This window comes from Streptomyces sp. V2I9 (assembly GCF_030817475.1).
Taxonomy (GTDB): domain Bacteria; phylum Actinomycetota; class Actinomycetes; order Streptomycetales; family Streptomycetaceae; genus Streptomyces.
The window spans coordinates 1-57671 of sequence record NZ_JAUSZJ010000004.1 but is presented as its reverse complement, the minus strand read 5'-3'; the positions used below and the strand labels follow the sequence as shown (position 1 = coordinate 57671).

Here is a 57671-nt window from a genome sequence, read left to right as displayed (position 1 = left end):
ATCGGTACGACCTGGCCCGCCGGTGTGTCCGGGGGCACGGGGTGGACCGTGGCGCCGACGGTGGTCTCGGTGGGCCCGTACTCGTTGATGAGCCGGCCCTCGCCGAGCCAGTTCGCCCAGCGGGCGGCCAGGGTGCCCGGCAGTGCTTCGCCCGCGACGACGACGACGCCGGCCAGGTCTCCGGCCTGCTGGGGGGTGAGCTGGTGGGAGAGGATCTCGAGGTGGCCCGGTGTCAGTTTCAGGAAGCTGAACGGGCCGTGTTCGACCAGCCAGCCGCCCAGCTCGTCCAGCCCGGTGTCCGGGCCGCGGAGCACCACGCGCTGCCCGGCGCACAGCGGCGCCCACAGGTTCGGTACGACCAGGTCGAAGGCGACGGAGGAGAACACCGCGCCTCCGCCGGTGCCGCGGGCGGCCAGTTCGCGTACGGCCCAGCCCACGTGGTTGGCCAGGCCGCGGTGGGTGACCAGCACTCCTTTGGGGCGGCCGGTGGAGCCGGAGGTGAACACCACATACGCCGTCCGGTCGGGGCCGGCCGCGGGGTGCGGGGGTGTGGGGGGGTGTGCGGCGATCGCGGCGGCGTCGTGTTCCACGTCGACCACCGTGCCGTCGAACGCGTGCGGGGTGCCGCCCCGTGTGACCAGGACCCGGGCTCCGGCGTCCGCGAGCATGCCGGCCGCCCGCTGCGGCGGCAGCGCCGGGTCCAGCGGTACGTATCCGGCGCCGGCCCGCCATACCGCCAGCAGGGACACCATCAGTGCGGCGGAGCGGTCCATCAGCACGCCGACCACCGACTGCGGGCCCACCCCTGTTGCTCGCAGGTGGTGGGCGAGGCGGTTGGCGTGCTCGTCCAGTTCCCCGTAGGTCAGTGAGGCGTCGGTGCCCGTCACGGCGAGTGTGCCGGGCTGCCGTGCGGCCTGCTGTCCGATCATGTCGGGCACGGGCAGCTCGTTCACCGGCCCCTGCCCGGCCGACCATGCGTCCACCAGCTGTGCTTCGGCGCGGGGGGTGAGGGGGAGTGCGGCCGGTGCGGTGCCGGGGTCGGCGGCGACGGCTTCCAGGAGGTGGCGGAACTGGGCGGCCAGGAACCGGACGGTGGCGGGTGTGAACAGGGCGGTGTCGTAGACGAACGCGCCGTGCAGGGTGCTGTCGGCCGTGCGGTGCATCACCAGGGTGAGGTCGGTGCGCGGTGCGAGTGCGGCTTCCGCGGCCGTTTCCTGCTGGTGGAAGACGAAGGCGAAGTGGTACTGCCCGCCGTCGCCGTCGCCGTCGCCGTCGCCGTCGGAGGCGCCGGTGCCGGTGGTGGCGGTGGTGGCGGTGGTGTGCTTTTCGGCGGGGGGAGCCGGGTGCGGGGCGGGCGGGGTCTGGGCGTGTGCCGTGCGGCACAGGTCGCGGACCGCGGCCAGGGCCTCGGTGAAGGGGTCCCGGGCCCGCAGGGCGCAGCGCAGCACGACGGGGTCGGTGAAGTCGGCCGCGGTGGGGGTGGGTTCAGGGTGTCCGGGCCGCCGGCGGGGGACGGCGACGGGGAGGTCCCACCGGCGGGTGTGCCGGGCCAGGAGGGTGGCGTACGCGGTCAGCAGGGTGTCGTCCAGGGTGGCCCCGTGGTCCAGGGCCAGGCCGGTGAGCGCCGCCGTGGGACCGGGGGGCACCGTGAAGTCCGCGGCCGAGCTGTGGCCGCCCGGCGAGGCGGGGCGCGGCCGGTCGGTGATCAGGGTGTCGGGCATGTGCAGGGGCCTCCGGTTGCGGGGCGGTGGGACGCGCCGTGGGCTCGGCTGTCGTGGCGGTCGGCGCACCCGGCCCCGCACCCCCGGCACTCCGGGCTCCGGGGCTCCGGATCCCGAGGCTCCGGGGTCCGGGGCTCCGGCATGCGGGTTCCGGGACTCCGGGCTCCGGGGTTCCGGCTCCCCGTGTCCCGAGGGGCCGGGGTCCGGCACTCCAGGGTTCCGGGGTCCGGCACTCCGTGTCCCAAGGTTGCGGGTTCCGGTGCTCCGGGCTCCGGGGTTGCGGGGTCGTGGGCCACAGGGCTGCGGGCCACGGGCGTGGGCCGGCAGGGGTGCGGGTGTGGTGGGCGCGGGTGGGTCAGTCCGACATGGAGACCAGGATCCGGCGCGGCCCGGTGAAGGGGCGGCGGCCGTGGGCGACGAGCATGTTGTCGATGAGCAGGACGTCGCCCTCGTGCCAGTCGACGTCCCTGGCGTGTTCCAGGCCCCGGTCACGGACCTGCAGGACGTAGGCGTCCGGGATCGGGCTGCCGTCGGCGAAGGTGACGGACTGCGGGAGCTCGTCCACCGGCATGATCTGTGCCAGCGCTTTCGCCGTCTCGTCACCGAGCGCGGCCGGATGCCACTGGTCGCACTGGTTGAACCAGACCTCCTCGCCCGTCACGGGATGACGGGCCGTGGACGGACGCACCTGACTGACCCTCAGACCGTCCTCCGGCCCCCAGCCCCACCTCGCCCCGGTGCCCGCGAGGAACGCGTCGACCTCGTCACGGTCCCGCGTCTCGAAGGTGTCCTGCCAGCTCTTGCCGAGCCCGCTCCCGCCGTGCAGGTTCTGCGTGTAGCACACCCCGCCCGCGAAGGCCTCACGGACCTCGTCGTCCAGCGACTCCAGCCACAGCCGGCCGTCCACCAGCGGCGTCGCACCCCTGGAGGCGGGCGCGACCGCGCAGTAGAACACCAGCCGCGCCGGCCAGGCATGGGCGTACGACAGCTCGTTGTGCATCGAGATCGTGTAGGCCGCCGGATATTCCGTGGACGTGTACAGATTCGAACCCACCTTCGTACGCGGCGAGTTCCCGTGCACATAGGCGATACGGCGCGGCAGCAGACGCTCCAGGACCGCGTCGAGCCCGTCCTGCGGCACCTGGAAACCACGGAAGACCAGAGCCTTCTCACGGACCAGGAGAGCCTCCAGGTCCACGGAGTCCAGATACGCCGCGAGCCCCCCGGCACCGGAACCGGCGCCCACGTCCCCGGGCCTGATCTCCAGCGGCGCCCACAGCCCCGTCCCGTTCATGACCGCGAGCCCGTGAAGTCCTGCTCACCGGCAGGCTCCCGGGCGTTCCAGTGCGCCGTGCACGCCGCGACGGTCGGGTGCTCCATCAGCACGAGAACGTCCGCGTCGACACCCAGCTCCTCGCTCAGGCGGGCGGAGAGTTCCATCAATTGCAGCGAATGGCCGCCGAGATCGAAGAAATTGGTGTGGATGTCGGCTTCCGGAATTCCGATGACCTCCGCCCAGATCCGGGAGACATCTTCCTCACGCACAGACATAGTTGACAGCCTTCCCCCACCTAGCTTCGGCTGACCGCGGATTCGGCGTCATCGTATCCAGCGGCCTCTTGACAAGACAAGCCCCGCCCAAAGGCGGTACGACCTGCACGATTCAGACCCCCGCGGCCCCCGCCCGGCGGGCGAGGAAGGCGTCCGTGCGCTCCAGCGCCAGGGGCAGAGAGGTACGCCCCAGCCCGATACGGAAACGGTTGTCATCGGTGTCGAACACACTGCCGGGCAGCAGCAGTACACCCTCCTCGCGGGCCAGCGCGCCGATGAACTCCTCCACCTCCGCAGGCGGCCGCAGCCGCGGGAACGCCAGCATCCCCGCCCGCGGCGGCTGCCACTCGAAGACCTCCGCATGCCGGGCGAAGAACGCCTCCGCATGCCCCAGATTGGCCAGGATGATCTTCTTGCTGCGCGCGACCAGCTCCTCGTGCGCGCGCAGCGCCATCAGCGACAGGATCTCCGCCGGCGCCGAAGCGCACACCGTGGTGTAGTCCTTCAACTGCCGTGCCGCCCGCGCCACCTGACGGTTGCGGGTGGCCATCCAGCCCACCCGCAGCCCCGCCAGGGCGTACGCCTTCGACATCACCCCCACGCTCACCGCGCTCCCGTCCAGGTCGCAGGCGGCCGGCAACGTGTCCCGCCCGTCGAACTCCAGGTGCCGGTAGACCTCGTCCGACACCAGCGTCACCCCGGCCCGCGCGGCCAGCGCCACCAGCTCCCCGAACTCCGCGCGCGAGGGCAGCGCCCCGGTCGGGTTGTGCGGGAAGTTCACGAACAGCGCCCGCGTGGAGGGCCGCAGCGCCGCCCGTACGGCGTCCAGGTCCAGCCGCCAGCCGTCCGCCGCGTCCAGCTCCACCCGGCTCACCTCGGCGCCCAGCGCCGGCGCGATGCGGTGCAGGGACTCGAACGCCGGCCACACCACCACCGCGTGGTCCCCGGGACCCAGCAGCGCGTGCGCCAGCAGGAACAGCGCCTCCGCCGCACCGCCCCCGCACACCGTGACACCGTCCGCACCGGTCACCGCGTACTGCTGCGCGATCTGATCACGCAGCAGCGGATGCCCGGCCGTCTCCGTGTACCCCAGCTGCAGCCCCTCCCACAGCTTCAGGCACTCCCCGTCGGCGAGCGCCAGCACCTCACCCAGCGTCAGACCGTCCACATCCGACGCGCAGGCCAGCAGCTCCGCCCCCGACTCCCACTCCCCGAAGAACCGCTCGATCCTGCACGTCCGAGGAATCACGCCCCGTACCCCCTCGCCCCTGGGCCCACCGGGCCCGCAGACCCCCACCCCACCACCAACTCCGCACCCCGCGCAACATATTGAGGCTGGTCCGGGCCGTGATCACGGTGCGCCCGGCGAGCCCAATAGGCTATTGACAGTGACAAGTCGCCCTTGATGAAGTAGCCCCCGGGGAGTTCGGACGGCCCCTGACCCGGTCGCCGCGAGCCACGTTCAGCAGCGCCCCGCGCCGCACGGGCCACCGCCCGCGCCGCACCGGCCGGCCGCGCCGCACACCAGGCTGATCCGGACTGACGAGGGAAGGCAACCATGTCTGAGACCGACGACCACTACGTCATCGTCCGCAACCACGAGGACCAGTACTCGGTCTGGAGCGCCCGGCGGGAGATTCCCGCGGGCTGGGAACCGGTCGGCGAACCCGCCTCGCGCACCGCCTGCCTGGAGCGGATCGGCGAACTGTGGACCGACATGCGCCCCGCCAGCCTGCGCGCCGCCATGCAGTCCCGCTGACACCCCCGGCACACAGCGCACCACTCTTCCCCCGGCGGACCCTCCCGCCCCCGCTCCACCCCCTCGTGTCCGAAACCTCCGATTCCGATCACCGAGCCCGAGCTTCCCGAGCCAGCCCCGCTGGATCCGGAGTGTGGAGAATGATGCCCGGCCCCCTGGTCCACCACCTCTTCGAAGCGCAGGCTGCGCAGACCCCCGACGCCCCCGCCGTGGTCTGGGACGGCGGCACCCTCAGCTTCCGCGAACTCGACGAGCAGGCCGACCTGCTCGCCAACGCGCTCACCGGCCACGGAATCCGGCCCGAACGGCTGGTCGGGGTCAGCATGGACCCCTCCCCGAAACTCCTGCTGACCATGCTCGCGGTGTGGAAGGCCGGCGGCGTCTACGTCCCCGTCGACCCCTCCCTGCCCCGCGCCGTCGCCGAGACCATGCTCCGCCACGCCGACGTCGCCGCCTTCGTCCGCAACGGACCCGCCGCCCTCGAACCCGACGGCATCCCCGTCCTGGACCTCGCCACCCTGGACCTGGCCGCCCACACCCCCACCGCACCCCGGCCCGTCATCCGCCCCGCCAACCTCGCGTACTGCGTGTTCACCTCCGGCTCCACCGGCATGCCCAAACCGGTGGCCGTCGCCCACGACAGCCTCGTCAACCACACCCTGTCCCTGCGCGACCAGCTCAAGCTCTCCCCCCGCGACCGCAGCCTCCAGTTCACCGCGATGGCCTTCGACGCCGCCCTGGAAGAGATCATGCCCGCCTGGAGCGCGGGAGCCGCAGTCGTCATGCCCGCCGAACGCCGCTTCACCAGCCACGAGTTCACCGGCCTGATCGAACGCCTGTCGGTGACCATGGTGAGCCTGCCCAGCGCCTACTGGCACCAATGGGTCGACGACCTCACCGCCGGCCTGGTCACCCTCCCGCCCACCCTGCGCATCGCGTTCATCGGCGGCGACAAGATCTTCGTCGACAAACTCACCGCCTGGTCACAGATTCCCGGCGCGGACGCCGTCGAGTGGGTCTCCGACTACGGACCCACCGAAACCTCGATCAGCGTCGCCCTGCACCGCCCCGACGGCAGCAACACCCACAGCACCGTGGACGGCAGCGACTACGCCCTGGTCCCCATCGGCCGCCCCTTCGCCGACGCCGACATCCACATCCTCGACCCCGACCTCGACCCCGTCCCCGACACCACCCCCGGAGACCTCTGGGTCGGCGGCCCGCCCGTCGCCCGCGGCTACTACGCCTCCCCGGCCCTCACCGCCGACCGCTTCCTGCCCGACCCCTTCGGCCCGCCCGGCGCACGCATGTACCGCACCGGAGACCGCGCCAGCCGCGAGAGCGACGGCACCCTGGTCTTCCTCGGCCGCTCCGACCGCCAGGTCAAAGTACGCGGCCAGCGCGTCGAACCCGGCCAGGTCGAAAGCGCCGTCCACCGCTGCACCGGCGTCAGGGACGCCGTCGTCCTCACCGTGGACACACCCCCCTACGGCTCCCGCCTCGTCGCCTACATCGAAGCCGACCCCGGCGTGGACGAAACAGCCATCCGCACCGAACTCACCGACCGCCTCCCCGAGTTCATGGTCCCCCACACCCTCGTCCTGATGGACCGCATCCCCCGCTCACCCCTCAACGGCAAAGTCGCCCGCGCCCAACTGCCCCCCGTCACACCCCCCACCCCCGCCCCCGCCGGCCCGGGAAACACCACGACCACCCTGGAACACGTACTCGGCCTCCTCGCCGGCGACGTCCTGGAAACCGCCCCCCTCGACCGCGAACAGGACTTCTTCACCGCCGGCGGCGACTCCCTGCGCGCCTTCCGCCTCCTGAGCCGCATCGCCGAAGTCACCGGCGCCGCACTGCCCTTCGCCGCCTTCCGCGAAAACCCCCACCCCGCAGGCCTCGCCGCCCTCGTACGCCGCACCCGCGGACACGACACCGCCCACGGGCCGATCCCGCCCCGCACCGAGCGCACCGACCGCCTCCCGGCCGCACGAGGACAACAGGCCCTGTGGTTCCTCCACCAGATCCACCGCGCCGCCCCCGCCTACACCATCCCCCTGTGCTACACCCTGCGCGGCCCCCTCGACACCGACCGCCTGGACACCGCCCTCACCACCCTCACCGCCCGCCACGAAACACTGCGCACCGTGTTCGAGGCGGACGGCGGCAAGATCTGGCAGCGCATCCGCCCCACCACACCCGTACACACCACCCTCACCGAAACCACCGGCCCCACCGAAGCGGCCCGCCTCGCCGAACAGGAAGCGGCCCGCCCCTTCGACCTGGCGGCCGGCCCCCTCCTGCGCTCCCACCTCTTCCGCACCGGCCCCGACGAACACCTGTGGCTGCTCACCATCCACCACGCCGTCTTCGACGACTGGTCCCTCACCGTGTTCTGGCGGGAACTGAGCGCCCTCTACACCGGCCGCCCCCTGCCCGAACCCACCCTCCAGTACGCCGACTACTGCGCCTGGCAGGACCGCTGGCTGCGCGGCCCCGAGGCCGCGAAACAACGCGACCACTGGCGCACCCACCTCACCCCGGCCCCCGCCCTCCCGGCCCCCGGCACCCCGCCCCCGCCCGGCACCCCCACCACCACCGACGGCTTCGCCCTGCCCCTGCCCCCCCACACCCTCGACCCGGCCGCCGTCACCGCCCTCGCCGCCTCCCGCGGCACCACCGTCCCCGTCGTCCTCCTCGCCGCCTTCTTCGCCACCCTGCGGCGCACCGCCGGCACCGACGAAGCCGTCATCGGCGTACCGGCCGCCTGCCGCAACCGGCCCGGCACCGAGGACCTCATCGGCTACCTGGTCAACACCCTCGCCCTGCGCATGCCGTTCACCGCCGGCATGAGCTTCGGCGACCTCATCGCCCGCACCGACCAGGCCCTGGCCCACGCACTGAGCCACCAGGACCTGCCCTACTCCGACGTCGTGGAAGCCCTGCCCCGGCCCCCCGGCGGCCCCACACCCCTCTTCCACGCGATGTTCGCCATGCAGTCCACCCCCCACGACAGCCACCACACCCTCGACGGCCTCGACATCGGCGAACACTTCCTCCACACCCGCACCGCGAAGGTGCCCCTGACCTGGACCATGCGCCAGAGCCCCGACGCACTGGACGGCGAGGTCGAATACGCCGCCGACCACTTCGACCGGAACACCGCACGCCACTGGCAGGACACCCTGCTCCACCTCCTGACCGCAGCACTGGCCGACCCCGACACCCCCGTCGACACCCTGCCCCTCCAGGAGCCCTGACCCATGCCGGCCACCCGCCCGGCCCACCCCGCGAACGCGAAGAAACAAAAGGAGGGACACCACCGTGGAAAACGCTGAACGGACCCAACGGCACCGGTTCTCACCCGAGATCCTCGCGGCCGTACGCGCCGCGTCCCGCCCGGACAACTGGCACGGCCCCGTCGAGGTCGCCGAACACGTCCTGTGGACCGCGGCGTGGATCACCCTCTCCGTCCTGGCCTTCGAACACACCCCGCTGTGGACCGCGATCCCCCTCTACACGGTCGCCGTGTTCTTCATCGGCGGCCGCCAGCGCGCCCTCGCCGGCGTACTCCACATGGCCACCCACCGCGCGTTCATGGCCAACCACAAAGCCGGCGACGTCATCGGCGCACTGTTCGGCGGATACCCCGTCCTGCAGAGCTTCACCGGCTACCGGGCCTCACACCTCGGAGAACACCACGGCCGCCTCGGCGACCCCGAACGCGACCCCGACTACAAGCAGTACCAGGACAACGCCCTGTGCGGGGACAACCTCAGCCGCGCCGCCCTGCGCCGCTACATGTGGTCGGTACTCAGCCCCCGCGCCACCGCCTCCTACCTCCTCTACCTCCTGCGGCACCGGATCATCGCCAAGGGCGAGAAGACATCGGAGCGCTGGCTGCGCGTCGCCCTCCTCACCGCCGTCCTGGCCTGGGCGGTCCTGGGCGGCTGGTGGATGTGGCTCCTGCTGCTCTGGTTCGTCCCCCTGATCACCACCCAGGTATGGATCGGCGCCGTCTCCGAACTCATGGAGCACTTCCCCCTCATCGAGACCGCACCGCGGATGGACATCTACATGTCCTGGAACCGGGTCTACGGACCGGGCACCCGCTTCCTCCTCGGCGAGAAGGACGGCGAAGGCTTCCACCTGGTCCACCACCTCTTCCCCCGCACCCCGATGTGGCGCCTGCGGGAGGTCGACGCCATCCTCCAGCGCGACCCCGTCTACGCACAGCTGCCCCGCCTCAGCGGCGTACTCGGCGGCATGGGCATGATCTACAAATCCCTCCCCGCCCGCCGCCCCGGAACCCCCGGACCCGTCGGCGCCACCGCCGTACCGGAGACCTGAGACCCCCGCCCCGCGAAGCGGCCCGGAACACCACACCAAGGAGACCAGTGACCCCGACAGGACACGCCCCCGCGTCAGTGGGCCAGGAAGCCCTGTGGCTCATCGACCAGTTCGCCGGGGGATCGGCCCAGTACACGATGCTGTTCGCCTACCGCCTGCGCGGACAACTGGACGTACCCGCCCTCGAACAGGCACTGAACCAGGTCATCGCCCGCCACGGGGCACCGCGCACCACCTTCGTCGACGTCGACGGAAGGCCCCGCCAGCACGTCGCCGACGAACTCCTCGTCCACCTCACACCCGAACCCGTACCCGACCAGGACGAAGCGGTCCACCACCGGCTCAACCAGGAAGCCGAACACGTCTTCGACCTGGAACGCGGACCCCTGTTCACCGCCGGCCTGCTGCAACGCACCACCCACGACCACGTCCTCATGATGGTGGCCCACCACGCCATCTTCGACGGCCACTCCGTCGACCTGCTGATGGAAGAACTCGAAGAGTTCTACACCGCCCACACCCGCGGCCGCACCCCGGCCGTGGAACCGGTCGCCGCCCACTACACGGACTTCGCCACCGCACAGCACACCTGGCTGCAGTCCCCCGACAGCACCGCCCAACTGGAATTCTGGCGCCGCACCCTCCAGGGCGCCACCCCCCTCGCCCCGCCCCCCGGCCGCCCGCCCGCCGCCCTCACCTCCATCGCCGGCGACGCGGTCGAATTCGAGATGAACACCGACACCGGCGCCCTGGCCGCACTCCTCACCGAGGAACGCGCCACACCCTTCATGTTCATGCTGGCCATCCAGCACCTGGCCCTGGCACGCATGTCCGGACAACGCGACATCGTCGTGGCCAGCCCCATGGCCAACCGCAACGACATGGCCCTGCTCAAAGCCATGGGGTACTTCGTCAACATCGTCGGCCTGCGCATCGACTCCCACCAGGACCGCACCTTCCGCAGCCTCCTGAAACGGGTACGGGGCGTCGCCCTGGACGCCTACGAGAACAAGGACTACCCCCTCGCCCAGCTCCTCGCCCGCCTCGGCTCACGCCGCGAGGGCCGCCCCACCGCCCTGTTCGAGACGATGTTCACCTACGAGAACATCCCCGCCCGGGCCGAGGTGTGGCCCTGCGGCCTCCAAGTCGAAGCCATCGACACCGACGAAGTCGTCGTCAAATCCGACCTGTCGTTCTCGGTCGTCTCCGCGACACGCGGCTTCCAGGGCGCCATCTGCTTCCGCACCACCCTCTACGACCGGGAATACATCGAGACGCTGGCCGCCCAGTTCACCGGCCTCGTCCACGAAACCGTACGCAACCCCGACGCGGAACTGGACGACCTCCTGGCCAAGGACCTCGCCCCAGCCCCGCACTGAAACCCCTCACACCGGCCCACCCACCTCGGGCAACGCCGCGAAATCGACCTTCCCGTTCGCCTTGACCGGCAGACAGCCCACCGGCACGAACACCGAGGGCACCATGTAGGCGGGCAGCCGCGCACCCAGATGACGGCGCAGGTCCCGCACCCGCGGCGGCTCGGCCGCACCGGTGGCGTAATACACCGCCAGAGCCACATCACCGTGCCGCACATACGGCTTCACCGCGGCGTCGGTGACCTCCGGATGGGCCGTCAGCGCCTTCTCGATCTCCGCGGGCTCCACCCGGAACCCCCGCACCTTCAGCTGACGGTCCGCCCTGCCGGTCACCCGCAGCCCCTGCGCCGTCAGCACCCCCAGATCCCCCGTCCGGTACAGGCGCAGCCCCGCACCGGACACGAACCGGGCGGCCGTGGCCTGCGCACTGACATACCCCCGCGCCAGCCCCGGCCCGGACAGATACACCTCCCCCTCCTGCCCGTCCGGCACCGGCTCCAGCGACTCGGCCAGCACATGGACACCCGTACCGGGCAGCGGATGCCCCACCGGCGCACTCCCGTGCCCCGCCGCCGCGCCCGCGACCGCGGCGGCGGTGATCTCCGCCGTGCACGAGGTGATGGCCGCCTCCGTCAGACCGTAGGCGTTCACCAGCCGGGAACCCGGCAGCAGACGCAGCGAACTCTCGCAGTCCGACAGATGCACCGCACTGCCGCCCACGATGGTCAGCCGCACCGGAAGATCCTGCGGCCTGCCCTCCAGATCCGCGAGGAACGCACGCCAGAAAGCGGGGGAGAGGTCCATGACCGTCACCCCGTGCCGGCGGATCTCCTCCACCAGCTCCCCCGGAGCCCACATCCGCTCCGGCAGCACCAGGGCAGCACCGTTGACCAGCGCCACCAGGATCTGCTCCAGAGAGGTGTCGAACGTGATGGCGGCCAACTGCAGGACACGGTCCCCGGGCGCGATACCGTACCGCTCGTTGATGTGCGCCAGGAGATAGGCCAGCGAAGCGTGCTCGACCTCCACCCCCTTGGGCGCACCGGTCGAACCGGAGGTGTAGATGACATAGGCCAGATCCGCGCCCGAGACCGCACAGGGCGCCCCCACCGGCCCCTGCGGGCCGGCCTCGTCCAGGCCCAGCACCGCCACCCCCAGCTCCGGCAGCCGGTCACCCGCCGACGCCGTCACCACCAGAGCACACCGCGAACCGCCCGCCACCGCGGCGAGCCGCTCCGGCGGAGTTCCCGGCTCCACGGGCAGATAGGCCGCCCCCGCCGTCCAGAGCGCGAGCATGGTGGCGATCAGGTCGGGCGAACGCGCCAGATGCACCATGACGACATCACCCCGCCCGACCCCGCGCCCCCGCAGCAGCCCCGCGATATGACGGACACGCGCCTCCAGCTCGGCATACGTCAGCCGCACCGGACCCTGCACCACCGCCAGGCTTCCGGGCTGCGCGGCAGCGCGGGCGGCGAACCGTTCGTGAGCGAGCATCAAGCCGTCGACTCCCCTCGTATGGGCGGCAGTTCTCATATCCAGCTGGACCACAGCCGGGCATACGCCCCGCCCCGCTCCAGCAGGTCCTGGTGGGAACCCGACTCCACGACGCGCCCGCCCTCCACCACGACGATGCGGTCCGCGTCCCGCGCCGTGTGCAGCCGGTGCGCGATGGAGATCACCGTGCGCCCCTCCAGCACCGCCGCGAACGACCGCTCCAGCTCGCGGGCCGACCCCGGATCCAGCCGCGAGGTCGCCTCGTCGAGGATCAGCACACTCGGGTCCGCCACCACGAGCCGCGCGAGCGCGAGCTGCTGGACCTGCGCGTCCGTGAGGCTCTCCCCGCCCACACCCACCGTGGTGTCCAGCTGCTCCGGCAGCCCCTGCACCCAGCCCGTCGCACCGACGGTCGCCAGAGCGCTCCACAGGGCCGCGTCACCACCCTCCGGGCCCCCCTCCTGCGGGAGGTGGGAGGCGGCCAGCTCCAGGTTCTGCCGCAGCGTGCCCCCGAAGACGTGCTGCTCCTGACTGACCAGCACCAGATGCCGCCGCAGCTCGTGGTGCGCCAGCTCCGCCAGCGCGACACCCCCCAGACGCACCTCGCCGCCCTGCGGGGCGTAGGTCCCCGACAGCAGCCTGGCCAGCGTCGACTTGCCGCTTCCGGTGGGCCCCACGATGGTGACCCGCTCACCCCGGCCGATGCTCAGATCGATCCCGTGCAGGACCTGCGGCCCGTCCTCGTACGCGAACCGCAGATCACGCACGGACAGGTCCACCGCATCCACGGCCACCCTCTCCCCGGACGCCTGCGCCCCCACGGGAGCCTCCTTCCCCGCGTCCTCTCCGCCGGCACCGGCCGACACCCCCAGCAGACGGCCCAGCGAGGCGCTGCCCTGCTGGAGCGTGCCCACCCAGTCGAGCAGCGTCTCGAAGGGGAACATCAGCTGGAGGATGTACAGGGTGGCCGCGGTGACCTCGGCGATACCGACCCAGCCCTCGCTGTAGGCGTAGCCGCCCAGCAGCAGCGCGACGGCCAGCGGCAGCGTGTAGAGGAACTCCTCCGTGGAGTACAGGACGGTGCGCAGCCGCAGCGTGTACCGCATCGTCTCGTACCAGGTGTCCGTCGCCTGCTCGGCGCGCAGCACACGGTCCTTCTCCAGGCGGTGGGACTCGACGGTGGCCGCACCCTGGATGGTGGCGTCCAGCCCGTCGGTGATGCCGGAGGAGGCCGCGGCCTCCCGCAGGAACCCCTCGCGCGCACGGGCCAGGAACCAGCGGTTCACCGCGTACAGCGGCGGCAGGATGATCAGCAGCGCGACCGACAGCAGGGGCGACACCACCAGCAGGGCCACGATGCCCAGCACGATCCACACCAGCGCCTCGGTGACCTGGGGCACCGCCAGCTGCATGGTGCGCCGCAACGTCTCGGAGTCCTGCGAGGCACGGGTCACCAGGTCGCCGTCGTCGGCGCTCTCGACCGTGGCGATCGGCAGGTCCAGCACGTCGTCGACGAACTTCTCACGGATCTCGCCCTGCACGGTCGCCGCCAGCCGCCCCGCGGCACGGAACGCGATCCGCGTCAGGAAGGTCTGCAGCAGGATGAACCCGGTCAGCGCGGCGATGACGACCGTCACATGCCCGGTGGTCGTCCCGTGCCGCAGGTCCTCCACCAGGGAACCCAGCAGCCAGGGCCCCACCAGACCGCTGCTGACGGCCGCGCCGTACAGGGCGAGGACCTTGCCCAGTTCCCCGCGGTGACGTGCCGCCGTCAACCGCAGGAAACGGCGCACGAACCGGGGTTCGGCGACGGGGAGCGTACGAACCTTCATGGCCTCACCGGTGCTGTCTCGTCGCGGGCCACCAACGTCCGGTACTCCGCGTGGCTTTCCAGTAGTTCCTCATGCGTGCCGGCGGCGACCACCCGCCCGTCCTCCACGTACGCCACCCGGTGCGCACGCTGGAGCAACAGCGGGCTGACGGTGAACACGACCGCGCTGCGCCCCTCCTCGTGCGCCCCGTGGAACCGCTCCAGGTTCTCCGCGATGCGGTACTCCGTGTACGCGTCCACCGCGTCGGTCGGCTCCACGAACACCGTGAAATCGGCCCCCGCCAGCAACGCCCGCGTCAGCCGCAGCCGTTGCAGCTGACCGCCCGAGAAGGTACGGCCGCGCCCGGTCATCGGACTGTCCAGGCCCTCCGGAAGGGGAGCGACGATGTCCGCGGCGGACGCGGTCTCCAGGGCCGCCTCGATGTCCGCCGCCCCCACCGACCGGCCGAGGGCGAGTTCCTCGCGCAGGGTGCCGGTGAAGAACCGGTCGCCGTTGGTGCACAGCAGGATCCGCGCACGCACCGCCGGCAGCGGCAGCGAGGCCCACGGCTCACCGCTCAGCGCGCTCTCGCCGGGCGCCTCGAAGCGCGCCAGCCGGCGGGCCAGCAGATCGGCGTCGGCGGGATCGGCGCAGGCGACGGCCATGAACGTGGACGGGGCGACGTCCAGACCCGAGGCGGGGTCGGCCAGATGCGTCTCGTTACGGGTCCGCGGCGCGGGAACGGCCGCCGCGCCCGCCTCCTCCACCTCCACCGGGATGTTGAGCAGCGTCGTCACCCGGCGGGCGGCCACCATGGCACGCGTCACCTGGCTCATGCCCTCCATGAAGTCGGCCAGCGGCAGCGTCAGGAACGTCGCGAACCCGTAGAACGCGATCAGCTGACCGATCGTGAGCTGCTGGTCGAGCGCGAAGCGCGCCGCCGCATACGTGACGATCACCGTGATCAGGCCCGGCACCAGCACGCGCGCCGCCTCGAAGTCGGCCTCGGCCCGCGCCACCTCGGCGTCCGCGGTCCGCAGCCGCAGCGAATCGGCCCGGAAACGCGCCGCGAACTTCCGCTCGCCGCCCACCCCCCGCAGCACCCGCAGCCCGGAGGCGATGTCCACGGCCCGCCCGGCCAACTGCCCCTGCAGATCACGGTAGACGTCCTGGTTGCTGTGCAGGGGGCGCAGCAGCAGGCTGCTCAGCCCGCTGAGCACGGGTACGACCACCAGGACCAGCAGGCCCAGCGGGACCGACACCATGAGGATCGCCACCGTCACGGCCGCCATCGCCGAGACGGCGCCCACGATCCGGCCCGCGTACAGCAGACCGACGCCGATCGCGACGTTGTCGGAGGTGCTGGTCGCGATCAGGCTGTCGACATCCTTCTGCCGGTGCAGCGCCGCACCGAGCCGGGTGATCTGCCGCGTCACCATGCGCGTGATCAGGGACGCCGAGACCGTACGCGTGATGATCGAGTGCCGGTAGAAGGCGATGCCGGTCAGCGCCCGGACGATGCCCAGCAGCAGGACGGCCGCCGACCACCACACCACCTCGCCGAGGTCGCCGCCGGCGACACCCCGGTCGATCGCGAGGCCGATGGTCGCCGGGAGCAGGGCCTGGCTGGTCATCCAGACCGCGGACGTGACGGCGCCCCAGAGGGTGGCCGCCTTCTGCTTGCCCACGAGCGCGAGCAGGAACCGGCCCGGCGACCGATGGTCGAGTCCGTCATGGTCGAGCGAGGGAATCTGTTGCATGAGCGAGAGGTCGGTCCCTTCGGTGGAATCGGCGCCGCGGCCACGAGCTCGGGCGGGCGCCGCCTGGCAGCGATCGGAACGGCTGTTCCTTCCCCGTCATCGCTCCGCGTCGATACGCGCAAGAGGGTCCGAAACCACGGCGGCCAGGTCGCACAATAGCGGGTACCGCTCGATCACCGCCGCGTCCACCTCGGTGCCATGAGCCCTGCTCAGCCCGGCCGCGATCTCCTCGGCGGCCCGCCGATTCCCCCCGAGCGCCCAGAAGTTGGCGTCCGGCGCCGCCGGGGAGCCCAGGTGCCGCTCCCACAGCGAGGACAGGGTCTCGAACACGGCATCGTCCCAGTTCCCGCCGGACTCCGGGGCGCGCAGGGCACTGTGGTCGGTCTTCCCGCTGCTGGTCCTGGGGATCTCGGGCACCCAGTACACGCGCGCGGGCACCATGTACGCCGGGAGCCGCCCGGCGACCTGCCGGCGCAGCTCCGCCACATCACCCTCCGGGCCGGCGACGAACGCCGCGAGGTGCGCGCCGATCAGCCGGTGGGTGTCCACCCGCACCGCGACGCGGCGATGGCCCACCAGCGCCACCAGGGCGTCCTCCACCTCGTCCAGCTCGACGCGGTTGCCGCGGATCTTCACCTGCCGGTCGATGCGCCCGGCGTGCACCAGCAGCCCGTCCGCCCGGCGCCGCACCACGTCCCCCGTGGCGTAGCACGTCCCGTCCGCGCCGAACCGCTCGGCGGTCAGGTCCGGGCGCCCCACGTACCCCAGGGCCAGACCGGGCCCCCTGACGAGGAGTTCGCCGATGTCCTCGCCGCTGTCGCCCAGCGCACGGAGTTCCAGCACGGCACCCGCCACCGGCGAACCGATCGGAAGGTCCGGCTCCGCCCCGCCGGGGTCCAGCGGAAGGCAGGCGTGCGCCGTCGTGTAGATCGTGGCCTCCGTCGGCCCGTACAGGTTCCACACCTGCCGCACGTGCGCGACCCGGGCGACCAGCGCGCGGCGCAGCCGCTCCCCGGCCAGCAGCAGCACGGCGGCGGCCGGGAGTTCGAGACCGGCCTGCAGGAGGTGCTCCAGGACGGTCGGCGTGGTCTGGACGTAGACCTCCCGCCCCGGCACGTCCAGCAGGGCCCCCAACTGGTTGGACAGCACCTGCAGTTCGCTGGCGACGACCAGTTCGCCGCCCACCGACCACGGCGCGAAGATCTCGAACACCGACACGTCGAAGGCGAAGGAGGACAGGGCGACGAACGAGGACTCCCGTCCCATCCCGATCAGCGAGACCACCGACTCCACGAGCCCGGCCGCGGCGGCCGACCGCACCTCGACACCCTTGGGCGTGCCGGTGGACCCGGAGGTGAAGATCACATACGCGGCGCCCGGCCGCGGGCGGGACAGCGGCTCGCACGGCTCCGCGCCCCCGCCCGCCATCAGCTCGGGCGTGCTCAGGTCCAGGCGCACCACGTCCGCGGGCGTCTCGCGCGCGGTGTCCACCGCCAGCACCGTCCGGGCCCCGGCCCCGTGCAGGACGGCCGCGCAGCGCGGGGCCGGCCAGGCCGGATCGATCGGCACGTACGTGGCACCGCACCACAGCACCGCCAGGATGGCCACGGGCGCACCGGCCCGGCGCGCCCCCATGACGCCGACCCTGTCGCCGGGCCGCACCCCGGCGGCGGCGAGCCGCCCGGCCAGCTCCGCGGCCGCTGCGGCGGTCGCGGCGTAGTCCCACGATCCGTGGGCGTCACGGACCGCGACGCGTTCCGGGCCCCGGCGTGCCGACTCCAGGAACAGGGCTACGAGCCGGTCCGACTCATCAAGGGTCACTGCGGATTCCTTCCGTGGCGCGGGCCTACGCGGCCCGGGTGCCCGAGCGGAGCGAGGAGATGTGCGAGGGGAAGGCGTCCCAGATCCCGGGCGTGTAGAAGTGGGAGCCGGGCAGCTCGGTGTGGCGCAGCCCGTTCCCGGCGAGCCTGCGCCACTGCTCCCGGACGTCCGGGTCGATGGTCGTGTCCCCGGCGCCGGTGAACAGTTCGACGGGGACCGTCACCCCGGAGCCCGCGCGGAAGCGGAACGAGTCACGGACCCGGATGTCGGCGCGCATCAGCTCGACCGCCATCTCCTGGAGGTCGGCGTCCTCCAGGACGTGCTGCGGCAGCAGCCCGAACTCCCGCATCCAGCCCAGCAGCTGCTCGTCGCTCTGCGCCTGCGAGGGGATCACCTCCCCGGCGTCCAGGCCGGTGCTCGGCGCGTTCGCGGAGGAGACGACCAGGGCCTCGGGGCGGCGGTGGCCGCGCTCCTCCAGCCGGGAGGCGACGTCGAAGGCGACCCAGCTGCCCATGCTGTGGCCGAACAGCACGTAGGGGAGGTCCGAGGCGGAGACGACCGCCGTGATCACGTCCTCGACCAGCTCCTCCCAGTCCCCGGCGAAGCCCTCGACGAAGCGGCCCTCACGGCCGGGGTAGCAGACGGCGGCGAGCTCCACGCCGTCGGGCAGGACGTCGGCCCACTTCAGGTACGAGCCGACCCCCCCGCCGCAGTACCCGAGGCAGATGAAACGCCTGACGGCCTGCGGGTCCCGCCGGGGCCGGACCACCACGGTGTCCTTCACGCCTGTACTCCTTCGTCCTTCAACGGGCCGTACCTCGGGGCGTCCTGGACGCCGCGTCCCGGCGGCGGGGTCACAGCAGGCCGCAGGCGAGGCGGTCCACCTTGCCGTTGGCGTTGAGCGGCAGGGCGTCGACCTGGACGAACCGGGCCGGGAGCATGTGGAAGGGCAGCCGCGGGCGCAGCCGGGTGCGCATCTCGGCCGGGGTGCCGCTGCCGCGGTAGACGGCGGTGAGCCGGGCCTCGCCGCCGGTCTTCACCGCGAGGACCACGACGTCGTCCACGTCCCCCCACTGCCGGATCGCGGCCTCCACGTCACCCAGTTCGAGGCGCTGCCCCATGATCTTGACCTGCTGGTCGAGCCGGCCGATGTGCACGAGCTCGCCGTCCTCGGTCCGGACGCTGTCACCGGTGCGGTACCAGGCCTCGGGGCTGGGCTCCGGGCCGTCGTGCGCCCCCGGCTCGTGGAAACTCCCGGCGTTCACGCGGGGATCGAGGTAGCCGTCGAACCGCTGCGGCCCGCGGACCTGCAACTCGCCCGTCTCCGGGTCGATCCGGTGGTCCAGGTGCGGGTGGATCCGGCCGATCGGGACCGTGCCGTTGGAGGTCTGCGGCCAGTCGCCGCGGTCGGCCGGGAGCCGGTAGGCCGTCACCGAGATGGCGAGCTCGGTCGGCCCGTACAGGTTGTCCACCTTCGTGTTCGGGGCGGCGTCCGACCAGGCCCGCGCCTGGTCCAGGGTCAGCTGCTCACCGCCGAAGAAGCTGTGGCGCAGGGTCGGCAGACTGCCCGCCGGCAGGGCCCCGGTGTCACGCACGAGCGAGACGATCGAGGGGACCGACATCCAGTGGGTCAGCCCGTGGCTGTTGACGAAGCCGACCGGGTCGACCAGCTCACCGCGCGAGGGCACCACCAGCGTCGCCCCGCCGCCCCAGGTGATGAACGTGTTGAGGACCGAGGGGTCGAAGGTCAGCGCGATGTTCTGCGAGACCCGGCAGCCGGGACCCACCTGGAAGCGGTCGATGTGGAAGCGGAGGTAGGCGTCCAGGTGCCGGTGGCGCAGCGGCACCCCCTTGGGCACCCCGGTCGACCCGGAGGTGAACAGGATGTACGCGAACGTGTCCGGATCACGCTCGTCCCCCTCCGGCGCCTCCGGCACGGCCGGGGCGGCCTTCACAGCACGCTGCAGATCGTCCTCGCCCACGGCGATCACCGGAATGCCGGAGCCCTCCAGGAACGAGGTGTCCCGCTCCTCGGCCAGCACCGCGTCCAGACCCGCGAGTTCGCAGACCTGACGGATCCGCGCCGGCGGATGGTCCACGCTCAGCGGAACCACGGTGCCGCCGCAGCGGATCACCCCGAGATAACCCGCGTACGCGGTCAGACTGGCGGCGGCCAGCAAACCGACCCGGAACGGAGCCGGACCGGCCACCGCGGAAATACGCGTAGCCAATTCCCGTGAAACGGCGTCGAGTTCCGCATAGGACAGACGCTGCCCCCCGACAACGAGCGCTTCCTGACCGGGGTCCCGGCGGACACTGTCGGTAAACCAGGAGTGCAGGGTCTTCGCGGACAAGTGAAAACACCCTCTCCCCGCGGGTCTCCGCGGCGTCCTGAACGGCCAGCAAAAAGCGTACATGCGGGTGGTGCGACGGTGCGGGGGTGAGCATACAGACAGCCGGAGAACAACAGACCGGCGGCCGCCGCCCGTTGACACCCCCGGGGCAGGAGAACCCAACTCGGGAGGAAACCGCCCTTGACCCGGTCACAGCAGTCGATGTTGAATGCCAACTCGAGCGTGGACGAGGCCGATTGCGGGCCTCGCCCGGCGGTTGAGCCGCCGCCGGCAAGGCAGGAGGGGGGCTTGCGGGAGGCGAGGCGCCGTGGCCGACGACGGCACGTGCCTCACACCTCGACTCGGTTCTTCTCGTGTACCGGTTGTCCATCAGAGCTGCTGAACCCCGGATACGCGACGGTTGGCAGACACAACCACATTCCCGTCCCTTCGGTCCTGACCAGCCGGACGGCCGAATCGGCGGCGGAACAGAAACCATCCCGTCACGCGTCGCCCATGGCCTCGGACACATCACGTGCCCCTCACGGCCCTTGCCTCCGGGAGTTCTCACGCAGGACTTCCGGCCACAGCTCCATACCGCGGCGGCCGCACACCTATTCACGTGGCCTCCGCCCGCCCCGGCCGGCCATTTCCGCACTTCTCGAAACGGCCCTGCCGGCGCGCTACGACTTATCGCGCATACGACGAGTAGAGGTGTCCCAGCTCATGGAAGCCCGGCAGCCCCGCGTGTTCCGGCACAGCCCCGTCGACGCTGTTCTGGTACTGATCAGCGTCACCCAGTTCGCGGTGACGATCGCACTCGCCGCCATCGACCCGACCGGGCTGTGGCCGATGCTGGGCTCGTTCCTGCTGCTGACGTTCATGATGACCTACAGCGTCATCATCGTCTCGCACCTGTTCTCCCACCGGCCCTGGTTCGTCTCCTCCGCCCTCAACGCGGTCGCGTCGGTCATCTGCTCGGCGAACATCGCCCAGTCCGTGCAGGCCTACCGGCTCACCCACGTACGCAACCACCACCGCTACAACAACGACCGCAAGGGCGCGGACGGCACCACACGCGACATCACCTCCACCTTCCGCTACAGCAAGGACGACGGACACGCCCCGCTGGGCCGCTACCTGCTCTTCAGCCTCGGCGGCTCGGTCCGCGAATTCCTGGACACCGTGCTCGCCCTGCGCCGGGGCTGCGCCGTCGGCAAGGACGAGACGCTGCTCCAGGAACTGGCCACCCGCAACCCCGAACGGCGCAAGGCGGAACTCCGCCAGGTCCAGGCCGACCGCCTCGCCGTCCTCGCGCTGATCGCGCTCTACGCGGTGCTGTCCTGGCAGTGGCTGCTGTGGTGCTACCTGCCCGCGATCGCCGTGGCCTTCACCCTGGTCAACGTGCAGAACTACTACCGGCACTACGGCGCCCACCCCGAAAGCCGGTACGCGAACTCGATCAGCCACTACGGCCGCGTCTACAACTGGCTGACCTTCAACGACGGTTACCACCAGGAGCACCACCTGCGCCCGGCCTCCCACTGGAGCGAACTGCCCAAGGTCTGCGACGAGCACAGCGCCTCGTTCCGCGAGGACGGGCACGTCGTCTCGCCGGTCCCGGCGGTGGTCGGCTTCCTCGACGTCCGCCGTGAACCCCTGCCCCCCGCCGCCAGGGCGGCATCGCCCGGCGAGCGACCCGCCTGACCACCCGCCGGACGCACCGGCCCCGCCGAACCCCGGCGGGAGGCAGAAGAATTCTGGACGGACACCCGTCCGGCCAGCCCTGTTCGCCCGCATGGGCCACCCCACTGCAAAGGACGCAATATGAGTGAGTCAGCTGCCTGGGGCGAGAGCCCCGTCAGCGCCTTCAACGAGTGGGACCCGCTGGAGGAGGTCATCGTCGGCAGCGTGGACGGCGCCCACTTCCCCCCGTGGCACATCGCCGTGGGCGCGCCGCTCTCACCCGAGCAGCGCAAGGTCTTCCAGGACAACGCGGGCAAGCCGTTCCCCGCCGACCGCGTCGCCGCCGCCCGCGACGAACTCGACCAGCTGGAGGACATCCTCGCCGGCGAGGGCGTCAAGGTACGCCGCCCCGAACCGCGCGACCACAGCGTGCCCTACGGGGGACAGGGCTGGTCCAGCACCGGCCTCTACGACGCGATGCCCCGCGACCTGCTGCTGGTCGTCGGCAACGACATCATCGAAGCGCCGATGTCCTGGCGTTCACGCCAGCACGCCTCCTCCGCGTTCCGGCCCCTGCTCAAGGAATACTTCCAGCAGGGCGCCCGCTGGAGCTCCCCGCCCAAGCCCGAACTCTCCGACGAGCTCTACGTCGAGGGCTGGACCGACCAGCCCGACGGCGAGCCGTTCCGGTCGGTGATCACCGAGTTCGAGCCCACCTTCGACGCGGCCGACTTCGTGCGGTGCGGACGCGACATCTTCGCCCAGCGCAGCCACGTCACCAACGCCATGGGCATCGAGTGGCTGCGCCGCCACCTGGGGGACACCTACCGGGTGCACGAACTGACGCTGGCCGACGACCACCCCATGCACATCGACGCCTCCCTGATGCCGCTGGCACCGGGCAAGCTGCTGATCCACCCCGACCGGGTGCCGGAGGTGCCGGAGATCTTCAAGGACTGGGAAGTGCGCACCGCCCCGCCGCCGGCGATCCCCGACGGGCACCCGCTGTACATGACCAGCAAGTGGATCAACATGAACGTCCTCATGATCGACGAGGAGCGCATGGTGGTCGAGGCCCAGGACGAGCCGATGCGCCGCCTCGCCGAGGACTGGGGCATGACGGCCATCCCCTGCCCCTTCCGGAACTTCAACAGCTTCGGCGGCTCCTTCCACTGCGCGACCGTGGACGTGCGCCGCCGCGGCGAGCTCAAGTCGTACTTCTGATCCTCCCGCCCCGCGGGCCGGCAGCCTCGGGGCAGGGCGCCCTTCCCGCACCTGCCCCGAAGCACCCCCGCCCGCAGACCCCGGGGGGCACGACCGCAAAGGACACGGGTGAACCAGGAGCACGGCCGCCTCGCCCTGCGGAGCTTCCGCACACCGCCCACCGGCGGGGACGGCCCGGCCCCGCCCGGCCGGACGGTCTACTGCGTACCGGCCGCCGGCACGGGCGCACGCAGCTTCCTGCTGCCCTTCGCCCGCTCACCCCTGCGCACCCACCTGCGCGTCGTCCAGCTGCCCGGCCGTGAGGACCGGCTCGGCGAACCCTGCCTCGACGACATCACCCGCATGGGCGCCCTCCTCGCCGAAACCGTCCTGAGCGAAGGAACCGACGACTTCGCCCTGTACGGGCACAGCTTCGGCGCCCTGGTGGCCCTGGAGACGACCCGCGCCCTGGAACGCCTGCGGGCACCGGCCCCGGCACTCCTGACCGTCGCCGCCTGCGCCGCACCGCACCTCCCGCAGGCCATCCGCTTCGACCGGCTCGCACCCCGCCAGATCGCCCGGGCGCTGCGCAACCTCGGCGGACTCGACTTCGACGGGCCGCTCGGCGAGGACATGGCCGCCGCCGTGCTGCCCGCACTCACCGCGGACTGCCGCGCCTGCACCCGCTACCTCGACGCCCTGGGCCAGGTATCGGTCGGCTGCCCGGTCCTGGCCCAGGGCGGCACCCGCGATCCGGGGGTGCCGATGCAACGGATCACGCCCTGGCAGGACTGCACCACCTCAGCCTTCACCGCGCAGACCTACCCCGGCGGACACTTCTTCCCCCTGGAATCCGAACACCCCCTGGCCGCGGTCCTCGACTGGCAGCCCGAGCACGCCCGGACCTGACCCTCAGACAGGGGAGGCGTCCAGCTCGATCGCCGTGACAGCCAGGAGCCGGTCCGTGCCCGCCTCGCGCATCGCCATGTCGGCGATCTCCACACCGGGGGCCGCCACACTGCGCCACCGGTTCACCGTGATCGTGAACACCGCGTCGGCATCCGCGTTGGCGAAGTAACCGACACGCTGGTCGACCACCTTGCGGCGCAGGAACTGCTGGTCGCTGCGGCCCAGCGAACGCCACAGGTTCAGCAGCACCGTGTCGAAGATGGAGAAGTACGAGGCGAAATACACCAGCCCCGCCCCGTTGAGGTCCCGGATCACATCCAGGGTGTACTCGGCGGTGTGCGAGGGACCCGCCTCGACGAACCCCTCGGGCGCCTGCGCGTAGAAACTGCCGGCGGCCCGCGCACGCCCCACCGGCGTACGGGGCGAATAGGCGTTGGGCAGGCGCGGCAGATCGGCGTAGGCGAAGTCCGGGGGGATCACCTCGGACAGCCCCTGATTGCTGCCGGGGGTGGCACGGGCGATCCAGCGGTTGAAGTTCTCCGCGTACATGCAGTCCGGGTGGGGCTCCTCGTACACCTCCGCGGGGTCCAGCGGCCCGTCCGGCAGTCCGAGTCCGGCGGGCGCGAGCCGGTGCAGCGTGAGAGCGGACTGGCTGCCGATCTGGAACACCCGCGAGCAGACGGTGAGCTCGTCCCCGAAGGACAGCCCGTGCGGATGGACCGCCTTCCCGCCCCGGACCCGGTAGTAGTAGAAGGACAGGTAGGCCGGGCGGCCGTCGGCGGTCCGCGCCCCGTGCACGTTCATGTCGCACGCCGCGGACACCGCCTCCCAGGTCCAGTCACCGATACGGCCGAAGATCTGCGACCCGCTGCTGCACATCCCCGGCGACACCGTCACCCGGCGGGTGAGGGAACTGCCGTCCACCCGCACCACCGGGCTCATCCCGCTGCTGACGCTCATACGTCCACCCCCGCCATCGCCTCACCACTGTGCCGCCCCGCGGCCCGCCCCGGCACCCCGGCCCAGCCGGCCACCGCCTCGAGGAAGACGTCGTTGTCCCGCACGGTCCCCATCGTCACCCGCACACCCTCACCGGCGAACGCCCGGACGGCGACCCCCCGCGCCATGCACCACCGCCCGAACTCCACCGCGTCCCCGCCGAGCCCGATCCAGACGAAGTTGCCCTGCGCCTCCGGTACAGGCAGGCCCAGGGCCAGCAGCGCCTCCCGGACCCGCGTGCGTTCGGCGACCGTCGCCTCGACCCGCAGCGCCAGCTCCTCCTGGAGGCCGAGCGCCACCTCGGCGGCCCGCTGCGCGAGCGTGTTCACCGCGTACGGCAGACAGGGCTTGTCCAACTGCGTGACCACGTCGGCGGCGGCCAGCAGATACCCCACCCGCAGCCCCGCCAGCCCGTACGCCTTGGAGAAGGTCCGCAGCACCACCAGGTTGCCGTACTCCTGAAGCAGGTCCACCCCGCTGCCGGCCCCGGCAGCACGGGTGTACTCGATGTAGGCCTCGTCCAGCACGACGAGGCAGTCCGAGGGGACGCGCGCCAGGAAGGCCCGTATCTCCTCCCGCGTGACGACCGTGCCCGTCGGGTTGTTCGGATTGCACACCACGACCATCCGGGTGGAGGGGGTGACACGGTCCGCCATGGCCGCCAGGTCGTGCACGCCGTCCGCCAGCGGAACCTGGACCGAACGCAGCCCGGCCAGCTCGGCGAGCTCCGCGTAGAGCTCGAACGACCGCCAGGCGTAGACGACCTCGTCGCCCACCTCACCGAAGGCCTGGAACAGCGCCTGCAGCAGCGCGACCGAGCCGCCGCCCACCAGCACCCGGCCCGCGTCCACCCCGTGGAAGCGGGCGATCGCCCCGGTCAGCTCCCGGCAACGGGCGTCGGGGTAGCGGTTCACGGCCGCGCCCGCCGCCGCGATGGCCTCCAGGACCCCCGGCAGGGGCCCGTGCGGGGTCTCGTTCGCCGACAGGGGCCGCGGCGGCTCCCCGGTGGAGGCGACCGGGGTCGGGGCGTACGAGGCGACGCGGCCGAGCGCCGCACGGAATCGGATGTTCGTCACGATGAATCCCAAGGTGAAAGAGGGGGAGTGGGTGCTGCCTGACGGACCCGCCGAAGGAGAGGCCGGCGGACCTTGACCGGTCCGCCGGACCCCCCTAACGCACGGCCGCGGCACCGGCCGCCAGACGGCGCTCCTCCACGAGACGGGCCAGGTCCTGGAGGGTGCCGGCTTCCACCAGCTCGTAGTCGTGGACGGTGAACCCGAGCCGCGCGCTCAGCACCGTGGCCAGCTCCACCACGGCCACCGAGTCCAGTCCCACATCGGCCCGCGTGGCCGTCGGGACGACGTCCTGCGCCATGAACTGCAACTCGTCCACCAGGACTTCCCTCAGCACCTCGTACATGTCCGGCGCGCCCTGCGCCGCTCCCGGCGCGGCAGCCTCGGCGGCCTGGTCACCGGACTCACGCAGAGCCAGTGCCACGTCCACGATCAGGTCCTCCTGGCCGGCCACCGCCTGCAGGCTGCCCAGCCGGAAGAACACGTCGCGGGGATCGACCCCCTCACGCCGGGAGATGTCCAGCACACGGGTCTTGAAACCGGAGAACACCCCGGCCAGCCCGCTGACGACGGCCACCGAGTCGATCGTGGGCGGCGCGTCCATCAGCTCCCGGCCGGCGAGATCGGCCGCGTCGAGAAGCTTGTACAGATCGATGCCCGTGGAGAAGCCCAGCCGTTCCAGCACCGGGACCAGGACCTCGAGCTGGGTGTTGCCCGCCCCGGCGCCGAACCCGCGCGCGCAGGCGTCCAGGATCCCGGCCCCGGCCTCCGCCGCGGCGACGGAGTTCGCCACCGCCATGCCCAGGTTGTTGTGCCCGTGGAACATCACCGGCACGTCGACGGCACCGCGGATGGCCAGGACGCGTTCGGTGACATCGGCGGGCAGGTAGTGCCCCGAGGAATCGAGGATGCCCACCCCCGTCGCCCCGTACCCCACCAGCTCGGCACACTGCTCGGCCAGTTGCTGCGCACTGGCCATATGGCTCATCAGCAGCACCCCGTGCGCCTGGACCCCGGCCTCCCGCAGGAAGCCCAGGTGCCGCTCGGCCAGGTTCGCCTCGGTGCAGTGCGTGCCGATCCGCACCACGTCGACCTCGTGGGCGATGGCCTTCCTCAGGTCCTCGGTCGTGCCCCAGCCCGGCAGCATGAACACGCCCATGTGGCTGTTCTGCAGCGCTTCGCGGACCACCGACAGCATCTCGTCGTCGCTGAGCCGGGCCTGCCCCACCTGGAGGGAGGACGCACCGAGTCCGTTGCCGTGCCCGACCTCGACCACGGGAACCCCCGCCGCGTCGGCCGCCGCCGCGTACGCCCGCAACTGCTCACGGGTCAGCCGGTGGCGCACCGCGTGGTGACCGTCGCGCAACGTCGGGTCGTGGATCAGGACGGGCCTTGCGGCGGGCGCCGCCCCGGTGGCGTCCTTGTTCCCGCTCATGCGCTCTCCTTCTCCACGGCCGGGCGGTTGCTCCGCGCGTACTGCTCGGCGACGTGCAGCGCGGCGGAATTGATGATGTCGATGTTCCCCGCGTGCTTCGGGATGCGGTCGCTGTGCGCGGTGACCTCCACGGCGATGAAGGCCGTGCCGTCGTTCACGGTGCACGCGGTGACGCGGTAGCCGCCCACGAAGGCGCGCACCGCGGCCACGGCCTCCTCGACCGCGGCCCCCACCGAGCCCCGGGTGAGCTTGTCCCCGTGCAGGGACATCGAGACCCGGAACGTCGCCGGGGGGCGTGCGGGGCTGATGTTGAGGATCGACTTGACCTCCTTGGCCCCGGTGAAGTCACGCACGGCGTCCTGCGTGGTCCCCACGTACTCGTCGAGGTTGAGCCGGGTGGAGCGGCCGACGCTGAGGCTGGCGGCGGTCGTGACGACCTCCACGTAGTCCAGGCGGTGCCGCCGCGAGACGGCGTGCAGGATCGGGATCGAGGCCTGCCCTCCGCAACTGACCATGTTCACGTCGCTGAACCCGGTGGCGTCGAGGCCGTTGACCGTCGGCACCACCATCCGCCCCACCTTGCTCGGCGTCAGGTCGATGAGCATGGTGCCCAGCGGGGCGAGGAGCTCGGCGTGCAGCGCGTGCGACATCGCGTTGGTCGCGTCGAAGACGATGTCGAAGGGCTCCTCGGCCTCCGTCAGCGCCCGGATGCCCTCCGCAGAGGTCCCCAGGCCCATCCTGGCCGCCTGGCGCAGACCCGGTGTCCGCTCGTCGCGCCCCACCAGGAGCCGGAAGTCCAGCACGTCGGAACGTACAGCCTTGGACACCAGGTCCACACCTATGAGCCCGGCACCGAGCACCGCGACCGACGGCCGTCCGTCTTGTTTCATGTTCTGCCCCTTATCACCCAACGACTCGGCCACGAACCGATGTTCATACGCGGGACCGCGCCTCGCCCGCGCCCATGCTGAGGGAGACCGATCCCAGGGCGCCGAAGGACGCCTTCACGGCGGCGCCCGGCAGCAGGTCGACGGCGGCGGCCCAGGCCCCGGCCAGGACGAGATCACCCGCCCGGACCCCCTCGCCGAACGAGTCCAGGATCCGCACGAGGCAGGCCACGGACTCCGCCGGATGCCCCAGCACCGCCGTACCGTACGCGGTCTGCACCGTGCCGCCCGCCTCGAACACCATCTGCTCGGCCGCCAGGTCGATGCCCCCCGGCGGAACTCCCGTACCGAGCACGGCCAGAGCGCACGAGGCGTTGTCCGCGACGGTGTCCACGAGGCCGATCTCCCAGTTCGAGATCCGGCTGTCGAGCACCTCGAGCGCGGGGAGCACCTCGGCGGTGGCGTCCAGGACGTCCCGCGCGCTCACCCCGCTCCCTGGAGACGTCCTCGCCCATACGGAAGGCGAGTTCACCCTCCACCTTCGGGGCGATGAACCGGTCCGGGTCCAGGCACACCCCGTCCGGCACCAGCATGTGGTCGGCCAGATAGCCGAAGTCGGGCTGGTCGAGGCCGAACATCTTCTGGATGGCCTCGCTGGTGCACCCGATCTTGTGCCCCGCGAGCACGGCCCCGCCCGCGACGTCGAGCGCACGGATCTCACGCTGGATCGCATAGGCGTCGGCCACCGTGAGGTCCGGGTGGCGGGCCGACAGGGGCGCGACCGTCCGGCGCTCGCGCAGGCAGTCCCGCAGCTCCACGGCGAGTCGGCGGTGCAGAGCCTGATTCGTTGGCGTAGTCATGGCAATAGGCCTGCCGAGGATGCCATCCGGCGGCCTGCCCCCCTTCACAGTGATGTCGGATCTCAGTGCTGCGTGCGCCTCGCCCCGGCTCGGGTCAGGCGCGCGCACGTCGGCGCAGTTCCCCCAGCGGCACCGCCGGTTCGGCCAGGACCTGACGCACCGTATCGGCCAACCGCCCCACGTGGGGCCCCAGATCGCTGGCCCCGGCGACCTCGCAGAGCACCTCCACCCCCTCGTCCTGCTCCGCGACCGTCACCGTCGCGGGCCGTGCGCTGGACGGCCGCGGCAGGACGACGGGGGTGGCGGTGGAACCGAACAGACCCGCCGGGGGCTGCACCTCGTAGTTGAAGGCGAGAAGACCGGACGGCTGCCGACGGTAGCGCTGTTCCTGCAGCACACGGTAGAGCCCGGACGTGTGCGGCGAGAACTCCAGGATCTGCCGCTGCAGGCCCTTCGCCACGTCGATCAGGCTGCCGGCGTCGGGAAGCTCGGCGAAGACCGGCAGCAGGTCCACGCAGAACCCCATGAGCGGCCTGTCGGTGTACCGGGGCTGCCCCGTCTGATGGGCCATCAGAAGTGCCTGGTCGGTGCCGGTGAGCAGCGAGGCCGCCACCGCGACCGCCGCCAGGGCGGCCGTGTGCCGGGTCGCGCCGCTCGCCCGGGCGAGCCCGCGCAGGTCCGCGAGGCTCTGCGCCGGCAGACCGTCCGCCCGGGTGAGGGGCTGCCACGGGCCCGCGTCCTCGGTCAGCGGCGCCGAGGCCCAGACCTTCTCGAACCGCTCCCGCCACCGGGCGCTGCCGGCCTCGAACCGCCCGTCCTCCTCCTCACGCTTGCGCCGCGCGTACTCCAGGAAACCGGCCGGCGGCTCCAGGGCCGCGCCCGCCGTCTCGTCCAGATAGCAGGCGGACAGCTCCGACCACAGCACCTGGAACGACCATCCGTCGACCACCGCGTGCGGGGCGGTGGCCTGCACGAAGGCGGCGTCCTCGGTCTGCAGGAGGTGGAAACGGAACAGCGAGGGGGCCGACAGGTCCACCGGCCGCAGGGCGTGCTGGTGCAGCAGCGCCTCCACCTCGCCCGCCGAGGCGTCGGCGAGCGTGCCGGCCGAGAAGTCCGGCACGGCATGCGCCACGGTGCGCTGGAACTCCCCGTACTCGTCGAACCCGGTCCGCATCGCCTCGTGCCGCGCCGCGACCCGCTCGACCGCCCGCCGCAGACGTTCCGCGTCCACGACGCCCTCGACGCGCAGCACATCGGACATCTGGTACGCCTGGCCGAGCTCCCCGCCCAGCTCGGTCGCCATCCACAGGAGCTTCTGCCCGTCCGTCAGCGGCGCCTCCCCGGCCGCCACCGGCCCGGCAGCGGGCTCCGGGACCGGCGCGGGCACGGGCTCGGAAGCGGGGACCGCCGCCGGTACGGGATCGGATGCGGGGCCCGCGGTGCGCCGCGCACGCACCTTGTCCCAGTGGCCGTGCGCGTCGAGCTCCGCCGCGGTCTCGGCCACCGCCTCGGCGATCCGGGCGCAGTCCGCCTCGGTGTGGGCGGCGCTCAGGAAGCAGGTGCCGCCCTCCCACACATAGATCCCGCGGTTGCGCAGGCCGAGGGAGAACATGTCCTCCGCCAGCGGGCCGCCCTCCACGTTGATCCGGAACAGGGAGGAGAAGTGCTCGACCTCGAGCGGATGGCCCTGCGCGGCGGCCCGCGCGTTGATCCGCGCCGCGAGGCCGGCGGTCATGTCCGTCAGCCCGGTCTGGAGCCGGGGCGACTCCTTCTTCAGGTGCCAGACCATCTGCTGCGCCACGGCCATGGTCATCGGATGCTTGCCGAACGTGCCGGCGAACACCATGCTCGGCCGCTGCGGGAAGCCCACATCGCCCTCACGCCAGCGTCCGCCGTCGATGGGCGCCATGAACTCGGCGTCCCCGGCGATGACCCCGATGGGCATGCCCCCGCCGATCACCTTGCCGTACGTCACGAGGTCCGGGTGCACCCCGAAGTACGCGGCGGCGCCCCCCTGGTGGCACCGGAAACCGGTGATGATCTCGTCGAAGACCAACGCCGCCCCGAACGCGCTCGTGAGCGCCCGCAGCTGATGCAGCAACGCGGCCGGCTGGTAGCCGGGGCGCCGGCTCTGGACCGGCTCGACCAGCACCGCGGCCAGCTGCTCCCCGTAGGACTCCAGGACCGGCAGCGCGGATTCGTCGTAGGGGAGGATCAGCACGTCCTCGACCATCGAGGGCGGCGTGCCCCGCCCCAGGGGCGTGCTCTCGCCCCGCTCACCGCCCGCGCGCGGCGCGACCAGCACACCGTCGAAGGTGCCGTGGTACGAGCCGGAGAACTGCACGACGAGCCTGCGGCCGGTGCGGGCACGGGCCGCCCGCACGGCGCCCATGACCGCCTCGGTGCCCGAGGAGGTGAAGGCGACCCGGTCCACGCCCGTCAGCGAGGCGATACCGCGGGCCACCTCGCCGGCCGTGGACGACTGCGGCCCGATCAGCAGGTCCGAGGGGGAGAAGGAGCTCAGTGCCGCGGTCAGCGGCGCCGAGGCGTGCCCGAGCAGATTGACGCCGAAGCCCATGCAGAGGTCGAGGAACTCGTGCCCGTCGACGCTGGTGAAACGCGCCCCGGCGCCACGGGCGCCGACCACCGGGTAGCTGACCTCGCGCCGGTTCCTGCGGGAGGCGACCAGATTGCGCTGGTCGGCCAGGGCGAAACGGTCCTCCTCGGTGATGCGCTTCGACAGGGGAGTGCGCCGCATCCAGTCGGCCTCGGCCGGCAGCGGCTCGGTCCCGTCCGCCCCGCCGGTCACCGGCACGGGCGGCCGCGGCAGCGGTGCGACCGCGGCCGGCCCGGCCTGCGCTGCGGGAGGCACGACTACGGGCGCGGGGGCCGGCTGCCGCACCGCCTCGGACACGGACACGGGCGCGGGCACCGGGGCGGGGGCCGTGGCCGGGGCGGCTGCCTCCTCGGCGGGGCCGCCCGCGGCGACCCTGCCCTTGAGGTGGTCGCTGAGGGCGGCACACGAATCGAGATCGAAATACAGCAGCCGCACGTCCACATCCACCCGGTACTCGGCCGACAGGGCGTCCGCGAGCTGGATGAGCAGGAACGAGTCGTAACCGAGCTCGATGAAGGACAGGTCCGCCTCCAGCTCCTGCGGGGACAGCCCCACGAGCTTGGCGACGATCTGCCGGACCCCGGCGTCGACGGCCGCCGCCCGGGCGGGGGAGAGCACGGGCCGGGACGGCGCGCTCTCCGCGGCGGGCTGTGCCTCCGCGCTCTCCGCTGTGGACTGTGCCTCGCTCTGCATCGGCGGCTGCTCCTCCTGAGCACGGTGGTCGAAGACGTACGTGGGAGCGTGGACACGCACGGGCCCGGCGGCGCCGGCCCCCTCCCCGGCGCCCACCGCGACCCGGTCCAGATCGGCCGTCCACGCGGCGGCCAGCAGCCGCGCCCGGCTCACCTCGTCGTAACCCGCCTGGCCCTTCACGGTCATGGCCGAGGCGGCGGCACCGAACACCTCACGGACGAACGGCGTGATACCGGTCTCCGCGTCCAGGACGTGAACGAGATCCGCGCCGTCCGCGCGGAGCCCCGCCATGGCCTGGCCGAACCGCACCGGCCGGACCAGCTGGCCCGCCCAGAAGCCGGGATCGCAAGCCGTCGTGTCGTCCAGCCAGCCGCCCTCGGTGGGCGACATCAGCCGGATCTCCGGGGGCCGCAGGGAGACCTTCGCCCACACGTCCCGGTACCCGGCGAGAAGATCCGACAGGACCGCACTGTGGTACGGGTGCGCCACGGGGACGCGGACGGCCGCGACCCTGTCGCCGCGCAGCCGCTTCGTGAGCGCGGCCAGAGCGGCGGCCTCCCCGCTGACCATGCAGTCCCTGGCACCGGGCACGATCGCCAGGGACACCGCCTCGCCCAGATAGGGAGCAAGGGCCTCCTCGGCGAGGCGTACGCGGATCATCCCGCCCGGCGGTGCGTCCCGCAGGATGCGGGCGCGTTCCGAGACCACCGCGGCGGCCTCGCCCAGGTCGAACACACCGGCGAGCACCCCGGCCGCGAACTCGCCCAGGCTGAACCCGCACAGCGCCGACGGCCGCAGACCGTCCGCCAGCAGCGACCGGCCGATCACCACGGACTGCACCAGCAGAGCGAGCTCGCCCAGGCGCGGCTCGGCCCCGTCCGCCGGCGCACCCGACAACAGCCCTTCCACCGCGGGCCGGTCCTCGGCCGGCAGCGCGCGCAGCGCCTCGGCGAACAGCTCCGCGAACCCGTCGATCCCGGCCGCGGCACCGGTGAGATCTCCCGCCGGCATCCCCTGACCCGGCAGGACCAGCACACCGGCGGGCTTCCGCTTCGCCAGCCGCCCGCCCGTACGCCAGGTGGTGACCTCACCCTCCCGCCGGACGGCGACGACCGCCTCCCGGTGGGGGAGCACTCGCCGCCCCGTGGCGAGGGTGTGGGCGAGGGCGCCGAGGCGCCCGGGATGCTCGGCGGCGAACCGCGCGACGCGCTCGGCGGTGTCCTGGGCGCTCCGCTCGGAGGCGGCGGACACCGGCAGTACGGCCACCAACTCGCCTGATTCCTCGACCGGTTCGGCGACGGGCGGCTCCTCCAGGACGACGTGCGCGTTGGTGCCGCCGACGCCCATCGAGCTCACCCCGGCCAGCCGCGGCTTCTCGCTCTCCCACGGCCCACAGCTCTCCGGCACGAAGAGCCGGTCGCTCTTCGGCCTGATCTGCGGGTTGCGTTCCCTGAAGTTCGCCACCGGCGGGATCCGGCCGTGCGCGAGGACGAGCGCCGCCTTGATGACGCCGAGGATGCCCGAAGCGGCCCCCAGATGCCCGAGGTTGGCCTTGGTGGCGCCCAGCGCGCACCGCACCCCGTCCGGCCCCAGCGCCTGCTCGATGGCCGCCCACTCCACGACGTCACCGATCGCGGTGGCGGTGCCGTGCGCCTCCAGGTAGCCGATCTCGCGCCTGTCGACCCCCGCGTTCGCCAGCGCCGCACCGATGACACGGCTCTGCTGCGTCACACTCGGCGCGGTGAAACCGACCTTCCGGTTCCCGTCGTTGTTGAGCGCGCTGCCGCGGATCACCGCGTGGACGGCGTCCCCGTCCGCGAGCGCCTGATCCAGACGCTTGATGACCACCGCGCCCGCACCGCTGGCGGTGATGGTGCCGCCGGCGTCGGCGTCGAACGGCCGGCAGGAGCCGTCGACCGACCAGATACTGCCCTCCTGGTGGTAATAGCCCACCCGGTGCGGCAGTTCGACATTGACACCCCCGGCCACCGCCATGTCCGCATCACCATGGAGCACACTGCGCATCGCCAGGTGCAGGGCGACGAGAGAACTGGAACACGCGGACTGCACCGTCAGACACGGCCCCCGCAGATCCAGCGCGTACGCGACCCGCGTGGCCAGATAGTCGTTGTCCAGCAGCGACGTCCAGTTGATGGCCTCCGAAATCTTCAGAGGCCGCGCCGGATCCCCGTACCGGGAGTCCCCGGCACGCTGCACGACGGAGATCGGCGAGGCGCCCCCGCCGGCGGCGAACAGGCCGATACCGCCCGCATACCGCAACGGGTCGCAGCCCGCGTCCTCCAGGGCCGAGAGCGCGACCTCCATCAGGACGCGGCCGTTGAGGTTGAGTCCGTCGGCCTCCCCGGCGCTCATGCCGAAGGCGGCGTTGTCGAAGGCGTCGTACCCGTCCAGCGGCGCCGCGACCGGTACGTACCGGTTGCGCACCTCGGGGTCCAGGCTGATGTTCTCCCGCCGGCGGTCCTCCTCGCCGACTCGCACCATGCCCGTCGCCCCGGTCTCGATCCCGGTCCACAGGGAGCGGTAGTCGGCCGCCCCCGGAACCCTGCACGCCATGCCCACGATGGCCAGCGGCTCTTGCACCTGCTGCTCCCTCACGTAAAGCGGTCACCGCGTCCGGGCCCACCGTGCCGCGAATTCCACGGCGCGGTGGTGGCCACTGCGGCGGCTTGAGAACCGGATCCTCAGCTTTACGCCGGCCGGCCGTCGACTTCCAGCTGGGAGACGAACTCGCGCAACTGCGGGTAGTCGAAGAGCATGCGCAGGGTCGCGGACTGCGAGACCTGCTGGCGCACCTCCGCGATGGTGGCGCCCACCAGCAGCGAGTGCCCGCCCAGGTCGAAGAAGTCGTCGTGCGGGGATTCCACCGGCACGCCGAGCACCTCGGTCCAAATGGCGGCGACCGTCTCCTCGACGGGCGTGAACACAGCGTCCTGCCCGCCCTCCTCCCCTTCCGCGGCCTGCCGGTCCGCTGCCACGGCCGGGGTCGCGCCAGCGGCCTCGCCTCCCGCGAGGCCGGGCACGCGGGCCAGGACCTCGGCCAGGCCGAGGGAGTCCATCGGCGCGTCGGGCTCGCCCAGCAGCCTCGCGAGGATCTCCTGGTACGCGGCGGCGTACCCACGCGCGACCTCGTGGGGGTACGTACCGAGGGCGTACTCCCAGTCCAGCGCGATCCCCGTGTCGACGATGTCGCAGGCCACGTGCAGGTCGAACGGCCCCTGATCGGTCCGCGCGAAGACCTCGGACAGGTCGCCCTCGCCCAGTTTCAGGCTGCCGACGGCGCCCGCGGTGAACACCGTGCGCAGGATGTCCGAACCCAGCTGCTGCTCGGCGTCGAGGTCCGCGATCATCCTGCTGAACGGCAGGTCCTGGTGGTCGATGGCCTCCATGAGGTCCAGCGACACCTCGCCGAGCGTCTCGGCGAAGGACTGCGTCAGGTCGATCTCGGACCGGATGACGATGGTGTTGGCGAGCAAGCCGACCGTGCGCTCGAACTCGGGCGTCCGGCCGCTCGTGGCCATGCCCAGCACGGTGGTGCCCTCGCTCGTGGCGGCCGCGATCATCACCTTCATCACGGCCAGGAGGACGGAGAACTGCGTGGACCGGGTGCGGCGGGCAAAGGCCGTGAGGGATTCGGTCAGCGTGTCGTCGAGCGTGAGGGACATCAGGGCCGTGTCCCGCGCCACCGGCGTCCGCACGGAGCTGTGGACAGCGCCGGGCAGGGCGCTGCCGGTGATTCCGGCGAGCCGCTCACGCCAGTACTTCCGCTCCTCTTCGTACGTGCCGTTCGCGAGCGTGGCGAGCTGCCTGTTGACGAAGGTGCTGTATCCGGGCGGTACGGGGCCGAGCTCGGCCGGGACGCCGCGGCGGGCCGAGCGGTACAGCTCGCCGAACTCGTCCAGGAGGACGGCCATCGACAGGCCGTCACACACGAGGTGGTGGGCCACCAGCACCAGCGTGGTGCGGCTGTCCGAGACGCGGAGGGCGGTGAGCCTGATCCCCGCCTCGGCCTCCAGGTCGAACGGGCGGTTGGCCGCGGCGTTGATGGCCGACTGCAGCCGCTCGGACCGCTCGCCCTCCGGCAAGTGGCGCAGGTCCAGCACCTCAACAGGCCTCGGCTCCGGCTCGCGCGCGATGACCTGCACGGCACCGGCCTCGGTCTCACGGAAGGTCGTACGCAACGACTCGTGACGCCGGATCAGCTCGTTGAACGTGAACTCCACTGCTTCGAGGACGAATTCACCCTCGAAGTGGAAAATCTCCGGCATGCAGTACGCGGGGCTCGCCGGATTCAGCCGCCAGAACAGCCACATGCCTTCCTGGAGCGGGCCGATCGGCAGCGTTTCCGTCATCGGCTCGGTGCTGTTAACGGTCACGCCGCGCTTCCCATCATGTCCCGGAGATCGCGGAGGGTTTCCGCCTTGAAGAATTCCCGCAGTCGAATACGGACCCCGAACTCCTCACGGATTCGCGCAAGGACTTCGAGTGCGTCGAGGGAACCGCCCCCGAGAGCGAAGAAGTTGTCATCGAGTGTGCAGGAGGTGTTCAACCGGGTGCACACGATCGACAGCAGGCGGTCCCCGACGTCGTCGAGAGCGGGATCATCCGCCTCAACTGCGACTTCATCGACGCCCATGTGTTCCTCCTCATGCCTCAACCGCAGGCTAGCCGCGCTCAGTTACCGGGGGGCGTGTTGTCCGTGGCTCCGGGATGGAGACCAGGCGTGAGGACAGTTCCGTCGCAAGGCGATTCCTGAAGTCCTTGCCGACGCGCGCAACTCCGCCGTCGCACCCCCCGAAGCGGGCGAGAGTTGATTATGCGGACGGGTGTTCCGGCATCGCCGGATGATCCGTCAGTACGAGGAAGCCCGATCGGCGCAGCACCCGGGGCAACTGGGAGATGGTCAAATCCTGCGCCTGCATAGTTGACAGTTTTACCTAACTCCCTACGCTGATCTTCGAGTTCGCGTCATAGTACGCAAGCGCTTCTGCGCGGCGCAAGACCTGTTTTCGCAGGACAGTTGCCGCATCCGGGCACCGTCGCGGGTCTCCGCTCCGGGCGGGGAAACACCGTCCGCCGCCCGGTGCCGCAGGGTCGGCCGGCCTCGGGACGGGCCGCCTGCCGCAGCGCCGGGAACGGCTTCCGGCCCATCGTTTCCCGCTCCGGTCCGTACGCGATGCTCCCGGCCGGGGCGTCGCCGCATCCCGAGCCGGCCCCGCCCGTGCCCCGGCATGCCGTGCCGGCCGCGCGCACGGGCGGACGCGGGCGCGCGCGGGCGGGCGTACGCGGGCGGTCCGCGCTCCGGGAGCAGGGTCTCCCGTCCCGGACCGCCGACTCTTCCCCGCGGTCGTCCACCTCGCGTTCTCCGCCCGAGGTGTCCCGCGTCGCGGCGGAGGCGGCCGGGCGGCCGTCGGCATCGGCGGCCCCGGTTCCCTCCGGCCTTTCCGAAGACCGTCGCGCCGGGGGGCCGGCCTCGCCCCGGCCGCCTCGCCCCGGCCGTGCGGCCGCTGTGGAGGGTGCGGTTCCGGAACGGTGGTGTTTGCGGACGGGAAGGCATCTGGGGTGAGTTTTGCCAGTGGGTGTGTTTGTGGTTGTTGGTGTTTTTCGTGGTGGTGGACGGGGTGTTGTGGTGAGGGATAGTCTCGGTGCTCGGACTTGGATTTGATGGTGGTCGGACGGTGTTCTGTCCGGTGTGTTCCGGGTTGGTCGTCGGATACGGGGGTCGATGGACATGAAGGGCATCGTTCTGGCCGGGGGGAATGGGTCACGGCTTTATCCGTTGACGCATGCGGTGTCGAAGCAGTTACTCCCCGTCTACAACAAGCCGATGATTTATTACCCGCTGTCGGTTCTCATGCTGGGGGGCATCAGGGAGATCCTGGTGATCTCGACGCCGTCGCATGTCGGCCTGTTCCAGGGGCTGCTGGGGGACGGGAGCAGGCTCGGGCTTTCCATCGAGTATGCGGAGCAGACGCAGGCCAACGGGATCGCGGAGGCTTTCGTCATCGGCGAGAAGTTCATCGGGGATGATCCGGTGGCGCTGGTTCTCGGTGACAACATTTTCCACGGTCCGGGCCTGTCGGCGTTGTTGAGCGAGCAGTGCAGGGATGTCGACGGGTGCGTGCTGTTCGGTTATGCGGTGAAGGACCCGGAGCGTTACGGGGTCGGGGTGACCGACGGCCGGGGCGAACTGGTGTCGCTGGAGGAGAAGCCGGCGCGGCCGCAGTCGAATCTGGCGATCACGGGGCTTTACCTCTACGACAACGGTGTGGTGGACATCGCGCGGGAGATCCGGCCCTCCGCACGGGGTGAGCTGGAGATCACCGATGTGAACCGGGCATATCTCCAGCAGGGCAGGGCCAGGATGGTCGATCTGGGGCGCGGGTTCGCGTGGCTCGATACGGGAACGCATGATTCCCTGCTCCAGGCCGGTCAGTACATACAGGTCCTGGAGGAGCGCCAGGGTGTGCGGATCGCGTGTCTGGAGGAGATCGCTTTCCGTATGGGGTTCATCGATGCCGCCGCGTGTCACGCGCTGGGCGGGGAGCTGCGGAATTCGGATTACGGGGCGTATCTGATGGCCATCGCGAGTGCGGATCTCTGAGGAATGAGGGGGACGGTATGCGTATCGTCGTGACCGGCGGCGCGGGGTTCATCGGTTCCCACTTCGTGAGGCAGGCCCTGACCGGTGGGTACACCGGGGGAACCGTGCCCGAGGTGGTGGTGCTGGACAAGCTCACCTACGCCGGGAACCGGGCCAGTCTCGCCCCCGTCCGGGACGATCCCCGGCTGACGTTCGTCCACGGTGACATCGGTGACCACGCCCTGGTCGCGGAGACGCTGAAGGGCTGTGACCTCGTCGTGCACTTCGCCGCGGAATCGCATGTGGACCGGTCGATCGGCGGGTCCGAGGAATTCGTCCGGACCAACGTCCTGGGCACCCAGGTGCTGCTGGACGCCGCGTTGCGGGCCGGGGTGGGGAAGTTCGTCCACGTCTCGACGGACGAGGTCTACGGCTCGATCGACCAGGGGTCCTGGAGCGAGGAGCGGCCCCTGGAGCCGAACTCCCCGTACTCGGCGTCCAAGGCGTCCTCCGATCTTCTGGTGCGGGCCTTCCACCGCACCCACGGGCTGCCGGTCTGCATCACCCGGTGCTCCAACAACTACGGGCCGTACCAGAACCCCGAGAAGATGATTCCGCTGTTCGTGACGCACCTGCTCGACGGGCGGAAGGTGCCCCTGTACGGGGACGGCGGCAATGTGCGGGACTGGCTGCACGTGGACGACCACTGCCGTGCTGTCGCGCTGGTCGCGGAGAAGGGCGTGACGGGCGAGGTCTACAACATCGGCGGCGGCACCGAGCTGACGAACCGTGAACTCACCGGGCGGCTCCTGCGTATGGCCGGCGCCGACTGGTCCATGGTGGAGAACGTGCCGGACCGGAAGGGCCACGACCGCCGGTACTCGGTCGACATCACCAAGATCTCCACGGAACTCGGCTACCGCCCGCGGGTCTCCTTCGACGAAGGACTGGCCGAGACCGTCGCCTGGTACGGAGAACGCCGCGACTGGTGGGAACCGCTGAAGACGCGCGGCAATCCGGCCCGGTAGCCGGACGGACGGGCAGCCGCCGTCCCGGACCCCCCGGCCACCGGGACGCCGCCGGGCCCGAACCCGGACACGGACGGCCGGAGCGGAGGCGGAACCCGACCGTGGACGGCGGGGGGGGAATGGGACGGGAAATTGCCCGGCCGTGGAAGACCGGGTGAATTCCCCGCCACGCACCATTTCCGCAAATCGTGTATTTGCGTAACGAAACCGCTGTGGCGGGGGTGTGTCAGCGTCCGGTGGTGGCGGTGGGGACCAGCCAGGTGGCGATCTCCTCGGTCACCGCCGGGGCGTGGGCGTTGAGGTAGAAGTGGCCGCCGGGGTAGACGGCCATCCGGAACGGCCCGGTGGTGTGGCCGGCCCACTGGCGGACCTCGTCGGTGGTGGCTTTGGAGTCGGCGTCCCCCGTCAGGGCGTAGACGGGGGCCGACAGCGGCGGGCCGGGCTCGTAGCGGTAGGTCTCGGCGGCCTTGTAGTCGGCACGGATCGAGGGCAGGACCATGCGCCGGATCTCGTCGTCGTCCAGGAGCTGGGGCTGGGGACCGCCCAGACGCCTGATCTCCTCCAGCAGCCCTTCGTCGCCGCGCTGGTGGACCCGCTCGTCCCGATGGGCGCTGGGAGCCCGCCGGCCGGACACGATGAGCGCGGCGGGCATGATGCCCCGCGCCTCCATCCGCAGGGCGACCTCGAAGGCGACCGAGGCGCCCAGGCTGTGCCCGAACAGCGCCAGCGGCTTGTCCTGCCACGGGCCGAGGACCTCGACGATCCGGTCGGCCAGCTCCCGTACCGTCTCCAGGCACGGTTCGTTCCTGCGGTCCTGCCTGCCCGGGTACTGCACGGCCAGGGTCTCCACGCGCGGGGCGAGCCGTTGGGAGACCGGGTGGAAGTAGCTCGCGGAGCCGCCCGCGTACGGCAGACAGAGCAGCCGGACCGGCGCCTGGGGCGAAGGGTGGAAGCGGCGCACCCACAGGTCGCCCGCGTCGCTGCTCGTCACCATCGTGTTCGTCGTCCTTTCACATCCGGTGCCGTCCGCCCCCGGGGTGGGGGACGCCCTCGACGCCCGCCGAAGCCGCCACCGGCATGCGGCCGCACACCGGCACGGGCCCAGACGATCGCAGTGCCACCGGCCGCCCACAACCCCTAACGACCGCCGCCGCCCGCCCCCGGACGAGGACACCGCCGGGGCCGTGCGAGGTGCCGCGCCGGATGCCGCGCCCCGGCCTGCCGGGTTTCGGCAGGGCACCCCTAAAGAACACCCGGAGCGAGTAGGGGTGATCCCGCCCGTCTGCTTCCGCCCCCCGGCCCGCACCGGGCCGGTGCCGGAAGCCCGGCACCGGCCCGGCCGGGGCGTTCAGGCCATGGGTTCGGCGAGAGCCATGAGCCGGTTGGGCAGGTCGGTACGGCTTTTGACGTCCAGCTTGCGGTACACGCGGGTGAGGTGCTGCTCCACGGTGCTGACGGTGATGTAGAGCTCGTTGGAGATCTGCCGGTTGGTGCGTCCGCGGGCTGCCAGGACCGCGACCCGGCGCTCGGCCTCGCTCAGCACGCTGTCCTGGTCGCGGACCTCGAACCCGTCCGCCCCCGGTGCCGGGCCCGGCTGCGCACCCGAGCCCGGCCCCGGCCGGGGGCGCGGGTTCGTGGCGGGTTCCGGGGGAGCGCCGGCGGGCGGGGTGTCGTCGGGTGTGCTGCGCCGGTCCATCTGCTGCGGCAGCGCGGTGGACCGGCCCGTGCTCTGGGCGACCCGGTTGGCGCGGTGGACGAACAGCCGGGGCTGCGGGGAGTCGCCGGCGCGGGGGAACGCCTGGCCGGTGTCGGACAGGGCGCGGGCCAGTTCCTGCTGGTCACTGCACGACTGCAGCACGGTCACCGCTCTGGAGAGCAGTCTGCGCCGGTGGTCGGGTGCGGCCGTGGAGGCCAGCAGCCGCAGGGCCCGGCCCTGGGTGCGGTCATCCAGCCCGCGGGACACCTGCAGCTGTTCCCGGAGCAGCTGCGCGGCCTGTGTCCTGTTGCCGAGGCCGAGCTGTACGCGGGCCAGTTCCAGGCGCCAGGGAACGAGTCCGGCCACGTCGGTGCCCCAGGACCTGACCAGCTCACCGCACCGGTGGAGATCGGCGCGGGCGGCCTGGTGGCGCCCCATGGCCAGGTGGTGCCGGCCGCGGGCGATGAGGTAGTGCGCGCCCACCGGGGTGCGGAAGACCCCGGCCGGCAGCGGCTGCGCCAGCCACCGTTCGGCCTCGAACAGCCGGCCGCTCTCGGTCGTGCAGGTGATCAGTGTGCCCAGCGGGCCGCCCACGGCCACGCCCCAGGCGGGCGCGGGCAGATCCTCCAGGGAGAGCCGCGCTCCGCGCTCCGCCGCGTCCAGGTCTCCCAGGCGCAGCGTCGCCTCCGCGTGGATCGCCCTCACCACACCCCGCCAGGCCGGTGTGTGCCGGACACCGGGGCGGGCCAGGAGCTGCTCGCCCCAGACCGCGACCCGGTCGGCGCGGCCGGCGCAGAGCAGCGCCAGGAGGGGAGCGGTCAGCAGCCCAAGCGAGCCGCTGTCGAGGTGGTGGCGCTCCAGCAGCTGCTCCGCGGCGGCCGCGGTGTCCACGCCGCCGGTCGGCATCAGCGCGTGGCCGAGTACCGAGACGGCCTGGAGCTGCGGGCTCGCCGCGTGCGGCGCTGTCGCCGTCCGGATCCAGGAGCCGGGGTTCTCGCTCAGTGTCCCCAGGTATTCCGGGTGGGACAGGGCGATCAGCAGACGGGTCAGCCGCAGCGCGTCCGCGGCGGGGCCGTGGTCGTCCGCGCCGCAGCCGCTGATCGCCTCGGCGGCCTCCTCGGCCCGCCCCTGCCACAGCAGGTACGGCACGGTGGCCACGGCGGTGGACAGAGAGGTCCCGCCGTCCCGCGCCGCTTCCACCAGCTGGCTCACCTGACCGGTCACGGCCAGCGGATTGACCTGCCAGCGGGCGGTGATCAGCATCGCCATCAGCGAGTTGTACCGGTCCTTGTCGGTTTCGGCCTGGCCGCCCAGGCGCAGGCACGCCGCGGCGTGGTCGGGCCGGCCGCTGGACAGCGCGTGGGCCGCGGCGTCCCTGAGGACGGGCACCACCCAGGCGCCGTCCGTCCACGCCGAGGCCACCAGATGCTCGGCGACCACACTCGCCTCCGCACCGTTCTCGTGCAGCACCTCGGCCGCCCGCTGGTGCAGCCGCCGCCGTTCCTCGGCCGGTATGTCCGAACGCACCGCGTCCAGGATCCGCGGGTGGCGCAGCTCGCCGGAGTCGACGAGCCCGGCGCCCTGGAGGACCCGTACGGCGGGCCCGGTGGTGTCGGGCAGGACGTCGAGCAGCTGGCCCAGCAGCTCCTGCGAGGCCGGGCGGTCCAGCACCGCGAGCGCCTGAGCCACCTCGCGTACGCCGGGCTCGTGGCGGTAGAGGCAGTCGAGCACCGCCCGGTCGAACGTGTCGCCGGCCCTCGCCCCGCCCGCGGGGGCGCTGTCCTTCTCGCGGTTGGCCTGCTCGTCGACCAGCGCCTGGGTCAGCAGCGGGTTGCCGCCGGTCACCCGCAGGATCCGCCTGACCTCCTCACCCACCTCCCGCGCCCCGGCGCCGGTGCCGCGCGGGGCGTGTGCCCCCGCCCCGGTTCCGGTGCCGTGTGCCAGGGCCCTGGCGCTGAGCAGCCGGGAGACGGACTCGGCGGTCAGGGGCGGCAGGGTGACGCGGGTGAAGCGGGGCAGACTGCGCAGTTCCGCGTGGAACAGCGGATGCGCCTGGCGCAGTGTCGTCGCCTCCGAGAGCAGCACCATGATGCGGGCGTTTCTCAGTCTTCGGGTCACATACAGCAGACAGTGCAGCGAGGCGGCGTCGGTGTGCTGGAGGTCGTCCACCGCCAGCACCAGCGGCCCTTGACGGGCCAGTGCGAGGAACGTGTCGAAGGCGGTCCGCAGCAACGGCGCCCAGAGCCCGTCCGCTGTTAAAACTTCTGTTAATACCTCGGCCGCCATATCGGTTCCGGCTTCCGCCGTGGGAACCGACAGCGCGGCCTCGCGTATCAGTTCCTCGACCTGCCGGAGCCCTTCCGGCTTCATCCGCGCACTGTGCAGAAGCTGCCCGAGCACTCCGAAGTGGAGTCCCTGCTCGGCCCGTGATCCGGCCGCGCTCAGCACCTGCCCCCCGGCGGCGGCGGCCCACTCCCCGAAGGTCTCCAGCACCTGGGTCTTACCGCTTCCCACAGCACCGGTGACCAGCGCCACCTGCCCGTGTCCGTGCTTCTCGCAGGCATGGAAAGCCCAGTGTAGATGGGCCAGTTGTTCGTCTCGATGGACCAGCATGACTGGCGTCTGCCTCCCCGTTAGCAGTTCCGAACAGGGATCGCCAGGCACTGGCCGGCACAGCTTCCGCACCGCCCCCGTTCACACCTGTCCGAGCGTGTGCAGAGGTACCCCCCGGGCCATATGAGCGGTGGTCCCTCCGAACTGTTTCGAACCGCACTTGTCCTCGACGAGGGCAAGTGTTTGAGAATCTTTCACAAAAACCAGCCACGCCACAACGGGATCGTGCATAGCAACCTTCCTGACGCCGTGGCAGGTTGCCGACGCGATGATGGAGCACACCGGGGAACCCCTGGTGGACGTGTTGCGGCCGGCGAGCTGCATTTCCATGTCGGGGCAGTTGAAATTTAATTTTTGCACGTTTTGAGTTGTATTACGTCCGGCGATACTCTCGGGGCCTTTGGTCGATTTGCCGACGTCGTGGCGGATCGCGTGACATCGGCTTTCCGCTCCGGCCGGCCGGTTCGCACCGGGCATCGGCCGCACCGGGCGCCGGGGCCCCGGCGGACATGGCGGGCGCGGTGCGGGCGGCGGTGGCGGGGCTCGGCCGGGCGGCGGGTCCCGTACGGGCGGGTGCGGGCGCGGGCGTGTCCGTGCGGGCAGGTCTAGGGGCGTGGGCGGGCGATTAGGGGTGATGCCGGTGACCCGCTTCCTGGAGGATCGCAGGCAGCGTCGTCGTGTTTGGAAGGTAGGGCTGGTATGTCTCTCCAGGAGCCCGTCTCACCGGTCGAGGAGCTGCCCGCCTCCACGGCGGACCGCATCGCGGACCTGTCGGCCCGGCACGAGGAGGCCGTCGTCCTCGCCGAGAAGAAGGCCGCGGACCGCCAGCACCTCAAAGGGAAACTCACCGCCCGCGAGCGCATCGACCTGCTGCTCGACCCCGGCTCGTTCGTCGAACTCGACGAGTTCGTGCGCCACCGGACCGTCGACGCGGGCATCCCGCGTCCCTACGGCGACGGGGTGGTGACCGGCCACGGCACCGTCGGCGGACGCCAGGTGTGCGTCTTCTCCCACGACTTCACCACCCTCGGCGGCAGCATGGGAGAGGCCTTCGGCGGCAAGGTCGTCAAGATCTACGACTTCGCCATGAGCATCGGCTGCCCCGTCATCGGCATCAACGACTCCGGCGGCGCCCGCATCCAGGAAGGCGTGACGTCCATCGCCTACTACACCGAACTGGGCGTCCGCAACGTCCATTCCTCCGGTGTGATCCCGCAGATCTCCCTCATCATGGGCCCCTGCGCGGGCGGTTCGGTCTACTCGCCCGCCGTCACCGATTTCACGGTCATGGTCAAGGACATCTCCTACATGTTCGTCACCGGCCCCGAGGTCGTCTCCGCCGTCATGGGCGAACAGGTGACCGCCGAGCAGCTCGGCGGGCCCGCCGTCCACGCCGAGATCACCGGCAACGCGCACTACATCGGCGACGACGAGCAGGACGCCGTCTCCTGGGTGCAGACCCTCCTGGGCTACCTGCCGTCCAACAACCTGGACACCCCCCCGGTCTACGACCACGACTGCGCCTCCACCCTCACCGACGACGACCTGGCGCTCGACACCGTCATCCCCGACAGCGAGCAGCAGGTGTACGACATGGCCGACGTCGTCGCCGCGGTCCTCGACGACGGCGACTACCTCGAGATCCACCCGGACTTCGCCCGCAACATCATCTGCGCGCTCGGCCGGGTCGAGGGGCACTCGGTGGCCGTCGTCGCCAACCAGCCCAACCACCTCGCCGGCGTGCTCGACATCGACGCCTCCGAGAAGGCCGCCCGCTTCATCCGCTTCTGCGATGCCTTCAACATCCCCGTCCTCACCTTCATGGACGTTCCCGGCTACCTGCCCGGCGTCGGACAGGAGCACCAGGGCATCATCCGGCGCGGCATCAAACTCTTCTACGCCTACGCCGAGGCCACCGTCCCCAAGGTCACCGTCATCCTCCGCAAGGCCTACGGCGGCGGATACGCGGTGATGGGGTCCCGGCAGATCGGCGCCGACCGCGTGATGGCCTGGCCCACCGCCGAGATCGCCGTGATGGGCGCCGGAAGCGCCGTGCCACTCCTGCACCGCCGTGAGCTGGCCGCCGCCCCGCCCGAGGAACGCGCGGCACTCAAGGACAGCCTCATCGACGACTACCGCCGCAGGTTCGCCAACCCCTACGAAGCCGCCGCACGCGGATACGTCGACATGGTCATCCAGCCCTCCCGCACCCGGACCGAGGTCGCCAAGGCGCTGGCGAGCCTGCGGAACAAGCGGCAGACGCGCCCGGCACGCAAGCACGGAAACATTCCGCTGTGACCCCCTCCGCCCCGCCGGCCGCCCCCGCCCACCGGACCGCCTGACCCCCCGGGGGCCTCCCGGCCCCGGGGCGTGGGCCGGGTCCGGCGGTCGCGCCCGGACGTCTCCCCGCCGCCCCGCGCGGGCGCCGCCGGAGGCGCCGGGCCCCGCCGGTGTGCGCGGACCGCCCGTCACCGGCCCGGCGGCGGAGCGGTGAGGTCGGCCAGGCCGCCCTGCTCGTAGAGCGTGCGGCAGGCGCGGCGCTGCACCTTGCCGCTGGAGGTCTTCGGCACCGTGCCCCTGCGGACGAGGAGGACGGTGTCGGCCGTCAGGCGGTGGTGGTCGTGGACGGCGCGGACGATCCGTTCACGCAGGCTCTCCGTGCCGTGGGCGCGTACGGTGCGGCCGTCGGCCTCGACGACGACCACCAGGTGTTCCTTCCCGCCGCGTTCGACGGCGAACGCGGCGGCACAGTTGGGGTGCAGGCCCTCGGCGGACTTCTCCGCGGACAGCTCGATGTCCTGGGGGTAGTAGTTGCGGCCCTGGTGGATGATCAGGTCCTTGAAGCGGCCGGCGACGTGGAGTTCCCCGGCGTGCAGGAAGCCCAGGTCGCCGGTGCGCAGGTACTCCCGCCCGTCCACGGGGCGGCCCTCGGCGTCCCTCATCCGCGCGTGGAACGTCTCCGCACTGGCCTCCGGGCGCCCCTTGTACCCCGCGGCCACGCACGGCCCGTCGACCCAGATCTCGCCGATGACGTCCGGCGGGCAGGCGCGGGACGTTCCGGGATCGACGATCCGCACCTCGGTGCCCGCGACGGCGCGGCCGCTGCTGGTGACCGGGACGGCACCGGGCGTCCGGGCGTCGACGAGCTCCGCGCGGCCCTCCCGCAGCGCCGCCGCGGACAGCCACACGGCCGTCGGCGCGCGGTCCAGGCCGCCGCCGGTGACCTTGAGGGTGTTCTCGGCGAGTCCGTAGCCCGGGCACATGGCCTCGGGCCGGAAACCGTGCGGGACGAACATCTCGGTGAAGTCCCTGATCGCCTGCCAGCGCACGGGTTCGGCGCCGTTGGCCGCCACACGCCACGAGGAGAGGTCACCGACCGCGCCGGCCTTCCCCTGTTCCGCCGTCCGCGCGCACAGTTCGTAGGCGAAGCTGGGCGCCGCGGAGTGGGTGCCGCGGAACCGGGCGATCGCCTCCAGCCACCGGGCGGGGCGGCGGATGAACGCGGCGGGCGCCATCAGGTACGAAGGGATGCCGGCCCACAGCGGCATGACGATGCCGAACAGCATGCCCATGTCGTGGAAGAGGGGAAGCCAGCTGACCACGGTGCCACCGGCACAGGGCCACAGGGCGTCCGTCTCGGCGACGTTGGCGAGGAAGTTGGCGTGGGTGACGACGACGCCCTTGGGGTCGCCGGTGGAGCCCGACGTGTACTGGAGCAGGGCCACGTCGTCCAGGCCCGGATCGGTCGGCCGGAGCACGTCCACGCCCGCCGGGGCGGGCCCGGCCGTGTCGAGGACCGTGAGGCCCAGGAGCTCCTCCAGGTCCCCGAACCGGTCCTCCAGCTCGCGTCTGACGGAGGTTTCGGTGAGCAGCGTCGTGGCGCCGGCGTCCTTGGCGATGCGGCGGACACGCTCCACGTCGGTGAGGCGGTGCGGCACCTGGACGGGCGCCGCGGCCGCCCTGGACGCCATGCACCCCAGGAGCGCGGCGATGAACTCCAGCCCGGACGGATACATGAGCACCACGCTGTTCCCGCCCAGACCCCGGGCGGCGAACCGGCGGGCCCGGACGTCCACCGCTTCGGCGAGCTCCCCGTAGGTGAGGGACTCGCGGGGGTCCTCACCGTTGTGCAGGAAGACGTAGGCGGTGTCGCCGGGCTGCCGCTCACCGCGCAGGCGCAGCAGTTCGGGCAGGGTCGGTGTCCCGTCGCCCGAGCGGACGCCGTCGAGAACAGTGGCCATGGGCCGGATCTCCTTGTGGTCCTGGTGCCGAGGGCCGCAGGACGTGCCGGAGCCGCTCGGGGTTCCCGAGCCGCCGGGATCGGACACGGTCGCGCGGAGAAGGAGGGTGGAGGGGCCCGCCGGCGGCGAACGCGACACATCGCTCTCGCCGGGATTCTCCGGTGGCCCGCGCACGTCGACGTCAGCGCGCACGAGTGGAGGGATCGCGTGCGTGGAGTTCCCGTCGCACGGGCCCACGCGAAGAACAGCCGGGACGCCGGTGCGGCGGCGTCCTGCGGCAAAAGAATGCCAGAAGCACGCCCCGGCCGCCGCTCCGTCCCTCCCGTGATCACCCCTATGTTGCTCCGCGCGGCCCCTACGCCCGGCCGGGACCGGGGGAACCGGCCGGTGGACGGCCATGTCCGGCCATGCCGGGCACCCCCTCGCGGAAGGCCGGGGTGAACGACGGGCCGGAACACCGGAGTTGCGCGGCACCCCCCCGTCTCCCGCGAACACGACACAAGCCGTACCGACCCCGGAAACCCGGAAAGCGGGGAAACCACGGAAATCGCGGTAACGGCGGAAGACGGGGGAGTGGTGTCAGCGGCGGGGCACGGGGAGCGGGCGCGGCCAGGTGTGGGGGAGGTAGGGGTTGTTCCCCGTTCACCGCAGTCCCTAGGTTCTCAGCGTGAACCGAGCATAAGGAACGAGCCCGAACTGTTGGTGTCGGCGGCCAGGCCTGGAGGACGACAATGCGCATACTCTTCGTCGCGCATGCGGAGAAGACGCACTTTTTCAGCATGGTGCCGCTGGCCTGGGCACTGCGGACGGCGGGCCACGAGGTCCGGGTCGCCACCCAGCCGGACATGGCGCAGGCCGTCACCGAGGCCGGGCTCACAGCGGTTCCGCTGGGCTCGGACCACCGGTGGAAGCAGGTCATGGAGGCCAACGAGGACGAAGGGTGGCCGGCGCGGGTCGCCGAGGCCGTCACCCACTCCGCGGACCTGGGGCACGACGAACTCCTGCGGTTCTTCGACGAGACCACCACCCGCTACTTCCGCACCGTCAACAACGACGAGTTCCTCGACGCCCTGGTCGGCTACTGCCGCTCCTGGAAGCCGGATCTGATCGTGTGGGAGCAGTTCACCTGGGCCGGCGCCGTCGCCGCCCGGGCCACCGGCACCGCACACGCCCGCATGCTGTGGGGGGCGGACGTCGTCACCCGCTCCCGCGACGACCTCCTGGCCCGGCTCGCCGAGCGGCCCGAGGACCAGCGGGTCGACCCGCTGCGCGACTGGCTCACCGAGTCCCTGGCCCGGCACGGCGCCACGTACGACGAGAGCGTGGCCAACGGGCAGTGGACCATCGACCCCAACCCGCCCAGCCACCGGATCGACAACGGCCTGACCGTGGTCCCCGTGCGGTACGTGCCCTACAACGGGCGGGCCGAGCTCGATCCGTGGCTGGCCGCCGCCCCCGTCAAGCCCCGCGTCGCGGTGACCGCCGGCATCTCGGTCCGCAGCTACTTCGGGTTCGACATGTTCGGCATCAGCTCCCTGCAGGCGTTCGCCGGGCTGGACATCGAGCTGATCGCCACCCTGCGGCCGGGACCGGGGGAGTCGGTGGACCTGGCGCCGGACAACGCCACCGTCCTGGACTTCGTCCCCATTGCAGGCCCTGCTGCCCACCTGCTCGGCCGTCATCCACATCGGCGGCGCGGGCGTGCAGTCCACCGCCGCCTACTACGGCGTCCCCCAGATGATCCTGCCGGGCCTCTGGGACACCCTGGTCCGCGGCGACCTCCTGGAGCAGTCCGGCGCGGGCCTCTCGCTGCCGGTGGACCAGCTCACCCCCGAGCGGGTCCGTGAATCCCTGGTGCGGCTGCTGGAGGATCCCGCGTTCCGCGAGGGAGCCGCCGCACTGCGCAAGGACGTCCTCGCCGCGCCCTCACCCAACGAGGTCGTCCCGGTCCTGGAGGAGCTCACCGCCCGCCACACACCCGGCCAGGCCGCCGGCTGACCGGTCGCCGGCCGGCCGCGCCCGCAGCCGGATGCGCCCCGGTCCCGCCGCCCGCCACCACCCCGTGCGGCGGCAGGAGCAGGGGGCCGGGTGCCTGCCGCTCCCACATCCGCGGCGGCGGTGACCGGCCGCTCCGCCGCCCACCCCCCTTTCGCCGGCCCCGCTCCGCGCACCGCCCCCACGGCCGGCGCGGAGCGGGGCCGGATCACCGGCAGCCCCGCCCCGCCCGGACAGGGACCCGCGAGCGCCCCCCGCGACGCACCCCTCCCCGGCGGCGGTCCCCGCCAGCGCGCGGCACACCCTCAGCCCCGGCGGACGCCCGGCCGGGGACGGCACCCCCACCAACCTGAGGCGGCGGACGCCCGGGCCGACCCGGAAGGAAGAGAGACGGTCATGACCACGCGCGTATGGGACTACCTCGCCGAGTACGAGGCGGAGCGTGAGGACATCCTCGACGCTGTCGACCAGGTGTTCCGCTCCGGACAGCTGATACTCGGACCCTCCGTCGGCCGCTTCGAGGAGGAGTTCGCCGCCCACCACGGGCTGGCGCACGCCGTCGGCGTCGACAACGGCACCAACGCCCTCGTCCTCGCCCTGCGCGCCCTGGGCGTGGGACCGGGCGACGAGGTGATCACGGTCTCCAACACCGCCGCCCCCACCGTCATCGCCATCGACCAGGTCGGAGCCACCCCCGTCTTCGTCGATGTGCGCGAGAGCGACTACCTGATGGACACCACCCGGGTGGAAGCCGCGATCACCCCCCGCACCCGCTGCCTGCTGCCCGTCCACCTCTACGGCCAGTGCGCCGACCTCCCCCCGCTGGAGGAACTCGCCACCCGGCACGACCTGGTGATCCTGGAGGACTGCGCCCAGGCGCACGGCGCCCGGCAGAACGGCCGCCCCGCCGGCACCACCGGCCGGGCGGCGGCGTTCTCCTTCTACCCGACGAAAGTCCTCGGCGCCTACGGCGACGCCGGAGCGGTCATCACCGACGACGCCGGCACCGACGCCGAACTGCGCAGGCTCCGCTACTACGGCATGGACGAGGAACGCCGCGTCGTCCGGGCACCGGGACACAACTCCCGCCTCGACGAGGTCCACGCCGAGATCCTGCGCCGCAAACTGCGGCGCCTGGACGGGTACACCGAGGCCCGCCGCCGTATCGCGGACCGCTACACCCGCGCGCTGGCCGACACCGACCTCGTCCTGCCCGCGGTGACCCCCGGCAACGACCACGTCTACTACCTCTACGTGGCACGCCACCCCCGCCGCGACGCGATCATCGAAGCCCTGCACCCCCACGGCATCCACCTCGGCGTGAGCTACCGCCACCCGGTGCACACCATGGACGGGTTCGCCCACCTCGAACAGCCCGCCGGCGCACTGCCGGTCACCGAGGCGCTGGCGCAGGAGATCTTCTCCCTGCCGATGTACCCCTCGCTCACCGAGGAACAGCAGGACAAGGTCATCTCGGCCCTGCGCGAGGTGCTGCGCACCGTCTGACCCGGACCCCGCCCCGGCGGCGGGGACCCGGCAGCCCCGTGCGCCCGCCTCCCGTCCGGCGGGAGGCGGGCGCACGGGGCGCTGCCCGGGGGGTCAGCGGGTGAGCCGCAGCGGGAGCTCCAGCAGCCCGTGCAGGTTGAAGTGCTTGTTGATCGGCAGGTCCTCGCGCAGCAGCTCGATCTTCGAATACCGCTCCAGCAGCTTCGAGAACACGGTGGCCGCCTCCAGACGCCCCAGCACCGCGCCCAGGCAGAAGTGCGGGCCGGCACTGAACGCCAGCGTCTTCGGCTCGGTGCGGGCCAGATCCAGACGGTCGGGGTCCGGATAGCGCTCCGGGTCCCGCCCGGCGGCGTCCAGGAACCCGACCACATGCGAACCCGGCGGGATGACCTTGCCCCCGAACTCCATCTCCGCGGTCGCGATCCGGCTGGAGAGGGTCACCGGCGGATCGAACCGGGACAGCTCGTCCACGGCCGTCCCCATCAGCCCCGCCGGGTCCGCCCGCAGCGCTTCCAGCGCCTCGGGCTGCCGCAGCAGCGCCAGCATGCCGTTGCCGATCAGGTTGACCGTCGTTTCATGACCCGCGTTGAAGATCAGCAGGATGTTGGCGACGACCTCCTCCTCGGTGAGCTGCTCGTTGTCCTCCGCCGTCATCAGCACCGACAGCAGATCGGTGTCCGGATCGGCGTCGCGCCGGGAGGCCATCAGGCCCAGCAGGTACGCACGGAACTCCGGCTCCGCCTTGTTCATCGCGATACGCCTGCGGGGCGTCACATCGGGGTCCAGGATGTACCCCACCTTGTCGGTCCAGTCACGGCACCGCGCACGGTCCTCGACGGGAATCCCCAGCAGCTCCCCGACCACCGCCACCGGCATCGGCAGCGCCAGGTCCCGGATCAGGTCGACCTCGCCCTCACCCATGGCGTCGAGCAGACCGTCGACGATCTCCCCGATCCGCGGCCGCAGACGGTCGATGTAGCGCGGCGTGAACACCCGCGCGATCAGCTTGCGCAGCCGCCGGTGCTCGGCCCCGTCCTGCAGCAGCAGCCACTTGCTGACACTGCGCATGGCCGGACACGTCGGCCCGCCCCGGCTCATCGCCCAGCCCGGATCCTTGGGGAACGCGCTCGAGGAGAGCGGTGAGCGCAACAGCGCCTCGACATCGTCGTACCGGGTCAGCAGCCAGTAGCCCGGCGAGATCTCGTGCACCGGATCGGCCTCGCGCAGCCGCTTGTAGTAGGCGAACCTGTCGGCGGCAAGGGCGGGATCGTTCGGGTCGTAGAGAACGCTCATGCCGTCCATCCCTCTACGTCGGTGGGGTGCCGTGCCTGCGGGGCGAGAAGGCCCGCGCAGCCGGGCTGCCGGACCGGTCGCGGCCCCTGGCCCACACGGACACACAGACACAGGCACCGGCTGCCGGAACGGCCGTGCCGCCCCTGTTCACGTCGCGGGCCGATGCCTGCCCCCAGGCTATGGGGGCCGCCGAGACGCCGAGAACCCCTAAAGTCGCCGCCCCCCGCCCCGGCCCCCGCGCCCCGCCCCGGACGCGGCCACACGCGCGCCGGCGCCCGCCACCCCCCGGCGGCGGGCGGAGACCGGCGAGCCGGAGGAAGGACACGCACCCGGCCGGCGCACACCGCCCCGCCGGCCCTCCCCCCACCCTCAACCCACCCCCGCCGCACCACAGTTGCCGCCCCGGTTAGGGGTTGAGGCTAGGGGGGCGTCCTCTCGTAGGGTGACGGCCGGTGAGGACGCCCTCGCCCCGGGGTGCGGTGAAAGGAGGCGACGGCATGACGGAACACGAGGCGGAGCGCAGAGCGCACTACCAGGCGACCGTGGTGCAGGGAGCCCTGCGCACCGCGGCCGCGGCCGGCGACCCGTACGCCTCGGTCCTGCTCGTCCCGGACGATCCCTACCCGTTCTACGAGCAGCTCCGCGAGCGGGGCACGCTCCACCGCAGCGCGGTCGGCGTCTGGACGACCACCAGCCACCGCGTCGCGAACCAGATCCTCAGGGACCGGCGCTTCGGCGTCCGCACACCGCAGGGCGAGAAGCCCCCCGAGTTCATGCCGTTCGACAACTCGATGCTCGGACTGGACCCGCCCGACCACACCCGGCTGCGGAAGCTCGCCACCCCCTCGCTCAACCCGCGCCGCCTCGCCCACTGGCAGCCGTACGTCGAACGGTTCACCCACGAGCTGATCGACGAGATGCTGGCGGGGCGCGGGCAGGTCAACTTCATGCGGGCCTTCGCCCAGCAGCTCCCGCTGCGGGTGATCGGCGACCTGGTCGGCATCCCGCCCCACCACCGGACCCTGTTCTTCCGGCTCAGCCGCCGCATGGCCTACCTCCTGGACGGCGTGGCCACCGCCCCGGCCGCCCGGGGCGTGGTGGCGGCCATGGCGGAGATGACCGCGATGTTCCAGGAGATCATCGCCGAGCGGCGGGCCGACCCGCGCGAGGACCTGATCAGCGACCTGCTCCCGGCGGTCGAGGACGGCCGGATGACCATGGACGAGATGGTCCCGCTGTGCATGTTCCTGCCGCTCGCCGGCACCGAGACCACCGTCAACCTCATCGGCAACGGACTGCTGGCCCTCCTCGACCACCCCGAGCAGTGGGAGATGCTGGTCGCCGACCCCTCGCTGGCGGCCGCCGTCGCCCGCGAGACCCTGCGCTACGACCCCTCCGTGCAGCAGTACCGCCGCATCGCGCACACCGACATCGAGCTGGAGGGCCGGTCGATCGCCGCGGGCGAGGAGGTGGCGATCTGCGCGGGCGGCGCCAACCGCGACCCCGAGGTCTACCCCGACCCCGCGACGTTCGACATCACACGGGACCCGGGACCGGAGAGCCTGGCCTTCTCGGCCGGCATCCACTTCTGTCTCGGCGCTGCCCTGGCCCGCATGGAGGCGGAGACCGCGCTGGCCGCCCTCGCCACCCGGCTGCCCGGCATCCGCCGGGCCGGACCGGTACGCAGACGCGGGTCCTTCATCGTCCGCGGAATGCTCCAGTTCCCCGTCGACCTGCGCTGAAGCACCGGCCACGGCCGTGACACGGCCCGCGCCCGGCGCGACGACGCGAGATAAGGGGCAGCCCCACCCCATAGGGGTTGTCCGCCTTCGCTAGGCGTCCATAGCGTGCGGACGCGGATGCGCGGATGTGCTGGAGACGGCACCCGCGGCATGGCGGCTCCGGGTGGACCGTGGCCGAGCGGGAGCCTGGGAGGCACTGGCAGATGGCAGAGGACGAGACGCTCCGCGACTACCTCAAGCTGGTCACGATCGATCTGCACCGGACCAAGCAGAAGCTCCGCGACCGGGAGGCCGCCGACCAGGAGCCGATCGCGATCATCGGCATGAGCTGCCGCTACCCGGGCGACGTCCATACGCCCGACGACCTGTGGCGGCTGGTGGCCGGCGGACAGGACGCCATCTCCTCCTTCCCCGAGAACCGGGGCTGGGACCTGGCCCGCCTCTTCGACGGCGACCCGGACCGCGAGGGCCACAGCTCCGCCCGCCAGGGCGGATTCGTCCACGACGCGACCACGTTCGACGCCGCCTTCTTCGGCATCTCACCGCGCGAGGCACTGGCCATGGACCCCCAGCAGCGGCTGCTGCTGCGGGCGGCCTGGGAGGCGTTCGAGCACGCCGGCATCGACCCCGAGTCGGTCCGCGGCACCCGCACCGGGGTGTTCGCGGGCGGCAACGACCAGGGCTACCTGCGGCTCCTGGCCAACGAACCGAGCTCCGTGGGCCACCAGCTCACCGGTGGCGCGACCGCCGTGATCTCCGGCCGGGTCGCCTACACCCTCGGCCTCGAAGGGCCCGCGGTGACCCTGGACACCGCGTGCTCGTCGTCGCTGGTCGCCCTCCACCTGGCCTGCCGGTCCCTGCGCAGCGGCGAGAGCACACTCGCCCTCGCCGGCGGCGTCACCGTCATGGCCACCCCCGGCGTCTTCACCGAGTTCACCCGACAGCGCGGACTGGCCGCCGACGGCCGCTGCAAGTCCTTCTCCGCCGACGCCGACGGCACCGGCTGGTCCGAAGGCGTCGGCATCCTCCTGGTCGAGCGGCTCTCCGACGCCGTCCGCAACGGCCACGAGGTCCTGGCCGTCATCCGCGGCAGCGCCGTCAACCAGGACGGCGCCTCCAACGGCCTCACCGCCCCCAACGGCCCCTCCCAGCAACGCGTCATCCTCCAGGCACTCGCCGACGCCCGCCTCTCCGCCTCCGACGTGGACGTCGTCGAGGCACACGGCACCGGCACCCGGCTCGGCGACCCGATCGAGGCACAGGCACTCCTGGCCGCCTACGGCCAGGACCGCCCCGAAGGACGCCCGCTGCTCCTCGGCTCGGTCAAGTCCAACATCGGGCACGCACAGGCCGCGGCCGGCGTCGCCGGCGTCATCAAGATGGTGCAGGCACTGCGCCACGAGCACCTGCCCCGGACCCTGCACGTGAACGAACCGTCCACCCAGGTGGACTGGTCCGCGGGCGCCGTGGAACTGCTGACCGACGCCCGCCCCTGGTCCCGCGGCCACCGGCCGCGCCGGGCGGGCGTGTCGTCGTTCGGGGTGAGCGGCACCAACAGCCACATCATCATCGAGGAAGCCCCCGACACGAGCGCCGATCAGACGACGGCCGAACCCGCCCCGGAACCCCCGGGGACCGGACGGCCGGCATGGCCGCTGTCCGGCCGCTCCGCCGACGCGCTGCGCCGCCAGGCCCTGCGGCTGCTGCCGGTGGCCGCCCAGGCGGACCCGGCCGATGTCAGCCACTCCCTGGCGACGGGACGTGCGGCGCTGGAGCACCGGGCCGTGATCCTCGGCGACAGCCACCAGGAACTCCTCGCCGGGCTGCGGGCGCTGGCCGAGGGCGAGGACACCCCGGCGGTGGTACGCGACCAGGCCGTGCAGGACGGCCTGGCCCTGCTGTTCTCCGGCCAGGGCTCGCAACGGCTGGGCATGGGCCGGGAGTTGTACGAGGCGTACGGGGTGTTCGCGGACGCGTTCGACGCTGTCTGCGCCCGCGTGGACCTGGAACGGCCGCTGCGGGATGTGGTGTTCGGTGACGACGCCGGTCTGCTGGGGCGGACCGTCTACACGCAGGCGGGCCTGTTCGCCCTGGAAGTGGCCCTCTTCCGCCTGCTGGAGTCCTGGGGGGTCACCCCGGACGTGCTCGTGGGGCACTCGATCGGTGAGCTGGCCGCCGCGCATGTGGCCGGGGTGCTCTCCCTGGACGACGCGTGCACCTTGGTGTCGGCGCGCGGGCGGTTGATGGACGCCCTGCCCGAGGGCGGTGCGATGCTCGCCGTGGAGACGGCCGAGGAGGACCTCGTACTTCCCGACGGGGTGGACCTCGCCGCCGTCAACGGCCCCACCTCGGTGACCGTCTCCGGGGACGCCGCGGCCGTCGCCGTCCTGGAGGAGCGGCTGCGCGGGGAGGGGGTCCGGGTCAAGCGGCTGGCGGTCTCCCACGCCTTCCACTCGCACCTGATGGAACCCATGCTCGACGAATTCACCACGGTCGCCGAGTCGTTGACGTACCACACCCCGCAGATCCCGATCGTGACGACAGCGCCGGGGCAGATCGACACCCCCGCCTACTGGGTCGGACAGGTACGGCAGCCGTCCGCTTCGCCGACG

At 72.0% G+C, this 57671-nt stretch carries 37 protein-coding genes and 2 pseudogenes (1 of these 39 running past the window's edge); 15 read left to right on the top strand and 24 right to left on the bottom strand.

The features are described 5' to 3' along the window. The 4 genes from QFZ71_RS30360 to QFZ71_RS30345 all read right to left on the bottom strand — a co-directional run. Positions 1-1721, bottom strand: the 5' portion of a protein-coding gene (locus QFZ71_RS30360; RefSeq protein ID WP_307671710.1) for an amino acid adenylation domain-containing protein. Its footprint begins 1018 nt before the window's first position; 1721 of the gene's 2739 nt are visible here — the first part of the coding sequence; it begins with the start codon at positions 1719-1721; its stop codon lies beyond the left edge, outside the window. Positions 1722-2076: 355 nt separating this feature from the next. Then, entirely contained in the window at positions 2077-3015 is a 939-nt protein-coding gene (locus tag QFZ71_RS30355; protein WP_307671709.1) for a TauD/TfdA family dioxygenase, read from the bottom strand. Continuing rightward, complete coding sequence (locus QFZ71_RS30350; protein ID WP_307671708.1) at positions 3012-3272, bottom strand: acyl carrier protein; 261 nt, start codon at positions 3270-3272, stop codon at positions 3012-3014. The genes QFZ71_RS30355 and QFZ71_RS30350 overlap by 4 nt, the downstream gene beginning before the upstream one ends. Positions 3273-3384: 112 nt before the next feature. Next, positions 3385-4521 carry a pyridoxal phosphate-dependent aminotransferase gene (locus tag QFZ71_RS30345; RefSeq protein ID WP_307671707.1) on the bottom strand — a complete coding sequence of 379 codons (1137 nt, stop codon included), beginning with the start codon at positions 4519-4521 and terminating at the stop codon, positions 3385-3387. A 309-nt stretch (positions 4522-4830) separates the two neighbouring features. On the opposite strand from QFZ71_RS30345, the gene QFZ71_RS30340 reads away from it, so the two are divergent. From QFZ71_RS30340 to QFZ71_RS30325, 4 genes are all read left to right on the top strand, one after another. Beyond that, positions 4831-5031 carry an MbtH family NRPS accessory protein gene (locus QFZ71_RS30340; protein WP_307671706.1) on the top strand — a complete coding sequence of 67 codons (201 nt, stop codon included), beginning with the start codon at positions 4831-4833 and terminating at the stop codon, positions 5029-5031. A 140-nt stretch (positions 5032-5171) separates the two neighbouring features. Next, positions 5172-8294 carry an amino acid adenylation domain-containing protein gene (locus QFZ71_RS30335; protein ID WP_307671705.1) on the top strand — a complete coding sequence of 1041 codons (3123 nt, stop codon included), beginning with the start codon at positions 5172-5174 and terminating at the stop codon, positions 8292-8294. A 64-nt stretch (positions 8295-8358) separates the two neighbouring features. Continuing rightward, the gene (locus QFZ71_RS30330) at positions 8359-9384 is read left to right on the top strand and encodes a fatty acid desaturase (protein ID WP_307671704.1); all 1026 of its coding nucleotides are present in this window, start codon (positions 8359-8361) and stop codon (positions 9382-9384) included. Positions 9385-9431: 47 nt separating this feature from the next. Next, positions 9432-10763 carry a condensation domain-containing protein gene (locus tag QFZ71_RS30325; RefSeq protein ID WP_307671703.1) on the top strand — a complete coding sequence of 444 codons (1332 nt, stop codon included), beginning with the start codon at positions 9432-9434 and terminating at the stop codon, positions 10761-10763. A gap of 6 nt (positions 10764-10769) precedes the next feature. Here the strand turns inward: QFZ71_RS30325 and QFZ71_RS30320 are convergent, their stop codons facing one another. The 6 genes from QFZ71_RS30320 to QFZ71_RS30295 form a co-directional block, all read right to left on the bottom strand. After that, positions 10770-12257, bottom strand: a complete 1488-nt coding sequence (locus tag QFZ71_RS30320; protein ID WP_307671702.1) for an amino acid adenylation domain-containing protein — start codon at positions 12255-12257, stop codon at positions 10770-10772. A 35-nt stretch (positions 12258-12292) separates the two neighbouring features. After that, positions 12293-14089 carry an ABC transporter ATP-binding protein gene (locus QFZ71_RS30315; RefSeq protein WP_307671701.1) on the bottom strand — a complete coding sequence of 599 codons (1797 nt, stop codon included), beginning with the start codon at positions 14087-14089 and terminating at the stop codon, positions 12293-12295. Continuing rightward, positions 14086-15828, bottom strand: a complete 1743-nt coding sequence (locus QFZ71_RS30310) for an ABC transporter ATP-binding protein (RefSeq protein WP_307671700.1) — start codon at positions 15826-15828, stop codon at positions 14086-14088. Before QFZ71_RS30310 ends, QFZ71_RS30315 begins: the two co-directional genes overlap by 4 nt. A gap of 96 nt (positions 15829-15924) precedes the next feature. Continuing rightward, entirely contained in the window at positions 15925-17649 is a 1725-nt protein-coding gene (locus QFZ71_RS30305) for an amino acid adenylation domain-containing protein (protein ID WP_307671699.1), read from the bottom strand. Between the two features lie 25 nt (positions 17650-17674). Further along, entirely contained in the window at positions 17675-18433 is a 759-nt protein-coding gene (locus QFZ71_RS30300; RefSeq protein ID WP_307671698.1) for a thioesterase II family protein, read from the bottom strand. Positions 18434-18503: 70 nt separating this feature from the next. Next, a complete protein-coding gene (locus QFZ71_RS30295) occupies positions 18504-20003 on the bottom strand; it encodes an AMP-binding protein (protein ID WP_307671697.1) in 1500 nt (499 codons plus the stop codon). Positions 20004-20708: 705 nt separating this feature from the next. Between QFZ71_RS30295 and QFZ71_RS30290 the strand changes: the two genes are divergently transcribed. The 3 genes from QFZ71_RS30290 (at position 20709) to QFZ71_RS30280 (ending at position 23780) form a co-directional block, all read left to right on the top strand. After that, on the top strand, positions 20709-21689 hold the full coding sequence (locus QFZ71_RS30290; RefSeq protein WP_307671696.1) for a fatty acid desaturase: 981 nt from the start codon (positions 20709-20711) through the stop codon (positions 21687-21689). A 120-nt stretch (positions 21690-21809) separates the two neighbouring features. Then, on the top strand, positions 21810-22892 hold the full coding sequence (locus tag QFZ71_RS30285; RefSeq protein ID WP_307671695.1) for an amidinotransferase: 1083 nt from the start codon (positions 21810-21812) through the stop codon (positions 22890-22892). Between the two features lie 108 nt (positions 22893-23000). Beyond that, on the top strand, positions 23001-23780 hold the full coding sequence (locus tag QFZ71_RS30280) for a thioesterase II family protein (protein WP_307671694.1): 780 nt from the start codon (positions 23001-23003) through the stop codon (positions 23778-23780). A 3-nt stretch (positions 23781-23783) separates the two neighbouring features. Here the strand turns inward: QFZ71_RS30280 and QFZ71_RS30275 are convergent, their stop codons facing one another. The 9 genes and pseudogenes from QFZ71_RS30275 to QFZ71_RS30235 all read right to left on the bottom strand — a co-directional run bounded on the left by QFZ71_RS30275 (position 23784) and on the right by QFZ71_RS30235 (position 36998). Next, positions 23784-24740 carry an LnmK family bifunctional acyltransferase/decarboxylase gene (locus QFZ71_RS30275; RefSeq protein WP_307671693.1) on the bottom strand — a complete coding sequence of 319 codons (957 nt, stop codon included), beginning with the start codon at positions 24738-24740 and terminating at the stop codon, positions 23784-23786. Continuing rightward, the gene (locus QFZ71_RS30270; RefSeq protein WP_307671692.1) at positions 24737-25855 is read right to left on the bottom strand and encodes a histidinol-phosphate transaminase; all 1119 of its coding nucleotides are present in this window, start codon (positions 25853-25855) and stop codon (positions 24737-24739) included. The genes QFZ71_RS30275 and QFZ71_RS30270 overlap by 4 nt, the downstream gene beginning before the upstream one ends. 94 nt (positions 25856-25949) lie before the next feature. Then, entirely contained in the window at positions 25950-26198 is a 249-nt protein-coding gene (locus QFZ71_RS30265) for an acyl carrier protein (protein WP_307671716.1), read from the bottom strand. Between the two features lie 33 nt (positions 26199-26231). Continuing rightward, positions 26232-27287 (bottom strand): annotated as a pseudogene (gene dmpG, locus QFZ71_RS30260) (4-hydroxy-2-oxovalerate aldolase); the annotation flags it as partial. After that, on the bottom strand, positions 27284-28177 hold the full coding sequence (locus QFZ71_RS30255; RefSeq protein WP_307671691.1) for an acetaldehyde dehydrogenase (acetylating): 894 nt from the start codon (positions 28175-28177) through the stop codon (positions 27284-27286). The gene QFZ71_RS30255 and the pseudogene dmpG, both read right to left, overlap by 4 nt. Positions 28178-28220: 43 nt before the next feature. Then, positions 28221-28661: a 2-keto-4-pentenoate hydratase gene (locus tag QFZ71_RS30250; RefSeq protein ID WP_307671690.1), complete on the bottom strand. Its 441-nt coding sequence runs from the start codon at positions 28659-28661 to the stop codon at positions 28221-28223. 467 nt (positions 28662-29128) lie between these two features. Continuing rightward, entirely contained in the window at positions 29129-34945 is a 5817-nt protein-coding gene (locus tag QFZ71_RS30245) for an aminotransferase class III-fold pyridoxal phosphate-dependent enzyme (RefSeq protein ID WP_307671689.1), read from the bottom strand. Positions 34946-35052: 107 nt separating this feature from the next. Continuing rightward, positions 35053-36738: a condensation domain-containing protein gene (locus QFZ71_RS30240; protein WP_307671688.1), complete on the bottom strand. Its 1686-nt coding sequence runs from the start codon at positions 36736-36738 to the stop codon at positions 35053-35055. After that, positions 36735-36998: an acyl carrier protein gene (locus QFZ71_RS30235; RefSeq protein ID WP_307670627.1), complete on the bottom strand. Its 264-nt coding sequence runs from the start codon at positions 36996-36998 to the stop codon at positions 36735-36737. Before QFZ71_RS30235 ends, QFZ71_RS30240 begins: the two co-directional genes overlap by 4 nt. A 1095-nt stretch (positions 36999-38093) precedes the next feature. On the opposite strand from QFZ71_RS30235, the gene rfbA reads away from it, so the two are divergent. After that, entirely contained in the window at positions 38094-38966 is an 873-nt protein-coding gene (rfbA, locus tag QFZ71_RS30230) for a glucose-1-phosphate thymidylyltransferase RfbA (RefSeq protein WP_307671715.1), read from the top strand. A gap of 17 nt (positions 38967-38983) precedes the next feature. Continuing rightward, a complete protein-coding gene (rfbB, locus tag QFZ71_RS30225; protein WP_307671687.1) occupies positions 38984-39973 on the top strand; it encodes a dTDP-glucose 4,6-dehydratase in 990 nt (329 codons plus the stop codon). 226 nt (positions 39974-40199) lie between these two features. Here the strand turns inward: rfbB and QFZ71_RS30220 are convergent, their stop codons facing one another. The 3 genes from QFZ71_RS30220 to QFZ71_RS30210 form a co-directional block, all read right to left on the bottom strand. Continuing rightward, positions 40200-40967, bottom strand: coding sequence for a thioesterase II family protein (locus tag QFZ71_RS30220; RefSeq protein ID WP_307671686.1), 768 nt, complete (start codon positions 40965-40967; stop codon positions 40200-40202). A 354-nt stretch (positions 40968-41321) separates the two neighbouring features. Continuing rightward, positions 41322-44282 carry a LuxR family transcriptional regulator gene (locus QFZ71_RS30215; protein WP_307671685.1) on the bottom strand — a complete coding sequence of 987 codons (2961 nt, stop codon included), beginning with the start codon at positions 44280-44282 and terminating at the stop codon, positions 41322-41324. Positions 44283-44363: 81 nt separating this feature from the next. Then, positions 44364-44759 (bottom strand): hypothetical protein, encoded by a 396-nt coding sequence (locus tag QFZ71_RS30210; RefSeq protein ID WP_307671683.1) that lies wholly within the window; start codon positions 44757-44759, stop codon positions 44364-44366. Between the two features lie 222 nt (positions 44760-44981). Between QFZ71_RS30210 and QFZ71_RS30205 the strand changes: the two genes are divergently transcribed. Continuing rightward, positions 44982-46580, top strand: coding sequence for an acyl-CoA carboxylase subunit beta (locus QFZ71_RS30205; protein ID WP_307671682.1), 1599 nt, complete (start codon positions 44982-44984; stop codon positions 46578-46580). A gap of 170 nt (positions 46581-46750) precedes the next feature. Here the strand turns inward: QFZ71_RS30205 and QFZ71_RS30200 are convergent, their stop codons facing one another. After that, complete coding sequence (locus QFZ71_RS30200) at positions 46751-48523, bottom strand: fatty acyl-AMP ligase (protein ID WP_307671681.1); 1773 nt, start codon at positions 48521-48523, stop codon at positions 46751-46753. Between the two features lie 731 nt (positions 48524-49254). Between QFZ71_RS30200 and QFZ71_RS30195 the strand changes: the two are divergent. The 3 genes and pseudogenes from QFZ71_RS30195 to QFZ71_RS30185 all read left to right on the top strand — a co-directional run. Beyond that, positions 49255-49998, top strand: a pseudogene (locus tag QFZ71_RS30195) (activator-dependent family glycosyltransferase); the annotation flags it as partial. Between the two features lie 226 nt (positions 49999-50224). After that, on the top strand, positions 50225-50521 hold the full coding sequence (locus QFZ71_RS30565; RefSeq protein ID WP_373465226.1) for a glycosyltransferase: 297 nt from the start codon (positions 50225-50227) through the stop codon (positions 50519-50521). A 393-nt stretch (positions 50522-50914) separates the two neighbouring features. Beyond that, positions 50915-52024 (top strand): DegT/DnrJ/EryC1/StrS aminotransferase family protein, encoded by a 1110-nt coding sequence (locus QFZ71_RS30185; protein ID WP_307671678.1) that lies wholly within the window; start codon positions 50915-50917, stop codon positions 52022-52024. Positions 52025-52117: 93 nt separating this feature from the next. On the opposite strand, the gene QFZ71_RS30180 is transcribed toward QFZ71_RS30185, so the two are convergent. Continuing rightward, positions 52118-53317, bottom strand: coding sequence for a cytochrome P450 (locus QFZ71_RS30180; RefSeq protein WP_307671677.1), 1200 nt, complete (start codon positions 53315-53317; stop codon positions 52118-52120). Between the two features lie 497 nt (positions 53318-53814). Between QFZ71_RS30180 and QFZ71_RS30175 the strand changes: the two genes are divergently transcribed. Both QFZ71_RS30175 and QFZ71_RS30170 read left to right on the top strand, forming a co-directional pair. Continuing rightward, a complete protein-coding gene (locus QFZ71_RS30175) occupies positions 53815-55059 on the top strand; it encodes a cytochrome P450 (protein ID WP_307671676.1) in 1245 nt (414 codons plus the stop codon). 203 nt (positions 55060-55262) lie between these two features. Further along, on the top strand, positions 55263-57671 hold a 2409-nt coding region (locus QFZ71_RS30170), incomplete at its 3' end, for a type I polyketide synthase (RefSeq protein WP_307671675.1).

Bases quoted from the DNA above. Each gene is read 5' to 3' on its own strand.
- QFZ71_RS30205 (WP_307671682.1), top strand. From the start codon at position 44,982: ATGTCTCTCCAGGAGCCCGTCTCACCGGTCGAGGAGCTGCCCGCCTCC.
- QFZ71_RS30215 (WP_307671685.1), bottom strand. From the start codon at position 44,282: ATGCTGGTCCATCGAGACGAACAACTGGCCCATCTACACTGGGCTTTC.
- rfbA (WP_307671715.1), top strand. From the start codon at position 38,094: ATGAAGGGCATCGTTCTGGCCGGGGGGAATGGGTCACGGCTTTATCCG.
- QFZ71_RS30175 (WP_307671676.1), top strand. From the start codon at position 53,815: ATGACGGAACACGAGGCGGAGCGCAGAGCGCACTACCAGGCGACCGTG.
- QFZ71_RS30210 (WP_307671683.1), bottom strand. From the start codon at position 44,759: ATGCCCGGTGCGAACCGGCCGGCCGGAGCGGAAAGCCGATGTCACGCG.
- QFZ71_RS30180 (WP_307671677.1), bottom strand. From the start codon at position 53,317: ATGAGCGTTCTCTACGACCCGAACGATCCCGCCCTTGCCGCCGACAGG.
- QFZ71_RS30255 (WP_307671691.1), bottom strand. From the start codon at position 28,177: ATGAAACAAGACGGACGGCCGTCGGTCGCGGTGCTCGGTGCCGGGCTC.
- QFZ71_RS30350 (WP_307671708.1), bottom strand. From the start codon at position 3,272: ATGTCTGTGCGTGAGGAAGATGTCTCCCGGATCTGGGCGGAGGTCATC.
- QFZ71_RS30340 (WP_307671706.1), top strand. From the start codon at position 4,831: ATGTCTGAGACCGACGACCACTACGTCATCGTCCGCAACCACGAGGAC.
- QFZ71_RS30200 (WP_307671681.1), bottom strand. From the start codon at position 48,523: ATGGCCACTGTTCTCGACGGCGTCCGCTCGGGCGACGGGACACCGACC.
- QFZ71_RS30185 (WP_307671678.1), top strand. From the start codon at position 50,915: ATGACCACGCGCGTATGGGACTACCTCGCCGAGTACGAGGCGGAGCGT.
- QFZ71_RS30235 (WP_307670627.1), bottom strand. From the start codon at position 36,998: ATGGGCGTCGATGAAGTCGCAGTTGAGGCGGATGATCCCGCTCTCGAC.
- rfbB (WP_307671687.1), top strand. From the start codon at position 38,984: ATGCGTATCGTCGTGACCGGCGGCGCGGGGTTCATCGGTTCCCACTTC.
- QFZ71_RS30310 (WP_307671700.1), bottom strand. From the start codon at position 15,828: ATGCAACAGATTCCCTCGCTCGACCATGACGGACTCGACCATCGGTCG.
- QFZ71_RS30315 (WP_307671701.1), bottom strand. From the start codon at position 14,089: ATGAAGGTTCGTACGCTCCCCGTCGCCGAACCCCGGTTCGTGCGCCGT.
- QFZ71_RS30220 (WP_307671686.1), bottom strand. From the start codon at position 40,967: ATGGTGACGAGCAGCGACGCGGGCGACCTGTGGGTGCGCCGCTTCCAC.
- QFZ71_RS30290 (WP_307671696.1), top strand. From the start codon at position 20,709: ATGGAAGCCCGGCAGCCCCGCGTGTTCCGGCACAGCCCCGTCGACGCT.
- QFZ71_RS30285 (WP_307671695.1), top strand. From the start codon at position 21,810: ATGAGTGAGTCAGCTGCCTGGGGCGAGAGCCCCGTCAGCGCCTTCAAC.
- QFZ71_RS30265 (WP_307671716.1), bottom strand. From the start codon at position 26,198: ATGTACGAGGTGCTGAGGGAAGTCCTGGTGGACGAGTTGCAGTTCATG.
- QFZ71_RS30320 (WP_307671702.1), bottom strand. From the start codon at position 12,257: ATGCTCGCTCACGAACGGTTCGCCGCCCGCGCTGCCGCGCAGCCCGGA.
- QFZ71_RS30355 (WP_307671709.1), bottom strand. From the start codon at position 3,015: ATGAACGGGACGGGGCTGTGGGCGCCGCTGGAGATCAGGCCCGGGGAC.
- QFZ71_RS30335 (WP_307671705.1), top strand. From the start codon at position 5,172: ATGATGCCCGGCCCCCTGGTCCACCACCTCTTCGAAGCGCAGGCTGCG.
- QFZ71_RS30275 (WP_307671693.1), bottom strand. From the start codon at position 24,740: ATGAGCGTCAGCAGCGGGATGAGCCCGGTGGTGCGGGTGGACGGCAGT.